The sequence below is a fragment of the Adhaeretor mobilis genome (genome assembly GCF_007741515.1).
Classification (GTDB): domain Bacteria; phylum Planctomycetota; class Planctomycetia; order Pirellulales; family Lacipirellulaceae; genus Adhaeretor; species Adhaeretor mobilis.
The window spans coordinates 2,451,200-2,508,870 of the sequence record NZ_CP036263.1; the positions used below are offsets into that span (position 1 = coordinate 2,451,200).

General features: G+C 55.2%; 40 protein-coding genes and 1 tRNA gene (2 of these 41 running past the window's edge). 23 read left to right on the forward strand and 18 right to left on the reverse strand.

The window, feature by feature from the left end; translation table 11 throughout:
• Positions 1-269, forward strand: partial view of a porphobilinogen synthase gene (hemB, locus tag HG15A2_RS09660; RefSeq protein ID WP_145059974.1) — the final stretch only. 751 nt of this gene lie to the left of the window's left edge; the window shows 269 of its 1,020 coding nt (coding positions 752-1,020); the start codon falls outside the window, past its left edge; it ends in the stop codon at positions 267-269.
• 21 nt (positions 270-290) lie between these two features.
• Here hemB and HG15A2_RS09665 read toward each other — a convergent pair whose 3' ends face one another.
• Positions 291-1,163 (reverse strand): A24 family peptidase, encoded by an 873-nt coding sequence (locus tag HG15A2_RS09665; protein WP_315851225.1) that lies wholly within the window; start codon positions 1,161-1,163, stop codon positions 291-293.
• Positions 1,164-1,388: 225 nt separating this feature from the next.
• Between HG15A2_RS09665 and HG15A2_RS09670 the strand changes: the two genes are divergently transcribed.
• The 3 genes from HG15A2_RS09670 to HG15A2_RS23910 all read left to right on the forward strand — a co-directional run bounded on the left by HG15A2_RS09670 (position 1,389) and on the right by HG15A2_RS23910 (position 3,759).
• On the forward strand, positions 1,389-2,126 hold the full coding sequence (locus tag HG15A2_RS09670) for a 3-keto-disaccharide hydrolase (protein ID WP_145059978.1): 738 nt from the start codon (positions 1,389-1,391) through the stop codon (positions 2,124-2,126).
• Positions 2,127-2,610: 484 nt separating this feature from the next.
• The gene (locus tag HG15A2_RS09675) at positions 2,611-3,501 is read left to right on the forward strand and encodes a hypothetical protein (protein WP_218932444.1); all 891 of its coding nucleotides are present in this window, start codon (positions 2,611-2,613) and stop codon (positions 3,499-3,501) included.
• Positions 3,502-3,597: 96 nt separating this feature from the next.
• A complete protein-coding gene (locus HG15A2_RS23910; protein ID WP_218932445.1) occupies positions 3,598-3,759 on the forward strand; it encodes a hypothetical protein in 162 nt (53 codons plus the stop codon).
• A gap of 12 nt (positions 3,760-3,771) precedes the next feature.
• Here HG15A2_RS23910 and HG15A2_RS09680 read toward each other — a convergent pair whose 3' ends face one another.
• Positions 3,772-8,310: an FG-GAP repeat domain-containing protein gene (locus tag HG15A2_RS09680; RefSeq protein ID WP_145059982.1), complete on the reverse strand. Its 4,539-nt coding sequence runs from the start codon at positions 8,308-8,310 to the stop codon at positions 3,772-3,774.
• A 590-nt stretch (positions 8,311-8,900) separates the two neighbouring features.
• Positions 8,901-9,293 carry a hypothetical protein gene (locus tag HG15A2_RS09685; RefSeq protein ID WP_145059983.1) on the reverse strand — a complete coding sequence of 131 codons (393 nt, stop codon included), beginning with the start codon at positions 9,291-9,293 and terminating at the stop codon, positions 8,901-8,903.
• 26 nt (positions 9,294-9,319) lie between these two features.
• Between HG15A2_RS09685 and ltrA the strand changes: the two genes are divergently transcribed.
• Complete coding sequence (gene ltrA / locus HG15A2_RS09690) at positions 9,320-10,654, forward strand: group II intron reverse transcriptase/maturase (protein WP_145059985.1); 1,335 nt, start codon at positions 9,320-9,322, stop codon at positions 10,652-10,654.
• A 338-nt stretch (positions 10,655-10,992) separates the two neighbouring features.
• Here ltrA and HG15A2_RS09695 read toward each other — a convergent pair whose 3' ends face one another.
• On the reverse strand, positions 10,993-11,877 hold the full coding sequence (locus HG15A2_RS09695; protein ID WP_218932446.1) for a hypothetical protein: 885 nt from the start codon (positions 11,875-11,877) through the stop codon (positions 10,993-10,995).
• A 722-nt stretch (positions 11,878-12,599) separates the two neighbouring features.
• Positions 12,600-16,295, reverse strand: coding sequence for an MFS transporter (locus tag HG15A2_RS09700; RefSeq protein ID WP_145059987.1), 3,696 nt, complete (start codon positions 16,293-16,295; stop codon positions 12,600-12,602).
• A 151-nt stretch (positions 16,296-16,446) separates the two neighbouring features.
• Between HG15A2_RS09700 and HG15A2_RS09705 the strand changes: the two genes are divergently transcribed.
• Positions 16,447-17,751, forward strand: a complete 1,305-nt coding sequence (locus tag HG15A2_RS09705; RefSeq protein WP_145059989.1) for a HEAT repeat domain-containing protein — start codon at positions 16,447-16,449, stop codon at positions 17,749-17,751.
• 315 nt (positions 17,752-18,066) lie between these two features.
• On the opposite strand, the gene HG15A2_RS09710 is transcribed toward HG15A2_RS09705, so the two are convergent.
• Positions 18,067-19,476: an IS4 family transposase gene (locus HG15A2_RS09710; RefSeq protein ID WP_145059991.1), complete on the reverse strand. Its 1,410-nt coding sequence runs from the start codon at positions 19,474-19,476 to the stop codon at positions 18,067-18,069.
• Between the two features lie 412 nt (positions 19,477-19,888).
• Between HG15A2_RS09710 and HG15A2_RS09715 the strand changes: the two genes are divergently transcribed.
• From HG15A2_RS09715 to HG15A2_RS09730, 4 genes are all read left to right on the forward strand, one after another.
• The gene (locus HG15A2_RS09715) at positions 19,889-23,023 is read left to right on the forward strand and encodes a beta strand repeat-containing protein (protein ID WP_218932447.1); all 3,135 of its coding nucleotides are present in this window, start codon (positions 19,889-19,891) and stop codon (positions 23,021-23,023) included.
• Positions 23,024-23,790: 767 nt separating this feature from the next.
• The gene (locus HG15A2_RS09720; protein ID WP_145059994.1) at positions 23,791-24,729 is read left to right on the forward strand and encodes a hypothetical protein; all 939 of its coding nucleotides are present in this window, start codon (positions 23,791-23,793) and stop codon (positions 24,727-24,729) included.
• 287 nt (positions 24,730-25,016) lie between these two features.
• Complete coding sequence (locus HG15A2_RS09725; RefSeq protein WP_218932448.1) at positions 25,017-25,727, forward strand: M15 family metallopeptidase; 711 nt, start codon at positions 25,017-25,019, stop codon at positions 25,725-25,727.
• Between the two features lie 29 nt (positions 25,728-25,756).
• Entirely contained in the window at positions 25,757-26,917 is a 1,161-nt protein-coding gene (locus HG15A2_RS09730) for a C40 family peptidase (protein WP_218932449.1), read from the forward strand.
• 2 nt (positions 26,918-26,919) lie between these two features.
• Here the strand turns inward: HG15A2_RS09730 and HG15A2_RS09735 are convergent, their stop codons facing one another.
• Together HG15A2_RS09735 and HG15A2_RS09740 are read right to left on the reverse strand one after the other, a co-directional pair.
• Positions 26,920-28,089, reverse strand: a complete 1,170-nt coding sequence (locus tag HG15A2_RS09735; RefSeq protein WP_145059997.1) for a DUF819 family protein — start codon at positions 28,087-28,089, stop codon at positions 26,920-26,922.
• A gap of 823 nt (positions 28,090-28,912) precedes the next feature.
• The gene (locus HG15A2_RS09740) at positions 28,913-30,796 is read right to left on the reverse strand and encodes an SH3 domain-containing protein (protein ID WP_145059999.1); all 1,884 of its coding nucleotides are present in this window, start codon (positions 30,794-30,796) and stop codon (positions 28,913-28,915) included.
• 201 nt (positions 30,797-30,997) lie between these two features.
• Between HG15A2_RS09740 and HG15A2_RS09745 the strand changes: the two genes are divergently transcribed.
• Together HG15A2_RS09745 and hemL are read left to right on the forward strand one after the other, a co-directional pair.
• A complete protein-coding gene (locus HG15A2_RS09745) occupies positions 30,998-32,875 on the forward strand; it encodes a serine/threonine protein kinase (RefSeq protein ID WP_145060001.1) in 1,878 nt (625 codons plus the stop codon).
• A gap of 116 nt (positions 32,876-32,991) precedes the next feature.
• A complete protein-coding gene (gene hemL / locus HG15A2_RS09750) occupies positions 32,992-34,293 on the forward strand; it encodes a glutamate-1-semialdehyde 2,1-aminomutase (protein ID WP_145060003.1) in 1,302 nt (433 codons plus the stop codon).
• 196 nt (positions 34,294-34,489) lie between these two features.
• Here the strand turns inward: hemL and tsaB are convergent, their stop codons facing one another.
• On the reverse strand, positions 34,490-35,215 hold the full coding sequence (gene tsaB / locus HG15A2_RS09755) for a tRNA (adenosine(37)-N6)-threonylcarbamoyltransferase complex dimerization subunit type 1 TsaB (RefSeq protein WP_145060005.1): 726 nt from the start codon (positions 35,213-35,215) through the stop codon (positions 34,490-34,492).
• Between the two features lie 228 nt (positions 35,216-35,443).
• Between tsaB and HG15A2_RS09760 the strand changes: the two genes are divergently transcribed.
• The 4 genes from HG15A2_RS09760 to HG15A2_RS09775 all read left to right on the forward strand — a co-directional run bounded on the left by HG15A2_RS09760 (position 35,444) and on the right by HG15A2_RS09775 (position 41,714).
• A complete protein-coding gene (locus HG15A2_RS09760; protein ID WP_145060006.1) occupies positions 35,444-36,196 on the forward strand; it encodes a metallophosphoesterase family protein in 753 nt (250 codons plus the stop codon).
• A gap of 160 nt (positions 36,197-36,356) precedes the next feature.
• Positions 36,357-38,753: a YidC/Oxa1 family insertase periplasmic-domain containing protein gene (locus HG15A2_RS09765; RefSeq protein WP_145060008.1), complete on the forward strand. Its 2,397-nt coding sequence runs from the start codon at positions 36,357-36,359 to the stop codon at positions 38,751-38,753.
• Positions 38,754-38,774: 21 nt separating this feature from the next.
• Positions 38,775-40,199 (forward strand): tRNA modification GTPase, encoded by a 1,425-nt coding sequence (locus tag HG15A2_RS09770; protein ID WP_145060009.1) that lies wholly within the window; start codon positions 38,775-38,777, stop codon positions 40,197-40,199.
• 138 nt (positions 40,200-40,337) lie between these two features.
• The gene (locus tag HG15A2_RS09775) at positions 40,338-41,714 is read left to right on the forward strand and encodes a M20/M25/M40 family metallo-hydrolase (RefSeq protein ID WP_145060011.1); all 1,377 of its coding nucleotides are present in this window, start codon (positions 40,338-40,340) and stop codon (positions 41,712-41,714) included.
• A 21-nt stretch (positions 41,715-41,735) separates the two neighbouring features.
• Here the strand turns inward: HG15A2_RS09775 and HG15A2_RS09780 are convergent, their stop codons facing one another.
• Positions 41,736-42,038 (reverse strand): DUF971 domain-containing protein, encoded by a 303-nt coding sequence (locus HG15A2_RS09780; RefSeq protein WP_218932450.1) that lies wholly within the window; start codon positions 42,036-42,038, stop codon positions 41,736-41,738.
• A 244-nt stretch (positions 42,039-42,282) separates the two neighbouring features.
• On the opposite strand from HG15A2_RS09780, the gene HG15A2_RS09785 reads away from it, so the two are divergent.
• Positions 42,283-42,366 (forward strand) — tRNA-Leu (locus HG15A2_RS09785).
• Between the two features lie 352 nt (positions 42,367-42,718).
• Positions 42,719-44,095 (forward strand): sulfatase family protein, encoded by a 1,377-nt coding sequence (locus tag HG15A2_RS09790; protein WP_145060013.1) that lies wholly within the window; start codon positions 42,719-42,721, stop codon positions 44,093-44,095.
• A 237-nt stretch (positions 44,096-44,332) separates the two neighbouring features.
• On the opposite strand, the gene HG15A2_RS09795 is transcribed toward HG15A2_RS09790, so the two are convergent.
• Genes HG15A2_RS09795 through HG15A2_RS09805 form a run of 3 tightly spaced genes read right to left on the reverse strand, consistent with a single transcriptional unit; the run spans position 44,333 to position 47,449 of the window.
• On the reverse strand, positions 44,333-45,094 hold the full coding sequence (locus tag HG15A2_RS09795; RefSeq protein WP_218932451.1) for an NAD(P)-dependent oxidoreductase: 762 nt from the start codon (positions 45,092-45,094) through the stop codon (positions 44,333-44,335).
• Positions 45,066-46,835 (reverse strand): serine/threonine protein kinase, encoded by a 1,770-nt coding sequence (locus tag HG15A2_RS09800; RefSeq protein ID WP_246117926.1) that lies wholly within the window; start codon positions 46,833-46,835, stop codon positions 45,066-45,068. The genes HG15A2_RS09795 and HG15A2_RS09800 overlap by 29 nt, the downstream gene beginning before the upstream one ends.
• On the reverse strand, positions 46,832-47,449 hold the full coding sequence (locus tag HG15A2_RS09805) for an ECF-type sigma factor (RefSeq protein WP_246117927.1): 618 nt from the start codon (positions 47,447-47,449) through the stop codon (positions 46,832-46,834). Before HG15A2_RS09805 ends, HG15A2_RS09800 begins: the two co-directional genes overlap by 4 nt.
• A 494-nt stretch (positions 47,450-47,943) precedes the next feature.
• Between HG15A2_RS09805 and HG15A2_RS09810 the strand changes: the two genes are divergently transcribed.
• From HG15A2_RS09810 to HG15A2_RS09820, 3 genes are all read left to right on the forward strand, one after another.
• Positions 47,944-48,594: an RNA polymerase sigma factor gene (locus HG15A2_RS09810; RefSeq protein WP_145060016.1), complete on the forward strand. Its 651-nt coding sequence runs from the start codon at positions 47,944-47,946 to the stop codon at positions 48,592-48,594.
• A 251-nt stretch (positions 48,595-48,845) separates the two neighbouring features.
• Positions 48,846-50,579 (forward strand): serine/threonine-protein kinase, encoded by a 1,734-nt coding sequence (locus HG15A2_RS09815; protein ID WP_218932452.1) that lies wholly within the window; start codon positions 48,846-48,848, stop codon positions 50,577-50,579.
• A 35-nt stretch (positions 50,580-50,614) separates the two neighbouring features.
• A complete protein-coding gene (locus HG15A2_RS09820; protein ID WP_218932453.1) occupies positions 50,615-51,541 on the forward strand; it encodes a DUF1559 family PulG-like putative transporter in 927 nt (308 codons plus the stop codon).
• On the opposite strand, the gene HG15A2_RS09825 is transcribed toward HG15A2_RS09820, so the two are convergent.
• The 3 genes from HG15A2_RS09825 to HG15A2_RS09835 all read right to left on the reverse strand — a co-directional run bounded on the left by HG15A2_RS09825 (position 51,538) and on the right by HG15A2_RS09835 (position 53,862).
• Positions 51,538-52,401, reverse strand: coding sequence for a hypothetical protein (locus tag HG15A2_RS09825; RefSeq protein WP_145060020.1), 864 nt, complete (start codon positions 52,399-52,401; stop codon positions 51,538-51,540). The genes HG15A2_RS09820 and HG15A2_RS09825 overlap by 4 nt on opposite strands.
• A 392-nt stretch (positions 52,402-52,793) precedes the next feature.
• Positions 52,794-52,988 carry a hypothetical protein gene (locus HG15A2_RS09830; protein ID WP_145060021.1) on the reverse strand — a complete coding sequence of 65 codons (195 nt, stop codon included), beginning with the start codon at positions 52,986-52,988 and terminating at the stop codon, positions 52,794-52,796.
• A 493-nt stretch (positions 52,989-53,481) separates the two neighbouring features.
• Positions 53,482-53,862 carry a globin gene (locus HG15A2_RS09835; RefSeq protein WP_218932454.1) on the reverse strand — a complete coding sequence of 127 codons (381 nt, stop codon included), beginning with the start codon at positions 53,860-53,862 and terminating at the stop codon, positions 53,482-53,484.
• Positions 53,863-54,142: 280 nt separating this feature from the next.
• On the opposite strand from HG15A2_RS09835, the gene HG15A2_RS09840 reads away from it, so the two are divergent.
• Both HG15A2_RS09840 and HG15A2_RS09845 read left to right on the forward strand, forming a co-directional pair.
• Positions 54,143-55,615, forward strand: a complete 1,473-nt coding sequence (locus HG15A2_RS09840) for an alginate export family protein (RefSeq protein ID WP_145060024.1) — start codon at positions 54,143-54,145, stop codon at positions 55,613-55,615.
• Between the two features lie 107 nt (positions 55,616-55,722).
• Positions 55,723-56,133 carry a DUF4405 domain-containing protein gene (locus HG15A2_RS09845; protein ID WP_218932455.1) on the forward strand — a complete coding sequence of 137 codons (411 nt, stop codon included), beginning with the start codon at positions 55,723-55,725 and terminating at the stop codon, positions 56,131-56,133.
• Here HG15A2_RS09845 and HG15A2_RS09850 read toward each other — a convergent pair.
• Both HG15A2_RS09850 and HG15A2_RS09855 read right to left on the reverse strand, forming a co-directional pair.
• Complete coding sequence (locus tag HG15A2_RS09850) at positions 56,118-56,861, reverse strand: sulfite exporter TauE/SafE family protein (protein ID WP_145060027.1); 744 nt, start codon at positions 56,859-56,861, stop codon at positions 56,118-56,120. The genes HG15A2_RS09845 and HG15A2_RS09850 overlap by 16 nt on opposite strands.
• On the reverse strand, positions 56,858-57,671 hold the 3' portion of the coding sequence (locus HG15A2_RS09855) for a heavy metal translocating P-type ATPase (protein ID WP_145060028.1). 1,439 nt of this gene lie beyond the right edge of the window; only the last 814 of its 2,253 coding nucleotides appear in the window; its start codon lies beyond the right edge, outside the window; it ends in the stop codon at positions 56,858-56,860. The genes HG15A2_RS09850 and HG15A2_RS09855 overlap by 4 nt, the downstream gene beginning before the upstream one ends.

The window sequence follows — 57,671 nt, forward strand, 5'->3', positions numbered from 1 at the left end:
ATATTGCCGAAGGGGCCGACAGCGTGATGGTCAAGCCGGGCATGCCGTACTTGGATATTGTGCGGCGTGTGAAGGAAACGTTCGCCGTGCCCACGTTCGCGTACCAAGTAAGCGGCGAGTACGCGATGCTCAACGCTGCAGCACAGAACGGTTGGTTGGATCGTGAAGCGGTGATGCTGGAGAGCCTACTGGCGTTCAAGCGAGCCGGAGCGGATGGCGTGCTGACATATTTCGCGCGGGATGCGGCGAAGCTAATGCGCCAGCAATAGCCGCGGTGCGCAGCCCTGCGACTAGGGGGCAATTATCGCATGGAGTTGTTTCCAGAAAACGATCTGAAGCATAGATGCCAAGTAGAAGTCAGAACCGAATAGGCGCTGGCGAGTGATCGGTGGCTTTGCTACTCGAGTTCCGGCCCATAGGATGGCAACACATGCTACGGTTAATGCAGTGATCGTTGGGAGAACTCCGAAACCAAGGAAGGCACTTGCAGCAGCAAATAGGAAGTACGAATTCTTGCGACCGGTCGAATCTTGACCAAAGAACCAAACCAGTAGAAAGGGAAGTAAGACCACTGCTAGGCCGGAACTCTTTGGCAATTCATCGCTCATAATTGGCTTGGCGTCATAGTACGTCCACTTGGTAAGGATCAAGAAAGCAAATATCAGGGGCACGATCCAAGACCACGGAAATCGCACCCCATCCAGATCGACTAGCACTACGCACATCAACACACACATCAGCGCGCAGTGAAACGCATAAACCCTTAGTAGCGTCCAATGCGGCTCAAGAATATTTTCTAGTGCCCCACGTCCCTCGGTTAGCGGCCCCGTGGGCAGGTTTGCTCCGCCGCTGAAAAGCTCCGCGTACGCCAACACGATAAACGTGAGCGCCATCACCGCTTCTACGATTGCGTAGCGCGGAGAGATGGGCTCGCTGCACGAGCGGCATTTGCCGCGTAGCCACAGCCAGCCCAGTACGGGCACGTTGTCGCGAGCGAGGATCGGCGTTTCGCACTTTGGGCAGTGCGAGGGCTTCCAGATGACGCTCATGCCCAGGGGCATGCGATAGGCCACCACATTGAGGAAGCTACCCACGCACGCGCCGATGATGCCGAACCAGCAGGCGGTGAGGAAGTCGATCAGCGGTGCGTATTGCTCTGGAATAACGGGGGTCCTTGTCCGCCGCTTGCGGCTTAGCTGACATCACGAGTAAATGCTGCCAATGCGAGTGAATGCTATCTGTCAAGAAAGCTCGAAATACGGTGCTCGTGGGCTATTGTAGTGCCCATAGACAGCGCGTTTGCTAGACCAAGATCGTAGCCCTATATTGGATTGCTGCAAAGCGAGAGTATTACCGATCTCATTCCTCCTACTTAGGAACTGTCTTCTATGCGTTTTCGTCATGCCACGGTATTGAGCTTACTTACCCTATTTACTCTCGCCACTTTCGCCCATGCCGACGATCACGAAGGCAAGAGCGAAAAGAACGATAAAAAAGAGAAGGGTTTTTCGGCCCTGCTCGGGGAAGATGCGGCCCAGAAGTGGATTGGCTATAAGACGCAGGAATGGCCTAAGAATTGGAAAGTCGAAGAAGGAGTTCTAAGCCGCACTGCGGGTGGTGGCGACATCATGACATCAGAAAAGTACGACAACTTCGATTTACGCTTTGATTGGAAAATCTCTGAGGGTGGCAACAGTGGCGTGCTCTATCACGTATCCACGGGCGACGCTCAGCCGTACAAGTCGGGCATGGAGTACCAAGTTCTTGATAACGAGTCTCACAAGGATGGCGGGAACACCATGACCTCTGCTGGCTCGCTCTACGCAATGTATGCCCCGACCAAGCAGGTTGTGAAGCCGGCGGGCGAGTGGAATACGGGCCGGATCGTCGTTCGCGGAAATCGGATCAAGCATTTCCTCAACGGCAAGATCGTTGTCGATGCGGAGCGAAACGGTGAAGAATGGAATCGCAAGCTGGCAGCCAGCAAGTTCGCCACTTGGGAGAAATTTGCCAAGAACAAGAACGGCCACATCAGTTTGCAAGATCACGGCAACGACGTGTGGTATCGCAACGTGCGTATTAAGAAGCTGAAAGCCGGCAAGCAAAAGGCTGACAACTTGAAGTAAGCCGGTTAGCTCTAGGTATCGCGGGCCTCCAGGGTTGTCAGTTGCCCACAAGTCATCGACATGAACTGGCCGAGTCGGCTAGCCGCGACACTTCGTCCGCTGAGAACTTTGCCGGCTCTGGCGGCTCCATCAGACACGTGTCGGGGTCGCTTGCGACAAGAGGCCTACAGATCAAGCATTTCGCACCTTAACAACCTCCTGTGCTGCGCACACCGACACTTCTCCCTTGCGGTCTTTGCGAGCTGGTCAAGCGAATTGAGGAGGAAGTGTCGGTGCGAGCCAATTTCTGATTGGTGAGTAAAAAACAGGCGTAGACCTGATTGGCTTGCTAGCACCCAGGCTGAGTAATTCCTCTTAGCCAGATTCCCTACGGGAATTTTCTCTACGGTTGGGGGCCTCCGATTGCCGAAGAAGTTTCCGTGACCGGCAAAGTTTTACACTTTGCTGTTCGGATCCGCTGTTTGGATCGATGTTAGGGGGGGGGATGATGATAGCACTTCTGCGCCCAGGGTATGGGCGAATCCAAATACCGTTGCGCACGCTGTGCGACTTATTAGCGATAGGTCTCGTTGCGTTGGGACTGTGCGCTACGACTCTGCAAGCGGCAGAAAGTGGCTCGTCTGCCACGACTTCTGACGAGGCTCGCAATGAGGCACGACAAGCGATCCCACTTGCGCGCATTCATCGCGACCATCGCGATAAGGTTAGCATGGTGCTCAGCGATCCGAGTCTGTACCGCCGCCTACCGACGGACGTTGTGGATTGCCAGCCGGAGATGTTCACGTTCCTCGCGCAGAACCCAGAGGTGTTGGTCGAAATTTGGCGGAAGTTGGGAGTGAGCAACGTACAACTGATTCGCACGGGGCCTTACACATTCGATCTTACCGACGGGATGGGCACTACAGGCACCTTGGCCATCGTGGAGCAGCTTTGCGAAGATCGTGCTCAAAACCGTGTGGTGATGTACTCCGAGGGAAGCTACGAGGGGAGACCCTTCAAGCGTCCAGTCACTGCGAATTGTGTGCTGCTATTGCGTAGCGGTTCGATGACTGAAACCAACGGTCGTCCCTACGTGGCCGCAAGGCTGGACACGTTTGTGCGGCTCAATCGACCCAGCATGGAGCTGCTCGCCAGGGCGGTGCATCCGTTTGTTGGCAAAACAACCGACCGCAATTTTGTTGATACCATGAACTTTGTCGGTAACCTTTCCTACGCCGCAGAACGCCGGCCTGAGTCGATCGCCCAACTTAGCGATGGCCTGGAGAATATTGGTCCGGCACGCCGGCAGAAGTTCGTGCAAGTCGCTCACCAATGTTCGCAAGCTGGTAGCCCGCTTCGCGAAGCTCGCGCTGACAGCAAGACGGCGCAACGGTAGCGAGTTTACCACATCACGGTGCAAGCACCGCGGCGAAATGGGAGGCGTCTGTAGGGTACCGCCCACATTCGTGTAGTATTGCACTACAAGCGACCCATGAGGGTCACTCATGTGTTAGATAACTTGCTGCCCAAACTGACAGCGGATTGGACAACCTCAGCGAGTAAGCGTCGGACGGAATCTGCTGATGTTGGTCCACCCGACTTCAATTTGGCTCTCCTCAAAATGCACGCGGTCGTGGTCACCGAAGCGATATAGGACTCGCGTTGCCTACGAGCCAAACACGCGTTCTAAGAGTTCCTCGCTGAGCCACTCCTGCTGAGCGGTTTCAGCTTCACTTTCGCCGCTCACGTAGAGGTCGGCGGTTTCTGCATCGGCGGCTGGTGTGAGTGCACGACTGTCGATAGCTGGGGCTGCTGAAGTTGTCTCCGAAGGCGCCGTTTCGTCGAGTAGGGCGGGTTCTGCAGCTTGGTCTTCCTCGTCCGACCATAAGAAAAATGCCCCATCGGTAGGTGTCTCGTTGGCCGAGACTCTGGAAGCAAGGGTGTCGTCACTCGTCAGTGCTGCAGAGAAAGCGTTTGTCGCTGCTGCCGAAGATGCCGCTGGATTGCCATAGTTGTCTGACCAGTCTTGTAGATCGTCGGCGTCGTAAGTGGTGCCAAAGCCGCGCTGCCAAACGAGAAAGTCAGCGCCATCGACATCACCATCGATGTCGAAGTCACCCGTCGGTGGCGTAGCCAATGTATAGACCTGACCGATCGCATCGCCGTTACTCGTGCCTACTCCGCCCAGCGGAAGCGGTGCGGGATCGGCAACTGTGTCGATAATCGAATCGTCGTCCACCAAGTTCAAACCGATCGTGCCCTCGCCTTCGATGTTGTCGATCTCGACCAAGTACGAACTGGGCAGCAGCTCGGTGATCGTGCCAATCGTGCCACTGGCGGTGTCGGTCGTCGTGATTTCGAAATCAGAAGAATCGACGCCGATTACAGACTCGTTGAAGTTCACTAAGAACCTAAGGGGTGCGCCGTAAACCGCCTCGGCGTCGAAGCGCACAATGCCCAACACTTCCGGTGGTAGGTGATCGAGTGTGTAGACCTCGCCTGCAAAATCCCCATTGTTAGTTCCGGTTCCGCCAAGTGCATTGCCAACGAGGTCGAGAACCGAATCGTCGTCGTTCAGGTCGAGCCGCAGCGTGCCTTCGCCCACGACGTTGGCAATCGTGATGGTACGAACCGTACCGCTGCCGGTGACAGACTGCACGAATCCCGACACGGTACCGGTGGTGATCAGCTCAAAGTCCGAGTTGTCGACGGCTTCCACCGGCTCGTCGAATGTCACCTCGTAGGTGAGCGTCGCTAGGCTTGTCGCCGTCGGCATCGTAGTAACGATGCTAAGCACACTAGGACCGGTGTTGTCGATCGAGAAAAACTCTCCGGCAAATTCACCATTGCCGTTGCCTGCGCCAGCTAACGGATTCAATACCGAGTCTATGATCGAGTCGTCATCGACGAGATTAAGTTGCAGGGTACCGTCACCGCTGATCGAGTCGACAGTCACTCGATATTGGTTCGCCGTAGTCGCCGCGACCTCCGAGATGTTTCCGGCTGCAGTTTCGGTACTGGCGAGCGAAAAATCGCTCGTGTCAACACCGCTGACCGCCTCACCGAAGTTCACAAGAAAACTCACCGTATCGGCGCTGGTGAGGTTGGTTCCTTCTAACAGGATCGAGGTCACCAGCGGTGCAACGCGATCGACCTCGTAAGCTTCGCCGATGACTTTGCCATTGCCTACGCCGTAGGAACCTAACGGTTTACCACCGGTGTCAAGAATGGAATCGTCATCGACGAGATCGAGCCGTAGCGTGCCAGCACCAGTCACCGTTCCGATGGTCACCTCATAGCTAGAGGGGGTGATTTCGGTCACCGACGAAACGCTTCCAGCGGCGGATCCGGTGGTTGCTAGGGAGAAGTCGTCGATTCCGACGCCTGTGACCTCGTCACTGAACTCTACCGAATAACGCACCGCAGATGCGTTGGTAGGAGTGGCATCGAGTTGAGTTAACGAGGCGGAGAGAATCGGAGACACCTCTACCACTGAAGAAGGTGTGTTCGGCTGAGCGAGGGTCAGTAATTTCTCGTCAGAATCAGCGTAAGTGATGAGGTTGTCGTCGACGTCTCCGGTGATGTGAGAGACTCGGAACTGATTCTGAGGTAGGGACTCAGGTTCGGAAGGTAGCGAAACAACCACGAAGAAAGACTCGCTTGCCGAGGCAGTGACCTCCCGATTGGGATCATCATCGGCAAGCAGTAACGATAGCGCCCCATCGGTTAGCGAGAAGGTCTCGGCAGACGCAATGAGGCTGTCGGCGCCGTTGAACACGCCATCGCCATCGTCGCGATAGAGTTCCAGCCGCTCGATCAAGCCCTTCGCTAGACTGTCAGAGAGGGCCGCGCCATATTGATCTTCAATGCGAAGGGTTATGCTTTCCCATTTGGCTGACGGTTCGCCAAGCTGCCCAAGGTGAGCAAAGTCGATACGGAGCAGGGCAGCGGTTGCTCCTGTCGATATCTCTGGAGGAGTGATGTCAGTGGTGGTCAGCCGGGCTTGCTCTCTGCGGTTCTCCCACCAAGTAATACTGCTCGCTTCAAATGCCGCCGCAAGCACGTCCAGGTCGCCATCTCCGTCGATGTCCGCCGGAACCACTGAGCGGGGGCTAGTGAAGTCGCCATCAATCGCATGAATGGCCCAGACGGAGCCATCTCCAGACGTGTTCTCCCACCAAGCAACGTCATCGAGACTCTGTCCTGCTCCGAGCACATCGAGATCGCCGTCTCCGTCAAGGTCCGCTGTGCTGACCCAAATGTCGCCACTAAAGTTACTGCCGATTGTGTACTCGGTCCAAACAGTGCCGTCGCCAGCCGAGTTCTCCCACCACACCATCTCACCGGAAAGTGCTGCTCCCAGCGCATCAAGATCACCATCTCCGTCGACATCGGCTGTGCTAACCGAATAGACGCCAGCCAAGTCGTTGTCGATTGTATGTTCGTTCCAAGCGGAGCCATCCCCAAGCGTGTTCTCCCACCAAGTCACCTCCATGTCCCAGGGCGCTAACGCGAGCACATCAAGATCGCCATCCCCGTCCACGTCGGCTGTGATGACCGAGCGGGCAAAATCAAACGAGCTGTCGATCGTATGCTTGGTCCACGCAGAGCCATCTCCGGACGTGTTCTCCCACCAGGCAACGTCATCGTCATTCTGTGATGTCCCGAGAACATCAATATCGCCATCCCCGTCAACGTCCGCCGTATTGATCGAAGAGGCTCCAACAAAGCTGCCATCAATCGCGTGCTTGGTCCAAGCGAAGCCATCCCCAGACGTGTTCTCCCACCAAGCAATTTCACCGGCAAGCTGCGCTGCCCCGACCACATCGAGGTCGCCATCGCCGTCAACGTCTGCCGTGCGGACTGATTCAGCCCCGATGAAATCGCCGTCAATGGTATGCTCGGTCCAAGCAGAGCCATTTACCGACGTATTCTCCCACCAGGCAACGATATTGAGACTGAGAGACACCCCCAGAACGTCGAGATCCCCATCTCCATCGATGTCAGCCGTCGTCGCAAAAATAGCGCCATAAATGGTACTTTCGATCGTGACTTCCGACTGATCGTTGATCGTGTGGGCGGCATGAATCGCCATGTTTCGCCGCCACACACGACGATTATCGCTGGAAGAGACATACGAAACATCCAGATCGCCATCACCGTCAATGTCGGCGATTGCCACATTCTCGGCGCCATTCGCGGCGGTGGTTAAATTGTGACGCACAAACATCGGGTTGGCAGCCCCATCGTTCTCGTACCAAGCGATGGTGTCGCCCGCTGTGCCAGACGCCAGCAGGTCAAGGTCGCCGTCTGCGTCGAAATCGCCAGCTTGCACGTCGAACGCGCCTAGCAGCGAGTTGTCGATCGTTAGCGGGCTGGCGCCGCCTGCAAAGAAATTGCCCAACGAACTGTCGTTCTGGTACCAGAGCAGGCTGCCATCCCCTTCGGACGTGGCGACCACGTCCTGATCGCCATCACCGTCCAGATCGATGGCGACCAGATTACCGGGGTCATTGACCGCGACCACCGCAGTTCCTGCGGCCGTGCGTAGCACGATTTGGTCGTTGGCGACATCCGCCGCGACTACATCGATCGAGCCATCCCGATCGAAGTTTGCCGTGTCCAGATAGTTAATGGCAAACGAGAAGTTGCCATCCGATGAGAAGCTACCGGATCCGTCGTTGGCGTAGATGTCAACGCTGTCGCCGTTGGCGAGCACGTCGAGATCGCCGTCAGAGTCGTAGTCCACCAGCTCGACCGACGCGCCGACGCTCGACTGCCCCGAAATCAAATTCCTAGCACCGAAGTTTCCCGAGCCGTCATTGGCCCACCAACCGACAGCTGAATCGGTGACAGACGAAGCCAACACATCGAGGTCACCATCGCGGTCGATGTCGCCTACCTCGATATCGCGAACGTTGACGGCAATCTCATCCACGATCGCGTCAGCGATTGTTTGCGGGGCGCCGAACGTGCCATCGCCGTCGGTGTTCTCGTACCAGAACAAGCCATCGTCACCGCCGACCATATCAAGATCGCCATCGCCATCGAGGTCAGCGAAAGCGATCAGTATGTCCGACGCCTCGTTGGTATCGATGACGATCTCGGGACCAAAGGGCACGGCAGTCAGTAGGTGGCGAGCTTCGAGTTGTTCGAGGCCCAATCGACGTAGGGTGCGAGGCAGATTGATAGAGCGGCGTGTCATGGTGTTGTACTTGGTGTCCAATAATTAAGAAGTGTGCCCTGAAAAAGATCCGCAACAGCATCCCGACAGTCAGGCCACCCCCGGCATGTCGAATTCTGCTTGTCACGCAAGACGCTACATTATGCTCAAAATTCACTCATTTGCGAACAAATGGAGGCAGTCTGAATAGACTGTTGCCGCTTTTTTTCAGTGGAAATAGGGCTCAACGTTGTTCGCCCAAGTTCAAGACCGCCATGTTTTTCGAGAAATGCACCGTGCGTGAGGTTGCATCAGCCGCTGCGGATGGCGGTTAGTGCTAACTCCCGGCGGTGTCGATGACCGCTGTCTCGAACGGCAGCCCCAAAATCGGCCCAATTCATCGTTTGAGGCACAGATTTGGCCACCTCGCTAAGTGACTAAGGTGGCATCGATTGCGTCAAGAAAGCTTGGGAAAGGGGAATGAGATGTAATCTACACCTTTGAAACCTTTCATCGGAATCTTGCGGGCGAGAACCCCGTCCAGTAGAGCTTGACCAGTAACTGGAAGCGAGTCTTGCGTGGTGTCGGGCAACCGCTACTGCGAAGCGTAGACAGCGAGTCCGAAAGCCATGCTATTGAGCGTCGAAAGACCCAATCGCGGGAGCCTTTGCCTTTCGATGACCAAGGGCCACGCTACTGCACCGTAATGGTCTGGTGCAAACAGTCCTGCCGGCGTCGGTTAAGAACATGGCAAACGGATGATTGAGATTCCCCAGGAACTTGAGAGATCCTGTTGCTTCCTCGGCAACTTCCCGGTCGGAGACACCGGGTAAACAACTCCAGGCCTTGGCGGCGCACTCGTCCGTCAGGGAACGAATAACGAGTGCAACCGAGGTATCGCCAAACGAAGGAAACGAAGTGCGGCGAGATGGGCAGCAGGAAGTCATAGCGTCTTGATAGTACCGCTGAAGCTGGCGAACTTCACCCCGTTGGAGCCAGTGGAGGGAAGCGAGACGTCGAATCATGGAACCGTTTTTGAGAAACACGACGAATGCATCGAAATTCGACAAGCGTGTCCACGAAACAGAAACGGATAGCAGTGTTGGCGAAACAGTCACCAGAGATGGCCTTCACCTCGCTTGCCTATCTAATGGACATCGACTGGCTCAAGGAAGCGTATCGACGTACGCGTAAGGATGGTGCCGTGGGTGTCGACGGAGTGAACGCGGAACAGTACGAACAGGACCTGGAGAACAACCTCCAGAGCTTGCTCGACCGTGCGAAGTCCGGCGACTACCAAGCACCTCCGGTGCGACGAGTGCACATTCCAAAAGGCGGCTCCACTACGGAGACACGCCCATTAGGAATTCCCACGCTGGAGGATAAAATTCTCCAGCGTGCGGTAGTCATGCTGTTGGAAGCGATCTACGAGCAGGACTTCTTGGACTGTTCCTGCGGCTTCCGACCTGGCCGCTCGGCACACCAAGCGCTCGACTCCTTTCGCGAGCAGACGATGAACTGTTGGCCAAGAGGCAGCATGGTGTTGGAGGTCGATATCCGAAAGTTTTTTGATAATTTGGATCATCAATACCTGCGGCAGTTTCTCCGACTGAGGGTGCGTGATGGCGTGTTGCTACGTCTGATCGACAAGTGGTTGAAAGCGGGCGTGATGGAAGGCGGGGACGTTAGTTACCCCGATGCCGGATCGCCCCAGGGTGGTGTCATTTCACCGTTAATCTCGAACGTGTTCTTGCACTACGTGCTGGATCAATGGTTCGAACAAGAGGTGAAGCCACGCCTGACGGAAAATGCCTTCCTCATCCGCTATGCGGATGACTTCGTGATCGGGTTACGCAATCAGCGTGACGCCGCACGTGTGATGGAAGTCATTCCCAAACGATTTGGCAAGTATGGGCTGACCGTCCATCCCACCAAGACGAAACTCGTTCTGTTTCGCCCTCCTTCGTCGCGGACGAAGAAGGGCAACAGTCCTGATGACCGTCCTGGTACGTTTGACTTGCTCGGATTCACCCACTACTGGGCTGTGTCTCGAAAAGGTCACTGGGTGGTCAAGTTGAAGACCGCTGCCGATCGTTTCACCCGTGCCGTGTGCAGCATCGACAGATGGTGCCGCGACAACAGGCATTTGCCGATTGCAGAGCAGCAACAAAAGCTAAATCAGAAGCTCCGCGGGCACTACGCGTACTACGGCGTCACCGGGAATTCGAAAGCGTTTGCAAGGTTTCTCTGGGAAGTCGAACTTCGATGGCGTAAGTGGCTTAACCGCCGCAACAACATCCGCTCGATGACCTGGCAGAAATTCTGCGCACTGCTTCGTCGCTTCTGTACGCAGCGAAACCGTGATTTGAGGAACCGTATGCTCTAATGCGGGCACGTACGGGTCTGTGGGAGCCCTGGGTGAGAAATCACCCAGGGCCACCTGGTCCTTCGAGCCTAAGGCGGGGCACTCATTTGCTGAGAAACAGACTACCGTTCGCTGCTCAGGACAAAAATGTACTGTGTCATAAACGTCGACCATAGCTGGGCGCCAGATATCCGTTTGCCATCAGCCGGACTACACAATTCTTTGGCCTGGTACTGCGTTCGGTTCGTTTTGAGCAGCAACTCATGAGGCCAATTCGTCATCACATCGAACTTTGACCAGACCTTTGTCGTTCTGCAAGTGAGTGCGTCAGGCGCGGTGGTAGTAGTCTCAATACGACATCAAACAAACTTGCGGCGGAAGCACGCCGCAGAGATCGCGGCCAGAGCCACAAGGCTGGCCATATTCGGTTCCGGTACAAAGTGGCCACGGTCGCTGATGCTTCCGGTCAGGCCTAACGCCTCGAACGGCTGACCGGCGTAGGCACCGGTCAGACTGATGGTCAAGTCGGCTTCGTGCAACAACTCACCGCTGGTGGGGTCGGTGGTATAGTTGTCGGATCCCGCGATCAGCTCCAACAAAAGGCCGTCGGCCGCCAGGTCGATGTCTCCCCCGCCCCCGGGAAACGAGATCTTTAGAACCGTCACGTGCCCACGAAACGGTGGCTTGCGGCCGCTCACCATCCCGTACCCGGGGTCGCTGGAATCGAATACAAAAGTTGTCGGTTCCGAGACGATTTCAAGGTTCGATTGCGCTCTGGCGACCGGCGATTCGCCCAATAAAGCTGCGAAGTCGGCGTCGGGATCGATGTCGGTGAATCCGAGATCGAATCGCAGGTCGATCGAGCGGTAGAGGTCAAACTCAAAACCGTCGGCGCCGCCGGGCCCGGGTCCCGCTAGCATGTCGGGCGCGACAATCATGTCGGGGGCGACGATCATGTCAGGCGCGACCGTCGAGTACTGCCGAGTCGATTCAGAGCCTTTCGCCAAGTTGAGCGAGATCTCGGTCAGCACCCCGGCGCCGCCGGGGCCTAAGGGCAGCGTCGCAACGCCACCAGCCGATATCGCCTCGATGCTCGACCGAAAGAGGATCGGCGTGCTCTTATCGATTTGTGCGAACGCGTCGTGTGGCGTTAGCAGGCAAGCAAGTGTAAGGGCCACCGGCGCTAACCGCGGGAGCGACCTAGAAAAACAGGTGGCGGCGCGCAAGATCATCGTGCGTAACATTAGCGGTCTCTGGAATGAGGTTGGTCAAAGATGAGAATCTGCAGCACATCAACGAAAGTCGGCTACTGCTGCTGATATCGGTCAGGAGCCTAAGTTTGAATATAGTTCGAGTGAGTGCGGGAATCAACCGATTGCCTCTGGCAGGCAGCCCGTACTGGTAACACCCGGGCCAGCAAACCTCGGAGGAAGCTAGGCCATTGACGGAAACCGAGCGAAGGGCGCAAAGACGCAAAGGATTGCCAGGACCGCCGAGTTCGGCTCGGGAACTGAAACGCCATCGTTGAGGGCGTGACCTAAGCTGCAGGAAGTTGGGCCAATTGCTCTCTTGAAAGGTCCACTCAAACTACAAGAGGTGGCGAAGACCTCAGAGTCGGTGGTGTCAAATCTGCAACCCAACAAAAGGTGATGGGGAGCCACCACAGTCTTCAGTTTTGTGACAAAGGTGAAAATGTTCTGTGTCATTCAGCCAGATCGCCTTCGCAACACGTGAGGCATCGACCTGGGGTAGATAATGTCCCAATAACAGACGTTATTGGGACTTCTCTGACTAAGCACCTCGCACCACGACTTACGTCGATGCTGGCGTTCCGAAAGCCGTCTCAGTATCAGAGTTCCAAAACGTGACAAGCCTGTAGCTTTTGGGACATTCTTAAGTGCAAAATTATACAAATGTGAGCGGTACGCGTCTGTGCGACACGAACCACATGAAAGCGCATGTCTCGCTACTTGTCTCCAAAGTTTTCCCACGCCAAGTCGCTGATGCCTTTGAGGTCGAGTTTACCTGTGCCGAGCAGCGGGATCTCCTCGACTTCGAGGAAGCTGTCCTTGCCAGGGATATAGATGTTGGGCAGCCCCAAACTCCGGAGATGTTCGATGATTTGCTCAGGCGTGTAGTTGAGCTTCTTGTGAAGCACGATCAGCCGCTCGCCTTTCCTCTCGTCCGGCACAGAGGATACGACGACGAGCACTTCGTCCTCGTTGCCGTCAGCCACAAACTCAGCGATGGACTCTTCGATTTTGAGATGGGGGACCATCTCGCCGCCAATTTTTGAAAAGCGGCTCAAGCGGCCGGTGATCTCGATAAAGCCATGCTTGTCGATCTTCGCGAGGTCGCCGGTGGTGTACCAACCGTCGCGCATCACCTCGGCGGTCTTCTCGGGCTGGTTCAGGTAGCCCTTCATGACGTTCGGGCCCTTTACCATGAGCATGCCCGCGGTATCGATGGGTAAGTCTTCGAAAGAATCGGGATCGACGATCTTTGCAGCGACACCAGGCACGGGGCGACCCACGGTGCCTTCTTTGAGATCGATTTGCTCGTGATGCGAACGGCTTGGCGGCACGTTTACGGAAACCAGCGGCGATAGCTCGGTCGTGCCGTAGCCCTCGACGGGTCGTACACCGAATTTCTTCTCGAAGGCTTCGCAAAGCGCGACGGGCAGCTTTTCGGCACCACCCACTGCGATTTCCAGTTTCTCGAAGTCAGCCGGGTCGCAACGTCGCAGATAGTTTCTCAAGAACGTGGGAGTCGCGAGCATGACGCTGGCGTCCCATTTCTTGGCGAGCTTGCCGATCTGCTTCGCTTCTAACGGTGAGAAGTGATACGCTGCGCGAACGTCCAGGCCCATGATCGTCCACAGCGTGACCGTGAAGCCTAGCGAGTGGAAGAACGGCACGACGCCGAGTACGGTATCGTTCTTGGTAAGGTGGATCACATGATCGATCGCGTCGACGTTTGATCCCACATTGTGGAAAGTCAGTACAACGCCCTTCGGATCGCCTGTGCTGCCGGAAGTGAAGATGACGGTGAGTTCATCGTCGCCGGTGAGTCGATTGAGCCCAAGAATTTGATCGAGTAGCGCCGCCGGCGTTGCGTACGCCATGGTGACACCAGCAAGTTTGTCTGCGAGAGTGACTTTCTCTTTGAAGTCCTCCAAGAGCACGATCTCAGCATCGATCTTCATATCGAGCTTGTCGAGAACTTTCTGCGTGGTGAGCACATGCTTGATACCTGCCTTCGCAATGCAGCGATTCATGATTTCGGCAGACACCGTGTAGTTCAAGTTACAGGCAACCTTGCCGCAGAGCGTGACGGCATTGTTTACTACAACTGCGCCAGTCGAGGGCGGGATTAGAATGCCGACGTACTTCTCTTCAGCTGTAAAAACGTCTCGCTGCAAGAGCCGTCGCAGGATGAAAGTCTTCAGCAAGATCTGACCACCGGTGAGCGACACGCCGCTCGAGTCGGCTATTTTCCACCGGAACATCGACTTGCGGCATTTGCGAATCATGGCGCGCGGCAAAATCATGGTGTGTTGCTTTCTTGCTGTGGCCGCCGTGGCACTCAGTTGCTGGACGGCGTCACGGACCTGATAGATATTCTTTGGCGATTCGATTTGCTCGCCAAACCAAATGGACACGCGACGAGGAAGCAGCTTTGTGGGCCACTTCCAGAAAAATCTGCCGCCACGGAACGTAAAGATACTGCCCCATAGCTCATCCAGGTAGACCGGCAGCACCGACGCGTTGGTTCCTTTCAAGATTTCCAGCATCCCAGGGCGGAAAGGCTGGAGCTGCCCGCTGCGAGTGATCGCCCCTTCCGGGAACATGCAGACGAGCTCGCCATTGTTGAGCGCGTCGCGGGCAGTGGCAATTGCCGAGCGGGCAGCCTTCGGCGAGCGTTTGATCGGAATCGCCTGCATGATCCTCGCAATGCCATCCGACCACCAACTACCCAACATGCTGCCCGCCACGATCATGCGCACTGGTCGCTGCGAAATGGCTACCAGGAGCAGCCCATCGAGCCATGACACGTGGTTGGGCGCGAGCAGCGCGGCACCTTCCTCAGGAAGGTTCTCTACTTGCTTGAGCTTAATGCGATAGAACGTATGCGTGATGAGCCACGCGAGGAAGCGAATCGTTGCTTGCGGAATCGAAACAACGATGTACGCGAATACGGGAATCGTAAGCACGCCGCACAGCAGGAAGATTTGCCGCGCACTCATAAAGGGATGGCCGTTCACTTCGTCGTAGACCTTGTCCACGACCCCGGGATGCGCGGGGTAGCGTTCCATGAAGGTAGATTTATCGAGCGGCAAGTTACTCTGCTTAACTTGCAACATTTCTTCCCAGATGAGCGTTGCCTTCTCATGCTCTACCGATTGAGATTCGTATTGCTGGGTGACGTTTTCCAATGCTGCGTCGCGGGTAGGTAGCCGGAACGTCATGAATGCGAGCGATGCCAGCAAGATGCCCGAGAAGGTAATGAAGTTGCTTGCCGCGAGGATGGAGCCCCGTTCGTTCGACGGACTGTATCGCTGCATGTAGGAAGCTAGTGGCACATCGAACAAGCCGCCGGAGAAACCGAGTAGGAACAACAGCACGCTGGCAGCCACGTAGCTAAGGGTCCAGCTTCCGCTAGGAGCGAATAGTTCGCCTTCCACTGTGAACAGCATGAGTCCACAGAACGCCAAGCCTCCTGCGCCAAGGGGCAACATGCCCAGCTCGACACGCCCTTTAGACCAAACCCCTGCGAGCACGCTGCCCGCACCAACGCCGACCACCAGCGCGACCAGCAATCCTGCCATTTGACTCTGTCGACTGCTGCCACCTTCGACGGCGAATTGATCGATGTTCAAATTCGCTAGGCCCCCCAACGACCAGAAGAAGGCGATGCCAATGGCCACTCGCAACATGCCGGGCGTTTTGGCGAGGGTTTTCAAATCGCGAAAGGTTTGCTGCCACGCGTCCCAAGGGAATCGACGGTCAGGGGCCGCTACTGGCAGCGGCTTGATCAGGAGGCTCGTCCCCCAGCCCGCTCCGGCAACTCCGAGTAGGACCAGCGCGGAGAGCCACCAGCCTTCTTGTCCGAATGGCCCCGTCACATCAGCCAATACGCTTCCCACAACTGAACCCACGGCCGTGGCGATGACCGTCGTAAGACCGATCAGCCCGTTGGCCGCGGAGATGCGGCTATCGTCGAGCATCTCGGGAATGCTACCCAGTTTTGATGGCCCGAACAGTGCGCTCTGCGCCCCCATGAGTCCCAAAACTGCGAGTAGTAGCCAGACTTCGCCCACAAGGATCGCGCCTACGGCTAGAGCCATGATGACCATCTCGGCCAACTTGCAGGCTACGATCACTTGCCGTTTGCTAAAACGATCGGCGAGATAACCTGCCGGGGCGGCTAGCAGCAGGTACGGCAGCACAAAAGCGACGGTGCCTGCCGCGAGGATCATTCCCACGCCAGACTGCTCGACATGCTGCTTTCCGACTCCAATGATCAGCCAGCGCAGGATGTTGTCGTTGGAAGCCCCGAGCAGCTGCGTGAGCAGGAGCCCCATGAAACTTGGAGACAGTAGCGACCGGTCACGCTCGACGGCGGCAAAGTGCTTGCTGCCAGCAGTGGGGGAAGCCGCCATCGAAGAAGGGGTGCTCGTGACTGGAATCGAAATGGTATATGCCAGGGCGACGATCGCCGGAAACTCATGCCTCCCTTTACTTTAACTTGCCCAGGGGCACGAATCCAAGGCTGATCTTGCCGACATTTGGCTGTTCCCAGAGAATCCGCCCATGAGCGGTCCAATACAAACGTCAAAACAAGCGCCAAATCAAGCACCTTGGTTCGATAAAGCCGAAGCTCTTCGCTTGGCGTTCTTCTTCGCGGTGGTGGGCTTCGCGTGTCTACTTTGGATTTGTGTACCTCGGGTCGTCTCTTGGCAGCAGCAGAAGGTTGTTGTGGCACTGGCCCAGCGAGCAGAAAGCGAGCAGGCGGGCGTTGCTCAAAAAGCCATTCGCGATCTGGGCAAGCTGGGCCGTCCAGCCATCGCGGAGCTGACTCGTTTGGCTTCCTCGCAGCAGGTCCCCTCCGCAGGAGCTGCCCAGAAGCAGTTGTCGCTACTACTAGCGCACTGGGAAATGCTCAGCGAAGAGGAACTGGCCACTGAAGAGTCTGCGGCGGGCATCGTGGAACTGGGGGATTCGCTCGCAGCGCACTCTCACCAACTAGGCCCGGCTGGGAAACGTTGGGCCGAGCGGCTTACGCTGCGATTGCTTGAGCAAGTCGCCGAATTGCCGCCGCATCTCGCTGCCAAGCTGCTCAGGGCGTGCGATCAAACTCTGGTTGCAATACCTCCCCAAGGCCCGCGTGAGGGGAGCTTTGTTACCGAAGTGCCGCCTCTTGAAAACGTTGCTGTGCCACTCAAATCGCCGGGGATTGATGTTTCGCTCCTTGCCGATCAATCCGTCGATAAAGCGCCCCTTCGCTTCCGCGAACCCCAGGCGGCCTTCCTACCTGCTCCGTTGAGTCCCTCAGAAACGCCATCCGAGCTTCGACCGAACTCCGACCTCAATTGGCAGGGGCGCACTCCGATCTCTGCGGCTCCGGTTCTTGAGGGTGAGGGAAGTGTTCCAAAAGGTGACGTAGCGACGTCCGCAAGCGTACCGAAGGTTGTCGCCATAATTTCACCGCAGCAAGCTCGCCAATTGTTGAGAGAATACTCATCCTGGGAGGCAAGGGAACTCATTCTCGAACTCCAGCAGGTTGATCGTTACCGCGGGTCGATCATCCGCGAAGCCTTACAGCGACGTGGTTATAGCGAAGCGGAGCTTACCTTGTTCGGCCGACTGGCATCCCCTGAGCTGGCAGATCGACAGAAACTACTTGAACTGGCGGGCAACCTACCGCCGGATTCGGCGCGCCGCTTACTGGTCGCACTGATTGACGATCCCGCCCCGGAGGTGCGCCTAGCGGCGCTGACTGCCTTCGCCACGACCGGTGATCCACGAGTTCGCAGTATTGCGGAGCGACGGGCCAAGGTAGAGACCGATGAACGCGTCGCGAAGCTGGCAGGTCGGCTGTTGAAAGAAGAGCGGTAGGGGTAGAGTGGTAACGGAGCAGAAACGTGCGCATACGGCCATGAGTGACCAAGAGAACGTCACCATAGATTTATTACCAGCCGACGCAGCCCAAGAATCCGACTGTTTTGGAAGCCAAATTAGCTCCCAAGAAACTTGCCCTTCGAGGCCCAGGGCGATGCCTCATGTGTCGTATAGTAAGTGGCCAGATTGGGACCTTGCGTAATGAATTTGACCGATCTTGGGGCTGCCGTTCGAGACAGAGGTCATCGACACCTCTGCGAGTTAGAACTAGCCGCCATCTGCCTCGGTTGATGCAACGAATGGCACGTAGATTTACCTAACTCCTTTCACCATTTCGCTTTTGATCACGTGACGTGGTTTTCTTAGAAACGCAAAGTGCTTGGGCCTTCGTTTCAATAGGCGTGGCTCGAATCGGTCGGGTCGATCGGCAACACGATGGCTGGCGACGCAATCCAGCAACTGTTGATAAAGGATCATTCGGTGCGCACCCCCTCGACACGCTTGGTAATCAATCAGCCGTTGAAACTCTTCAAGGAATTGCAGAGCTCCTTTGAAGCTAACCGTGCGCGGCTGAATGCCATGCTTACTTGCTGCTTGAGCCATGATCGTGCGAATGAGATTGTAGGCGAGGACGTGTGTCCAGATTTCCTTGCGGACCAATTCGGGCGTCTTGCAGCGCAAAACGTCCATCTGCAAGGTCTGTTTCACCGAGCGCAGATCAAGTTCCACATTCCAGCGTGCTCGATAAAGTTCCCCGATGTCTTCTTTGGTAAACTCCTTGGCATCGAGTAGCGTCGTTACGACAACGATCGTCTTGCTGCGAAAGCCAGCTTGCTTGATATGAATACGACATTCACGGACCGTGAGAAACTCGGGTAGCAGTTTCTGAGCTTGCCAACTGAGCGAGCGTATCTGCGGTCTGGGCCACTGAACAAGGTGATCTTCCTTACCCAGTCGCTTTCCTTTTCGGAAGTCGGCCTTTCGCATCGCCTGCAGCCCAGAGACCGAATCGACGCCTCGCTGCTTGAGCGTGCATAGCTCTCGCCACGTGCAATAGAGCCGATCGGTCAGCACCACGTCGCCAGGGCGAAAGAAGTGCCAGAGCGCGCGAAACACGCTCAACTCGCCTTGCCCCTTACCTGCATAACGACAAATCCCCAGGTTAATGATGGCGCCACAGGAAAGTGAAAAGATGGCGGCGACCCGTGCTAGTGGAAAGCCGAGACCCGGTTTCTGCGAATCATGTTGGGGGTAAGCATTCTGATTCTCAGGCGTATCGGGCATCGTTACCGTGGAGCCATCGAACAGATACACGCGACGGTTCTTCCAAAGCCAGTCCGATTGAGCACTCTTATCAAGGGCTTGCCCTGTCTCTTGTGCGACATCGGAGAAAAACTCCTCCGGCAAACGTTTTCTCGCTTGGCAGTACGCGCCAGTTTCTGGCGAGCATTCACTTTGGCCTTGGGATAGGCGATGCGTAAGTAAGCGCGCGACGGCTGCCCGACAGGAATGATCGGCGCTCAAAACTTGGCTCAGAAAAACCCACAGCGTTACTCGCGGTGGGTAGATGCTGTCGTTCCAAACGACCTTGGACGCTGTCAGTGCTTGCGAAACAATCTGCTCGGAAAGAACATCGGTGAAAGGCAAGTCGCCGTCTTGAAGAAACTGGCGTCGCAGAAAACTGACCTGTTGTTGAAAACGATCTTGGTTAAAATTGCCCATCAGAAGGCCTCCTTGCTAGCGATGGTTGTGTTAGACAACACCATCTGTGCAAGTGAGGCCTTTTTTGCCTAGGTCAGTTCGGCGTAAACACTTACAGAAATCTACGTGCCATTCGTTGATGCAACCGCTGCGAGTTTGAGTAGCGATGAATTGCAATCGGTGGGGCGACTGAAGTAGCGTACGATGCCGACTCCCCGCACTATCGATCGATAGACTGTGCTCCGATTTAAGCACTTTCAAGCCTCAGAAGACTACATCGCTAGGTAACCGCCGCGAGCACTTCAACACTCAGTCCCAGTCCCTGCCTCTCATTGCTGATTGCTTGTAAGTAGTCCGTCGTGTGGGCATAATGAACGCTGGTCTGGGACATCGATCGTCTTCTTTTCTTTTTGCTGGTCAATATGAGGATCCCATGATATCGCGCAAATCCTCTGTCCGTGTCGCAATTTCTGTACTTACCGCGCATGCTTACTTGCTGGGTAGCTGTAGCGAGGGGCAGACAGTCCACAATTGGAACAATGCCGCAGGCGGGAACTACAACTTCTCCTTCAATTGGACGCCCGGCAATGTTCCCGATGGGACGTCTGAGTCTGCACGATTCAATCTCGCCAGTACCTATGACGTGTTTCTATTCGGCGATCGTACGGTGAGCGATCTGTTGGTCAACGACGGCAATGTTCGTCTCACTCGACCTGCCACAGCGACCAGCGGCGTTACCTATACGGTCGATGACGATGCATTTGTGACCGGTGCGACGTTCGCGCTAGAAAAAACTTTTTCGACTCACAGCATTATTCTTGATGTGAGCGATCGCTTGGAGGTACATGACACTGCATTTTTCAACGTGAGCGATGGGGCCGCGATTATCGTGAACGGTCAGTTGCGGGTCGGTGCCGATTCTAGTGGCGACGGTGAGCTTTCGCTCACGGGCACAGGGACGACGCTCAGTACTTCTGCTGCGGACACAGCGGTTATCGGAGGGTCGGGAAGCACGGGGACTTTGAACCTCAAGAATTCGGCAACAAGCACAATTGGTGGGGACCTGCATCTCGCGCAATCCAATGCAACAGGGTCCGCCGCTGAACTAAACCTCAGTACGAATGCCACCCTGGATGTCGCAGGCGACTTAAACATGGTCAGCGGCGGTAGCAATAACCAAGATGGCGTGTTCAACGTCAACTCGACCGCGCTGTTCACCCTCGATGGCAACACCAACATCGGTGCTGGGACAGGCACCACGCAAACCACAGCTGTCGCAGTAGGTGGTACTTTTACGCAAAATGGCACTTCGACTTTCAACCTCGGCACTAGCACAGGTGCGGGAAACTCGTCGAGTTTCGTGGTCGACACGGGTGGCGTAGCAAGCACGGGAACTGGAAACATCTCAATTGGCGATACAGGCGCGCTCAATATTCAAAACAACGGAACGTTCAACGCAAATGGCCCGCTAACGATGTCTGCGGAGAGTTCGCTAACACTAAGCGGCAGTAACAGCCGACTGAACGCCAATGCCGGACTCGACAACTCCGCGGGGGGAGCACTTAATTTTTCTACCGGACGGATGACAGTCACAAATGGGGCATTCGTACCCAACGCGGGCGGGGCCGGCGCTAGCTATTCTCTCAACGGAGCTGTTCCGAACTTGAAGCTCAGTACCGGAGCAACCGCAACGTTCGGCGGCACGCTAAGTGTTGCTGATAGTGCGGGCAGTCAAGTGATTTTTGCGATTGAGGACGGGGCAGCCGTGTTAAGTGGCGACGCCATACTTGCCAATCAGGATAATTCAGCAGCAATTGCCACGCTCACTGGAGCGGATTCCACTTGGAACGTGACCAATCAGTTGATCGTCGGCAACTCAGGCTCCGGAAATCTGGCGGTACGAGACGGTGCGATGCTGCAGAGCAACTCGGGGATTATCGGTAACAATGTGCTTAACTTTTCTCCCCAACTCCCAACCGTAGTTGATGTTCGAAATCCCGGATCAACGTGGAATGTCACGGATTCCCTGATCGTTGGCAACGCCGAACGGGGAAAGCTCACCATTGCGGATGGTGGGCGGGTTTCCAGCACGACCGGTTTTGTCGCCTTCTCAGCGGCAGTGCTTTCTTCTTCGGTTGACATCACCGGGCAAGATTCGGAGTGGGAGATTTCTGCTGATCTCTACATCGGTGGAAACACAACCAGCGCGGGAGGCACAGGCGCCCTTGCGGTCAGCGAACAAGGCAAACTTCGCGTAGGCGGAGCGCTCAAAATCTGGCAGGCCGGCTCACTAGTTATTGATAATGGTACAGTCATCGTGGACGGACCACTGGACTTTGCCGAGAGCAGCATCGATTTCACGAGCGGGCGACTCGAACTGAACCATCCCTCGCAGTCACTTATTGTTTACCCCACGGAACTACGTCTCGGCACGAAAAACTTGCTTAACACGACCACCTTGGATGCAACACGCGAATTGGCGGTTGGCGGGGAGTTGCTAGTCACTCCGGTCGCGACATTGACGATTGATGGAGGAAACGTTGAAGCGGGCAGCACGAATTTGCTGGGCGGTAGTCACCTCCGCTTGCAAAGCGCTACCTTCGCGAGTGGGCCCCTGCGTGCCGCCAGTGGATCGCAAATTCACGTCACAGGTGCTGGCGTGGACCTGGGCGATGCTTCGGCAGTCGACGGCGTATTTATTGAAGGCACGTTCAGTTTGAACGGAAACGACGTCGTTCTCTTGGATGCCAACGATGCTGTGTTCGATTCTGGTGCTTTGGTCAACCTAGGTGATTCCGACGGAACTCTCACCGCCGCCAACGGCCTCACGCTTGATTTCGGCGGGAACATAACCGGCTTTGGCACCCTCGAGACTCCCAACGATTCAGGCAAACCACTCATCAACAACGGCCATATCCGTGGAAATTCGCTCGCCGATGCAGTTTTCCTCACCGGATACGTCAAAGGCGTCGGCACCTGCGACAACTGCGTCATCACCGGCACCGATGCACCGGGATTCTCACCGGCTAGTGTCAATCGTGGCAGCGTCAGCTACAACGGCACGTTGGAAATAGAAATCGGCGGATCGTCGACTAGTGACTTCGATCAACTTCATCATGTCTTCGGCGCAGGCATCGCTGATTTGGGTGGCCAGCTTGATGTGGATCTAATTAATGGCTTCTTACCATCAGCGGGAGAGTTTTTTGAAATCATCACAGCCGCGCAGGTGCAAGGGCTATTTGCAGTTCAAAATCTACCAGCGCTTGCGGGTGGATTGCGGTGGCAAGTTGACTACCAACCCACCAGTGTCGTGCTGCGAGTCGCACTGGGTGGCGACTTTGATTTCGATAACGACGTCGATGGACGTGATTTTCTGGTGTGGCAACGCGACTCCGGTGTAGGTAGCTTGGCCGATTGGCAAACGAACTACGGCATGGTGGTCCCTCTCTCGGCCACATCTGCCGCCATACCGGAGCCGTCCACCTGGGTGCTGCTCTCCCTTGCTGTCTTTGGAACTCACCTCACTAGCCACAAGCGAATCGTCGAGCGAGTCATGACAACTCGTTAATCCGCGAAACGGTCAACAACCCACCGTTTATACGCACATCAATTAATAACTCCGCAGCTAGCAACACTAGAGAGCAGCATTTCTCTTGAAGTATCCACGTGCTAGCGACGCGCGGATTTCAATTGAGATGCGTATAAGATACTTCGCTTACAAACTTTAGCGCGCAGAGGCGTGCTCCTCCTCTTTCAGTTTGGGTTTCCTGGAACTGACCGCAGTTGGACCAACCGCTGTCAATTAGGGCAGCTAGTTAAGTGCAAGAGGTGTTCCTGACCGCTGTTTCTAAAGAGCACCAAATGATCTAACCCATGAGTGACCCACCTTGGCTGCATGGCGTGATATTACACGAATGTGGGCGTTGCCCTGGTAAGAGACCTACCGTCGTTGCACGCCACCCCGCGCGTTCACGCGACTAGTAGTTATGTGAGCCCGTTCGTAGTCGGGCATGTGCGTTTGCCTTGGACACCACCCGACGGCCCACAAAGCGTTGCAGGTTGACATCGGGTGTGGGTGTTGCGAACGAGACGACTTCCCCTGCTTCGGTCACCGCCGCCCAACTCGCGTCGGTCACGCGGCGGAGGGAGTGATGTATTAGGCCCGTAGCGTCGGTAGTCGCTCAGGCGGTTCCCGGCACTTTTGGTATTGGATCGGTAGGAAGAGACGCGGGGGCACATTAGCATATAATGTGATGTCGCGGATTAGCATGGCTTTCGCCCAGCATTCTTCGCCATAATAGTGGGGAACTCGCAGCCACCTTAGGAGGCCTCGCCATGAATCCAACTCTGTCACAATTTGCTTGCGTCGTCTATTTGGCAAGTGCATCTCTCCTCGCACCCGCGCACGCCGAATCGGTGGAGAAAGCAGATCCCCTAGAGATCCGCTCGGTTGAGGATCGTGTTCTTACGTTGCCTAGCGACAAGCGTCACACACTTTGGGTTGCGGGAGATTACGAACCAAGTGACGGGGGTGTTGACGTGTTGGTGCACTTTCATGGTTCGCCGCGAGTTGTGCGTGAGAGCACCCACTCGGCGGGGCTGAATTGTGTCGTGATTAGCGTGAACTATGGTGGTTTGTCGTCGGTGTATCGTCGGCCCTTTAGTAAAGATCGAAAGTTGTTTCAGTCGATCCTGTCCGAAGCGCTCATTCAACTGCGTTCTCAATCGGATTTCGCTGACGATGTGAAGTGGCGACGCGTGGCGGTGAGCTCGTTTAGCGCAGGGTTTGGTGCCGTTCGCGAAATATTAAAAACGCCAAGGTATTTTGAACGTGTCGATGGGATCTACCTTGTCGATTCGTTGTATTGCGGCTACGTGGGCGATGGCACCGATCAGGTGGAAACAGGTCTCGTGCATCCCGGATTGATGCAGGACTTTGTGCGGTATGCACAAGAGAGTGCCAACGGCGAGAAGGTGATGATCGTCACGCATTGCGACGGTCCGACGCCTGGCTACGCTAGTACACGCGAAACGGCCGACTACTTGCTGGAAAAGCTGAAACTTGAGCCGCAGTCGGTGGACACGATTGTGCCTGGCCGCTTGCCCACCCAGGTGGATGATTTTCGCTTGTACCGCCAAGCGTCACGTAAAGGTTTTTCACTCTACGGCTCGCCAGGAGGCAACGAGACAGACCACGTCAAGCATCTACAGCACATGGACTATTGGTTACCCAAACTTCCGCTGGCAAAGCAGCAACAAGACTTAGCACAATAGCAACGCCACGTAGCATGACGAATCGCCGTTGCTGCCTGGAACTGCTCTAATTCGAGAATTGCTTGCGCAGGCGAATGTCGACGTTTTCGACGGTTCTCTATAAAATGAAAGTTCAAAAGTTAACCGCGATGTAAAAAAGTGTGGCCTTTCAAATTTCGGTGCCAGCGTACCGTTGGTAGCGATGGTGAACTCCGTGCCCGATCCGACGACCCGTGTGATGTTACTGCTGGGGTTGCCAATCGTATCGCCCAATCGCAAAGCTGCCAATCTTGGCTAAGGAAAAGCGTGTGCAAAAACTTGCAAACATTAGTTTCCTACTGTTGGGAATTTCTTGCACGATACTTACCGGAGCTCGCCCCTTGAGTGCCGAGCAGCCTATGCCGGAGGGGTTCGTGGATGTTTCAAAAATAGTGCCCCGACTGGTCGTCGATTTGCGTTATTTGTCTGACGAGAACTTTGTCGGTGGCCCGATTGACGGCTATCTGAAACCGAGATGCATCCTGACTCGCAAAGCGGCGATGGCACTTCGAGACGTGCAGAGCGAGTTGGCTGAGTTTGGCATGGGCTTGAAAGTGTTCGACGCGTATCGTCCGCAGCAAGCTGTCGATCATTTTGTGCGGTGGTCCAACGACGCTTCAGCCATGAGCTCCAAGGCGAAGTACTATCCTCGAGTCGACAAGAACAATCTATTCCTCGACGGCTACATTGCAGCCAAATCGAGTCACAGTCGTGGCAGCACGGTCGACCTTACCATTGTCACCTTCCAGAATGATGACCAACCGCCAGTGGAACTCGACATGGGCACACCATTCGACTTTTTTGGACCCGAGTCCTGGGGGAACCACTCCGAATTGAGCGCTCAACAGAAGTGCAACCGACTGCTTCTGCGCGCCTTGATGCAAAAGCACCGGTTTCGTCCATATGCTAAAGAATGGTGGCATTTTACATTGGACGACGAGCCTTATCCGAAAAAGTATTTCAACTTTCCAGTGCAATAGGATATTCAAATAGTATGTGGAAGCTAACTATGTTACTCGCGATAGTGTTTCTTTTGCTGTTCTTGCCCACTGGTCGGGTCGAGGCGAAACCCAAAGTGGTTGCGCCCCCGGCTGAAGATGATCGGCTAACGAATCTTGCAAAACAGATCGAGCCCGATCTCGAGGGACGCACAGAACGACTGTCACAATATGTTGAGTTCTTCAGGTCTCAGCTCGGCAATGACACGCGTCTGTTCGCGTTTAGCGTGACTCCGCACGTGACCGATGCAGGCGAAGTATCGTTATCGGGCTATGTCGAGTTTTCGCAGACTCGTACGGGGCTCGTCGGCTTTTTGGAAGCCTTGGGGTTCAAGGTGATTGATGAGGAGTTAGATAGTTTGCCTGCAGAGGACCTTGGTGCAAAGGCGTTCGGATTCGTTAAGACTACACACACACTGAGCTACAGTCGGCCGAGTGAACCACGCAGCGTGGTGACCGACTGCTTGCTGGGCGAACCGCTTTACCTTCTGCGGGAGGAGGGCGATCATCTCTTGGTGCATAGCGGCGAGGGGTACCTTGGGTACGTTGCGTCTGCGGATGTTTATCGAGTCAACGCAAAGGCGTTTGATCTGTTCCCGACGGAGTCTGCCGTGCGAGTGATCGCGAATCACACGCTGGATTCCGGATTGGTTGTCCCTGCAGGAGCGTTGCTCAAGCAGCTTCCAGATGAAAGTGGAAAAGTCGTGTGCGCCTTACCCACGGGTGAGGTCGTCGAGCTTCCTTCAGATAGCTGCGAGCCGACGACACCGCCCACCGAGGATATCGAGCAGGCAATCGAGGTCGGCAAACGCTTGCTCGGGACTCCTTATCATTGGGGCGGCAAAACGTCGAGCGGTGTCGACTGCTCGGGACTTGTGCAAGTGGCATTTTCAACTTGTGGCGTGCACTTGCCGCGGGATTCGAACCAGCAGTTCTTGCTCGGTCAGTTGACTGCCACGCGATGGCACACTTCCGGTTTGCGTCGGGGCGATACCTTGTACTTTTTGGGCTCGAACGGTCGTATTCGCCATACGGCACTCTATCTTGGCGACTCACGTTTTCTCCAGGCAGAGATGCCGGCGGTGAATGTCCGCAGCTTTAACCCAGAGCATGAAGAATACGACGAAAGGCGCGTCAAGGCTTTCGCGTTCGGCAAGCGGCTTTGGCAGTGAGCCTAACTTACCATACGGCACAGTAGTGCCGTTGCGTAAGCAGCAAAATTCCCCACCGCATAGCCAATCAGTGCCATCAAGATGCTCGCCGGCACCAAGCTTTCTTTGTGATGCGACGCGACCACCGGTGCAGAGGCGGCACCGCCGATGTTGGCGGCGCTGGCGATCGCCGCTGTATGCACGTCGACTTTCAATAACTTGGCCCCCAGCAAGCAAAACGCGCCATGGATAAATATCCAGATCAAGGCCCCGGCGATAAATGGAAACGCTTGGTCTGCCACCTGCTCCAGCGCGGCGGTGGCTCCCATGCGTGCCACATAAAGATAGACAAACGCCATGCCCATTTCGTGACTGCCGGGTATCTTGCCCAACTTCGTGAACGACAGACCAATACCGATGCTTGTGATCAGCAGCATTCTCCAAGTGCCGACATCCAGATAGGGCTTTCTGACCGGAAGTAGGTTGGCAGCCAGATCGGCGAGCCAAGTTGCCGTGAGCGCGATACATAGCAAATACAAGACATCAACAGTCTTGATTGCTCTTGTTTCAGAAAACTCTGCGGCGGCCGCTGCTTCCATACGTTCTATCCGATCGTCTGCGACACCGGTGTAAGTGGCAAACCAGCCAGCAAACTTTTTTGAGCCGAGCAGGATCGGTAGCCATACGATGTAGATCGTCGAGTCGCCAATGACCGCCAGGCCGATATCAGCGCCGCTGGCGTCAATCATTTCACTAACGGCGGCCATGTTGCCAGTGCCGCCAATCCAACTACCGGCCAACACTCCAAAAGCCTTCCAGGCATCTGGACCTAGCCACCCTTTGACGACCCATAGTCCGATTGGCGCTCCGATCATCACCCCCAGAGTGCCGAAGAGCATGACGCCCACGCCTTTGCCTAGCACCCGCAAGGCCGCGCCGATGTTGACGTTCAGCAGCAGCAGGATCAGCATCATCGGCAGCAACAGGTTCTTCATCTCGGTGTACACTGGCGAAGAGGTGGGAAGTACGCCGGTGTTCGACAGGATGACAGGTGCCAGGTAGATGAAAATCAGCGGAGGTAGATACTGAAAGAGCTTCCATCCGGTGCTTTTTTCGAGCCAGAAAAAGAAGGCACAAATGCCACTCAAGCTTGCCAAAATTCCGACGGCACTTGTGATAGGCAACCAGTCCATAGAGCTTACTTTCGAGGTGAGACAAGCGGGGAGCAATGATTTCGTAATAAGTCGGTCCACGCCAGAGCGTGAGACTTTTAGTTCGCGGCCAAAGAGCAAAGTTGAACGCTCTTACTAAATCTGCCGGATATTGGCTGAACACTCAAATTGAATGGTTTAGCGCACATAGCCAAATTATTGTGCGATTGCCAATCGACGAGAACCGGAAATAGGCGAGAGAAGCTATTAAGAGTCGCAGGCCGGGCGTGACGACGAAACATGCAGTAATGGGACGGGCAGGGGGGAATGGAACATGCTTCGTTGCTTTGCCGAACTCTCTACCAATTTGCCTACGGTCAACCCACTGCAATCTTGACTCTTTTCAAACCTGTGGAGAGGTAGTCGAAAACGATAGTTCTTTGACCGAGTACGCGGGTTAGCCCAGTGCCGTTCGAGCCTGCGGTCATGGGCATTGCGCCAAGCAAAGCTAGGGAAAGGGGAACGAAATGGAACTTGCAGCTTTGTAACCTTTCGTAGGTGTTCTACCCCGTACGGTTGTATTCTTACCGCCTGCTTTCGGCGGGGCGATTGGACTAACCGCAGCAGATTTCTGCTTGCAGGAATCGTAAGGGGTAGCGAAGTCCTCTGAGGTTCTGCCGTCAATAAACGACACAGCATCTTGGTGATAGATTCCCCTCAAAGGTTCTACTCTCGCCTCTGGTGTGCGAATGTCCCGAGGTATTGAGCCAAAACACATTTGTACTGCATGTGGCATTCGAGTGTCCTGCATGGGGCACCTGCCGTGCAGGATTACACGAATGTGGGACGTGCCATCGATAGAACCCTATCGTCGTTGCACGCTACCCAATGGATTCACGCGGCTAGCAGTTACGTGAGCCCGTTTGTAGTCGGGCATGTATCCGCGTTTGCCTTGGATACCCACCCGACGGCCCACAAAGCGTTGCAGGTTGACATCGGGCGTAGGTGTTACGAACGAGACGACTTCACCCACGTCGTTCACCAACGCATAACGGGGTGCTTTGGCACGTCGCGAGACGACCGGCTTGAGTGTACCTACGGCGTCGTATTTTGCTTCCTCAGTTCCGATTGGTTGTTGGTTTACCGAAGTCTGACTCGGTGTGGAATCAAACGGATCAACCTGTGAGGCCGCAATTGATCGCGGAGCTGCGACTGAAGCTGGAATGCTTCGCTGAACCGGCGCCGTACCGAGGTCTTCCTGAATGCGCGAACGAAGAGCGGCCGTATCAGGAGTGAACAGCGGAGGTCCTGTTGTTGTCGTTGAACCGGCAAGTCCTTCCGGCAATTCGACATCGGGTATCTCGACTTGATCGGCATCCACTGGAATCGTCGCTGCCACGCCATTCGCCTGCGATGCAGGCAACGCTATAGGGGCTGTTTGGAGCCCCCCCGCCGTTTGCGGTTTCGCGGCAGCAATCGCACCTGGAAGTGGTTGCTCATACCGTTTCTGAACCTGCTCAAACACAGCGATGCGTTCCAGCAGTTCGCGATATTGCTCCCGCGCTGCCGGTTGCTGCTCGTTTGCCAGTAGTACGGCCGTTTCTTCACGCAACGCGACAAGATTCCACTGCTTAGGAGGCTGAATGACGGTTCGCGATAGGCGAACCTGCAGTTCGGCAATTCGTTGATTCTCTGGCAGCGTGGGGGCCTCTTGTCGGAACTTGATGCGTGGTGGAGTGCTTCCTGCGATAGGTGGGTTCGCAGCCGGATAGTTCGGTTGCTCTGCGTTCGAAGCAGGTTGAGCAGTTCCTGAGCTCTGAACACCGGCGGCATACAGAGGCGGCGCTGCCGGACTTGACTGGGCCTGCTCGAGCTGGGCCTGCTCATATTGGGCATGCTTAAGCTGTGCCTGCTGCAACTCAGCCGGTGAGCCCTCGACGATCCGAACTTCCTCGCTTGAGGTATCTTGTAGAGGCAGTTGAGTTGGAATTGCCGAAGCCGGTAGAGGATTTGTTGGAGGGGCAGATTGCAAATGGGTAAATGCGTCTTGGAGAGCATCCGCTGGTGTCGGTGAGGTGTTGTTTGAGCCGTTGCTGCTTGCAGCGTTGTCACTTCGCCAAGGCACCTTAGGGACGCCGAAGTGCGACGCTGCCGTCAGGGAACTATTGACATTCGGGGTCGGTAGCGGTTTGGCCTCGAACGGGGGCTGCAAGGAAATGTCTTTCGCAGCAACCCAACGAAACTCGCCTGAGGGGGGCGCAATGCGCGCCCACTCATCGCCACTTTTGATGGGGCCAAGCAGGCCGATGCGTTCTCCCCGTTTCAGCATAATTTGCACCGCTTGTTTTTGTGGCGAGAGTTGACTCCCCACACGTGCAACGGCGTCGTCGGAGATCACTTCTGCTGTGTTCTGATCAATGACACGCAGGCTTCGCGTAGCGACTAGGCTGTACGCGCCGTGTGGTGGACGGACAGCGCACCAACCGCCCTGGTCGTGGCGAAACACTTCGACTGCGGCGCCCGATTTCAAAGCGCCCGTTGGGTAATGCCGTTCGCTGGGACCGCTACGGACATACGCATTGTCCTGGTTGACAAAAGCCACGTAGGGGAACGCTTGCCCAGGTACGTTTTCCAGACCTTGAGCCGGTGCAGCAGTAGCTGCGAATGGATAGACTACTGCAAACGCGCAGGATCCTATGAGGAGCCTTGTAAGTGCAAAGTGAATGTGAATTGAACAACGTCTATCCATGACGGTGCCTCGTACCGGTGGGTTCTTCAAACAGAGAATCACGCGGACTTGTACGAAAAGCAGCCCAGGCTAGCAAGGCAATCCGAGGTTGCTAGCTGTTGAAAGCGTCGGTTGTTAGACTAGAGGAAACAGCTCCCCGTCGACCTGCTGCTTGCCACCTTACCTAACACCCCTATCTAGCCGTTCTCTTCGAGGCCTTCTATGGAGATCCAACAGCTGGGCCCCTACAAACTGATCAAACGTATCGGCAAAGGAGGTATGGGCTCGGTTTATGAAGCCATCGAGACGGAATTTACTGAAGGGGGGCCTGGCGAGCGTGTGGCCGTAAAGGTGTTGAGCCCTCAACTGGCCATGGCCGAAGGGTTTCGTGAGCGATTCGAAGCTGAAATTGAATCGTTGAAAATCCTCCAGCACCCAGGCATTGTGCGCTTGCTAGGATATGGAGAAGACGGTGGCACGATTTTCTACTCGATGGAATTGGTCGATGGACCTAGTCTTGAACAAGAGCTAGCCGCCGGTCGTCGATTCGATTGGAAGGAAACGCTCCAGATCGGAATCCAGGTTTGTCGCGCACTGAAGCACGCTCATGATCATGGCGTAGTGCATCGCGACATCAAACCTGCCAACCTGCTGCTGGCCGAGGGCGATCAGGTGAAGATTGCCGACTTCGGTATCGCCCGGTTGTTCGGCTCGACACAACTCACCACGGCCGGAGGGGTCCTCGGCACGGCAGATTACATGTCGCCCGAGCAAGCTGAGGGGAGCCCAGTGACCGAGAAGTGCGATCAGTACAGCTTGGGCTCGGTCATGTACGCCTTGCTATCGGGCCGACCACCCTTCCGTGCGAAGAGCATGCCCGAAATGCTGCAAATGCAGCGCTATGCAGAGGCAGAACCGGTCACTCGTTACGCACCGCGAACACCCGCGCATCTAGAAAAACTAATCAATCAACTGCTCAGCAAAGAGCCCGATGAGCGATTCCCGAATATCATGGTGCTCGCTCGGCACATGGAAGCGATGCTCAAAGCACTTTCCAGGCCAAAGAAGGAAGAGGCTGCACCAGAGGCAAAGCAGGAGAGAACTCCCTTAAAAGGCAACACTCCAGCAGGTGGCACCGCTGCGAGCCAGACGGATGTGACGATCGCTCACGAGAGCGGAATCCTTGCTACCGACGATTCTATCGATTTGCTTATCCCGGAAGAGGTCTACAATGCCGCGACGATGGCCGACTCCGGCGAACTCGAGCTAGCCGACCCGCCACCCGGAGTGCCCACAACCGCAGGCGTTACCTCGGCGACTCAGCAGGTAGGGACGAGTCCGGCTAAAGTACAGGAACCAACCAAGCGTTTTACGACTGTAGACGAAGAACAGCGTCTCCGTAAACGAGAGCAGGGGAGTGATCGATTAGCAGTGGGTGCTCAAGTCGTAGGCTTGCTCGCCGCCCTTGCTGCTGTGGTGGGCACCGGTTGGTGGATGCTTAAGCCACCCACAGCCGATGAGTTGTTTGCGACGATTGAGTCGACATTCCACCAGAATGGAACCCGTGGAATTCGAGACCTGGCAGACGAGTTGGAGCAGTTTGGAGAGAGATTCCCCAATGACCCACGCCAGGGGGAGCTGAAAGATCTTCGTTCGGAGCTAGAACTCCAAAGGCTGGGACAGAAACTTCGTGCGCAATCAAGATTTGCCAAGATTGGCTCGCTGCATCCCATTCAGCAACTTTACAGCGAAGCAATCTCGCTGGAGGAGCAAAATCCGGCCGAAGCGGCTGCTGTCTTGGAAGATTTACTGAGTTTGTACCCCCGGCCAACTGAGACACTCGACGAGGAACAGGTTCGCTGGCTTGAGCTAGCGGAACGGCAATTCATGAAGATGCAGGCAGCTACCGATGAGATAGCGGGTAGTCAGCTCCCAGAATTGAAGGCTCGATTAGCTGAAGCCGACAAGCTAAGCGAGATCGCACCAGAAGCAGCGAGAGAAATCTATGCGGCGCTGGTCGGACTCTACCAGGATAAGCTTTGGGCGAAGGCCATTGTCGAAACCGCGAAGCAGCGATTGCGGAAACTGGCCAACGAATAGGTTAGTTTTTGCGTTATTACTAGCCATGGATTGTACGGATCGGAGTTCAGAAAACGATCAAATCAATCCGTGGCTGACTTTGTTTTTCAACTTGTGAAAGAAAGCTACTTAAGTTCATGAATTCCCCCCTCATTACAAATCACAAGAACAGCAAAGCACAATTTGAACGCGCTCAACATCTCATGCCGGGTGGCGTGAATAGCCCGGCGCGTGCTTTTGGCGCGGTGGGTGGCACGCCTCTGTTCATCGAGCGGGGCAACGGGTCGTCCATCTACGATGTGGATGGCAATTGCTATCTCGATTACATCGGCTCCTGGGGGCCGATGATTCTTGGGCACCGTCATCCGGAGGTGATCGCCGCGCTTGAGCAATCTTTGGCGACGGGGACGAGTTTTGGAGCTCCTACCGAAGCGGAGAGCCTCATCGCGGAGCAGATCATCGATGCTGTGGCATCCATCGAGAAAGTACGCCTGGTCAATTCCGGCACGGAAGCCACGATGAGCGCTGTTCGACTTGCCCGCGGATTCACGGGGCGTGATCTCATCGTCAAGTTTGCAGGAAACTACCACGGACATGTCGACAGCTTGCTCGTTTCAGCGGGTAGCTCGGCTGCGACCCTGGGCGTGCCTAATTCGCCGGGCATCACCGCGGGTGCTTCCAAGGATACGCTCGTCCGAGAATACAACGACGTTGCGGGCCTTGAGCAAGCATTTGCTGAGCACGGCCCGCAGATCGCTGGTGTCATTCTCGAACCGGTGGTCGGCAACATGGGTGTCGTCACTCCAACGGATGCGTTTTGCAAAGCACTGAATAGCCTTACGAAACAGCACGGTGCGCTACTGATTTGCGATGAAGTCATGACCGGCTTTCGCGTTGCGTTTGGTGGAGCTCAATCGCTGTTTGGCTTGCAGCCCGATCTTACTACTCTGGGGAAAATCGTAGGTGGTGGCCTTCCCGTTGGTGCTTACGGCGGTCGCGAGGAGGTGATGAACTATGTGTTGCCGGCTGGCGAAGTGTTTCAGGCCGGCACGCTCAGCGGCAATCCGCTGGCTACGGCTGCCGGTAGCGCGACCCTGCGATTACTCAAAGAGCAGCCGCCTTATGAGCAGCTCGAACAATCTGGGGCAAAGCTCGAGGCCGGCCTGCATGAAGCTGCCAACAAGCACGACATTCCGCACACCATTGCCCGGGTGGGCAGCATGATGACCTTGTTCTTCAACGATCTAGACGTGGGCGATTGGTCAGCCGCCAGCCAAAGCAATACGGAGCGCTACGCCAAATACTTCTGGGGCATGATCGAGCGAGGCGTGTACCTGCCTTGCAGTCAGTACGAAGCACTATTCATTTCGACTGCGCATAGTGATGACGACTTGCAGCACACGATTGATGCTGCTGAAGAAGTATTCGCGATTCTGTAGTTCAATTTCTGTAGAGCAGCAGCTCTGTGAGAAGGATTTGCTAGGCTCCGCCATTCGCTATACAAGCACGACGCGCTAGCGAGTGGATCGAAACGTTACTCTCGCGGAACCGGTATCTCGTTGGCAGGTTATCCACTCGCTTGCGCCTCGTGCTTGTATTTGTTGCCTTCTGTTCAACCTTTTTTGCGCAAACATGTCAGCTATCGGCTTTTTCTTCCGCAGCGCTGCGCCTGCCGTAGCTCGGAACTAGCTGAAGTGGATCGACTGTGCGTTGTTCCAGAAATAACTCATAGCCAAGCATGCCCACTGCGGCAGCTTGCGGAGTATTCTGAGCAGATTCGCAGGTAGTGACGCCCTCTGGTAGCCTGCCCTGCAATTTCTCGATGGGCTGGCCACAGACCCAATCGTCGGGAACAAGTCTCTCTAGGAATGCGTCGGTGGTAAGCAAATCTGCCGTGGCTTCGGCCTGGCCTGCTAGGGAGTCACGCGATTGGAAATGTGCCGTGAAGAGTTCCCTCCGCTGGGCATCCAGGACGCACCATAATCGCTGGTAAGGCTCTTCGACTCCAGCTGCTAAGGCGGCCAGCGTGTTTACGCTCACCAGCGGTGTCCTCAGAGCGTAGGCCAGTGTCTTGGCAGCCGTTACGCCGACCCGGAGTCCGGTGAACGAGCCGGGGCCGGTTGCTACGCAGATGAGTCCCAACTCTGCTGGAATCCAGTCTTGCTCCGCTAAAACGTGCTTAATTGCGGGAATGAGCGACTGCGCTGATCGGATCTCTTCAGGTAGCCGTATTTCGGCGCTCAGCACCGCACGCTCATCATCACCTTCGAGGAGTGCGACCGAGCCGGTCTTTCCGCTTGTTTCGAGTGCAAGAAGCTTCATGGCCAGCGGAGTGATCTCGGGGGTAGTTGCTTGAATCACGAGGGGGTGTAACCCATTCTCAATGAGTAGCGAGCAGCCGCCAACCGGTAGGGCGTGCTTGACCCCCTATTCTCAGGCATTTAGACTGGTGTGTCAGCGTAGTTTCCGCAGATCAAGCTCTGTCAAATCAATCTCCCCAGCTAGCCAGTGCCCCGAAGTAGTCTAGTGTCCTGCATGAGCATGGCGTAGCTACGGGCCAAGCAAGTTCGAACTCAGGTAACCAACACCGTGAAGCGGGCAATTATTAGTGATATTCACGGTAACCTTGAAGCGGCTCAGGCCGTGTTGGCACATATCAAGGAGCAGAAGGTCGACGAAATTTTCTGCCTGGGCGATACCATTGGCTACGGACCCAACCCGTGCGAATGTCTCGACTTAGTGATTGAAAATTGCAAGGTGGGGCTGCTGGGCAATCACGACCAGGGAGCTATGTTCGACCCTGAAGGCTTCAATAGTGGTGCCGAGCGAGCAATCTTTTGGACCCGCGATCAGTTGGAGAAATCCACCGGCGACCGCGCTGGCATCGACCGTCGCTGGGATTTCCTCGGCACCTTACCACGCATTCATCGCGACGATCCCTGGCTGTACGTTCACGGATCGCCTCGCAACCCTGTGAATGAGTACGTTTTCCCGGAAGATATCTACAATCAGAAGAAAATGGAGAAGCTGTTCGCACTGGTGACGAAAGCCTGTTTTCAGGGTCATACGCATGTGCCTGGAGTTTTCCTGGAAAGCATGGAGTTTGTGTCCCCCGATCAAACCGACCATGTCTACAACATTGGTGATGAAAAATTCATGGTGAATGTGGGCTCAGTCGGGCAACCACGCGATGGCGACCCGCGTTCCTGCTATATCGTTCAAGAAGATGACAAGATTTCCTTCCACCGCGTCGAATACGACATTGAGAAGACGTCGGAGAAGATTTATCAAACGCCCGATCTTGATAATTTCCTGGGCGACCGCATCAAGGAGGGGCGCTAGCAGCGGTTGTCGGAATAAGCCGACCTCTACTGTTGCGCACGCGATGCGTTCTCTCTCGCTCTCTAGTTTCTCTAGCTCTTACGGGCCTAGCGAAGACTAACGAGCGAACCGCAAATCACCCCGATTTGCGACCGCTACCTAACTATAAGGACCACATGACGTGGATCGTCGATTTATTCTCTGGTTGGCCATTTCGTTCTTGCTGATATTATTGTTTGCAAAGCGACCAGAGCCACCGAAGGAAGAACCCAAAGACAAACAGGCTGCCAATCAGCTTGCCGAAGGCGAACAGCCGCAGGCAGATCCGGCCGGTGCCGAAGGGCTCGCGGGGCAGACTGATGAACCGCCTGCTGGACAAGACGACCGGGAAGGGCCGGAGGATGAGCCAGCGGAGCAAGAACAGCAGGTAGTTCCCCAAAAGCTCACGCTCGGCACGGTCGATCCTGATTCCAACTATCGCATGTTGGTCACTTTAACCAACGAAGGTGCAGGCGTTGAGCGCATCGAGCTGGCGAGCCCACGATACTTAGATCTCACTGATCGGGGTGGTTACCTGGGGCACTTGGCTCTCAGATCTGCGAAAGAAGGCGGGTTCGAAGTTCAAGTAGTCGGTGCAGGCACGCCCGCTCAGCAGGCGGGTATCGAAGTAGGCGATCGCCTGTTGGCCGCTGGCACAAAAGAGTTGAAGCCCATCGAATCGATGGAAGCGTTTCGGAAGTTGTTAGCGAAGACCAAGCCGGGCAAAGAACTGAAACTACAGGTTGCTCGCAGCGGCAACCAACGAGAGCTTGTCGCGAAACTTAAGCGCCGGCCGCTGGAAGTGACCCGACCAGAAGTGGAGAACGTGCGCCTGTGGGCAGAGAAGCTGCCAGCCGGTTTGCGTTCGCCTCCGTCCTTTCAAGTCACCTTAGAGCAAATCGATTCTCAAACGCTTTCCGGGAAGAATCGACAGCGTCTCGAAGACGAGTTACCACTGCTCCAAGAGTTCGACGGTTTGGAGCTGCGCAAAACTCCCTGGGAAGTCGCCGAGCAAACTGCCGATTCGGTTACTTTTCGCAAACACTCCGTGAAGTACGGTCTCACCTTTGTGAAACGTTACCAATTGGAAGAGATTCCCGAAGGGATGAAACCTTCGGCTGACTACCCTGCCTACAATCTGACGCTCGAACTCTCCATTGAAAACACGGGCGACGCGGACCGCGAGCTTGCCTATCGACTGGACGGGCCCAACGGCTTGCCGATCGAAGGTTGGTGGTATGCTTACAAGATCGGCCACGATTGGGGAGCAGTCGGTCTGCGAGACGTGATGTCGCGGACTTTCGATGCGGAAGTCCAGCAGTTCGCACCCGCCACTATCGCCACTGGGGAAGTGGAAGCGTTAGAGGGGAGCCCACTGGCGTTTATCGGCGTCGATGCCCAGTATTTTTCAGTCATGATGATCCCACAGAAAGAGTCGGCCGACGAGTTGTGGATTGAGAGCACCGAGTTCGTTTCCCTCAGCCCCGAGCCCAAGAAACGCAGCAGCGAAGGCAAGTACGTGAACGCCACGTGCCGGTTGTTGAGCGTTCCCAAAACCTTGGAGGCGGGTGGAAAGCGAACCGACAAGTACACGCTGTTTGCAGGACCGAAGCGGCCCGAGTTGTTGGCGGAGTACCAATCCGTAGACAGCCCGCAGTACAGTCTAGGCGATCTGATCACCTACGGCTGGTTCAGCCGGATCGCCAAGGGCATGCTATGGATCCTGCATTTCTTCTACGACATCGTAGGCAACTACGGCATCTCGATCATTCTGTTGACGGTTCTGGTACGCAGCTGCATGTTTCCCATCAGCCGCAAGCAAGCACACAGCATGGCGAAGATGCAAGAGCTGAAGCCGGAGATGGATCGCATCAAGGAGAAGTACAAGTCCGACATGCAAAAGCAGTCGCAGATGACACAAGAGCTATACCGAAAGCACGGCGTGAACCCGTTGGCCGGTTGCCTACCGATGCTCATTCAATTGCCTGTGTTTGTAGGGCTGTATCGTGGGTTGGCAGTAGATGTTGAGCTCCGCCAAGCCTCGCTCTTTGGCGAAGGCGTTCGCTGGTGTTCCAATCTGGCAGCGCCCGACATGTTCTGGGATTGGTCCGCCTACATGCCTGAGTTCATCAACCGGGGTGAGGGTTTCTTTGGACTGGGTCCTTACCTGAATGTGCTGCCGCTAATCACTATTTGCTTCTACATTCTTCAACAAAAGCTCTTTATGCCACCTCCGGCCAACGAACAGGCCGAGATGCAGCAGAAAATCATGAAGTACATGATGGTCTTCATGGGGCTATTGTTTTACAAAGTCCCTAGTGGCCTGTGTTTGTATTTCATCGCGTCGAGTGCTTGGGGCATTGCCGAGCGGCTTTTGTTGCCCAAGCCGACCCCTGCCGACAGCACGGTCGCACTAGCAAGTTCTGCGGACAAGCCATCGACAGCCAGTAGCGACCGAATTACCAAAGAGAAGAAACGTTCCAGCAAGAACGGTAAACCGGGTGGCAAGCGGGGCGGCAAATCGAAACGGAAGCGTTAACGGCACGCTGCTCGTGGCATCATGACCTACGACATACAAGATGAAATCGTAGCCGTGGCCACTCCATCGTCCGGTCACGGTGCGCGGGCTATTGTGCGCGTTGGTGGTCCGAGAGCGGTTGAGTTGCTGGCCAATTGTTTCACCGCGACTGGGGCAGTCGAGCTAGAATCGCTCAAGGCGTCGCAACGCATCCCGGGGCAACTGCGGCTCAGCTGTGACTCTTCTAAGCCACTGGCCGTTCCGTGCAACGCATTTGTATGGCCCCACGATCGTAGTTACACCCGCCAGCCGCTGGTGGAATTGCATCTGCCCGGGGCAGCGCCTCTGTCGAACGCCGCCGTTGAAACACTCTGTCGAGCTGGCGGAAGACTTGCTCAGGCGGGCGAATTCACTCTCCGTGCCTTTCTCGGCGGTCGCATCGACTTGACGCAAGCGGAGGCTGTCCTGGGGGTGATCGATGCGAGCGACCGGACATCACTGGATGCCGCGTTGGCCCAACTGGCGGGTGGTCTCTCAAAGCCGCTTGATCTGCTTCGGAATCAACTCTTGAACTTGCTGGCCGAACTAGAGGCGGGGCTCGACTTCGCCGACGAGGACATCGAGTTCATCAGTCGTGACGTGCTCGGCACTGCACTTCAAGAAGCGGAGGCAACCTTACTGGAATCGCTCCAACAGCTTACTACGCGAGACACTTCCAGTGAAACTCCACAAGTGGTACTCACTGGCCCACCCAATGCGGGCAAGAGCAGCCTTTTCAATTTACTAGTCGAGCGTTACTCGAGGGAAGCTGCCTCACCTGCGGCGCTAGTTTCGGAAGTCGCTGGTACAACGCGTGATTACTTATCAGCAGCGATCGAAATCGATGGCCACTCGCTAAGGCTGATTGACACCGCAGGACAAGAAACGCTGCGGGCTGTGCCAAGCGATATCGAGACGAAGGCGGACTTGGGTATCGCAGTCGCTTCGCAGGCGGCGGGCAGCACGCAAAAGCAAACGGCCGCGTTGCGAATCGAGTGCTCTCCCGCCGGCGAGCTGCGAGGCTCGGCCCCAAGACGTGAGGAGAAAACTTCAGTCATCTCGCTACTCACGAAAGCTGATCTTGCTGCCGATCCGACACAAGAACTCCTCACTTGCAGCAGTTTTACAGGCGCTGGGATAGAGCGGCTGGTACAAGCGATTCTCCAGAAGCTTGATGCGGGCGAGCCGACTGGGGAGGGAGTCGCTTCCACGGCACTTCGTTGCAGGGTAAGCCTTGAGCAGGCTCACGAAGCCATCATTTCTGCCCTCGATTTGTGCCATTCGGGCGGCGAGGGACAATTAGGTGGTGAAGAGCTAATATCCGCCGAACTACGCACGGCCCTCGATCGCCTGGGCGAGGTCGTGGGAGCGGTCTACAACGACGATGTCCTGGACCGCGTCTTTAGCCAATTTTGCATTGGCAAATAGGATGTCGCACATCCGCAGATAGAGCTATTCCTACTCGTGAGGGTTGCGCGGACGGCCTGAGCTTGGCTGCGGGAATTCGCCCTGAATCGTCGATGACTCCTAGGAGAACTACCACGCCCACCTGATTCTCTAAAGTACATGCTCTCTAACCTGCTCTTGTCTCGCGCATCTCACAGTCGTAGCGAGCGTTCCCGAATTGCCATCACGTCGATCAACACCTGGTGGAGCTTGGCCCTAGGGCTTGCTGCATGCATTGCCACGTCGGGCACGGCCAACGAGCGCCGTGCCATGCTCGATTCGGCCATGGCATCTGTGACGGTCGATGAGATCCGCGATCACGCAGGCGTGCTGGCCGGAGATGCCTTTGAGGGGCGCGAAGCGGGTGCCCGAGGCGGACGTGCTGCTGCCGGATATCTCCAAGAGCAGCTGCAGCAAATCAGCGTGGCTCCTGGCGGTCCTGGTGGGGGCTACTCTCAGCCTTTCAACGGCAACATGCAAAACCTATTGGCCGTCATTCCTGGCACCGACGAGCAACTAAGCGAGGAATACGTGATTGTTGGTGCCCATTACGATCATGTGGGCTATGGCTCGCGTCAAACCAGCTATGGGCCCTACGGCTACATTCACAATGGTGCCGACGACAATGCGAGCGGTGTGTCCGCACTGTTGGAAGCATGCGAAGCGCTCGTCGCTGCCGGCTTTCAACCGCGACGTTCGGTGCTCTTTGCCCTGTGGGATGGAGAAGAAAAAAATCTACTCGGCTCGCGGCATTGGCTTAGCAATCCTACCGTGCCTATCGAACAAGTTCGCATGCTGGTGAACATCGACATGGTCGGCCGCATGACCGACGGGCGACTGCAAGTGGCTGGCGTTCGCACGGGAGTGGGAATGCGAAAACTGTTTAGCAGCCCGCAACTTCCCGAGGGCATGCATCTCGATTTTTCCTGGGAATACAAAAGTAATAGCGACCACTGGCCATTTTTTGAGCGAAAAATCCCAGCCGTCTACTTGCACACGGGGCTGCACGACGACTATCACCGTCCGAGCGACGACGTGGAGAAGCTGAACCTGGCAGGTGTACGTCTTACGTCGCAATATCTGGTGCAGGTTCTCATGCAACTCGCTGACTCGGACACGACGCCCACCTATCGTTCCGAGGCCCGCTACGAAAACGTCGCCGCTCAGGCTGTTCTTGAGCAACCCTTGTCCCCGTTGCCCAGGAATGCTGTGCGTCCACGACTGGGACTCTCGTGGAGAGCAGATGCTGCCGAGCCGCAGTCCGTGTTTGTGACTCGCGTTGTCCCAGACTCTCCAGCGGAACACGCTGGAATCGTTTTGAATGATCGTCTGCTCGAATTTGCCGGCAAGCCCATCGACGATCGTGATGCGTTATTAGTGCAAATCAGCGAGGCACTAGGTTCAAACGCAGCCGCTCTCAATTTTGTTGTAGAAACACAGGGCCGAATCCGTCACGTGCGGGTCAATTTAAAGGCCGCTGACGACCCCTCGCTATAGTGGGCCTGCTTTTTGCCCCTCTCAGTCAATCCCGGCAGCCAATTCCTGCAGTCGTTTCCAGGTGAAGAGTCCGGAATTGTGTCCGTCCGACCAGCGAACTCTAATGGCGTAGCTGCCTACCAGTTCCATCGACTCGATCTTGATATCCTGTGGCACACTTGCCGGGTCAAGAATACGCTCGCCCGTCCACTCGTTAACGCATTGCGCGCATTGGCATTGACCACGGAGTGCTTGCAAGTTGAACTCATGGCGAGCCTCGGCCCACTCAACGAGCAGGAGGCCCTGCTCGTTCAGTGCCTGCAGATTGGTAGGGACATCGGTCAAAGGGGATACTCTCGTAGTGGTCGGTGGCGACTGTTGAAATGAAGCAGGATCGCCAGGATAGGGCAATTCCGGGCGCCTGCGAACCACTTCCAGCCCAGCCCTATCCATTTTGGCCTGTCCTGCCCAAATCGAATCCCGTTCTGTCCAATCATGCTACCCAGGCAGGGTGAACCCTGCCTGCAAAAAATCAAGTCTTTCCCGAGGCAGGATCGAATGCTAGAATCCGTGCTCAACGAGAGCTTCTGGGGGCGTGGCGGAATTGGCAGACGCGCTGGATTTAGGTTCCAGTTCCTTAACCGGAGTGCAGGTTCAACTCCTGTCGCCCCTACTTGATACTCTTAAAAGACTTACGTCGATTCGGCGTGAGTCTTTTTTTGTGCCTGAAGGGCACTCGGAACCAATTCGGGACAACCGGGCGTCTCTGTGGAAGGGGCGCGACTTGCAGTTCGATGACGACCAAGTGCATATTTAGTGGTGACCAACTGAAACTCGGTTACACAATGCGGTCACGCAATCAATTGTGTAGACACGCTGCTGTTCGAGAGTCGTGGGCTATGAAAATGCAACTGCCGTAGGGAACTGCCATTGCGAGTTCGATATCATTTCGTAGGGAGGAGCCCCGCTCAAGTTTGCTCAAATACTGATCGTCAAATTCAGGGCTCTCAACGCATTTGGAAATCATGAAACTACAACCCTTGTTTTTCGCGCTAGGATGCACAATTTCGGCATTGCTCTCTGCCTACAGCGAATGCTCGATCGCGAGCGACCCGCCAATGAATATCCTCGTGCTCTATGCCGACGACTGGCGGCATGACACTTTGGGAGTCGCCGGAAATCCGGTCGTTCAAACGCCCGTGCTAGACGAGTTGGCCAGCCAGGGCATGCGGTTCACGCAGAATTGCGTTACCACCTCGATTTGCGGCGTCAGTCGGGCAACACTCTTCACGGGGCAATGGATGTCACGCCACGGCAACGAAGCGTTCGGGCCTTTCAACACGCCTTGGTCTCAAACTTATCCAGGGCTGCTTCGCGAGCATGGATACTACATCGGCCATGTGGGCAAATGGCACAACGGAAAGTTCCCCGCCAAGAACTTTGATTTCGGTCGGTCCTACCATGGCACTCACTGGATGGAGTTGCCCGATGGCTCAAAGGTTCATGTGACTAAGCGGAACGAGAATGACTCACTTGAATTCCTGCGAACGCGGCCGAGTGAGAAACCGTTTTGTTTGACGGTCGCGTTTTTTGCTAACCATGCTGAAGATAGAAACCCGCTGCAATTCCTGCCACAGCCAGAAAGCATGGAGTTGTACAAAGACACCCTGATTCCAGTTCCGCCGAATGCAACAGACGAGTCGTTTCACCGCTTGCCGGAGTTTGTTGCTACCGAAACGAATGAAGGACGCAATCGTTGGCACTGGCGTTTTGACACGCCAGAAAAATATCAAACAATGATGAAGAACTACTATCGATTAGCCACCGAGGTAGATTCAACTTGCGGCCGGATACTTGAGGAATTGAAGCGTCAGGGAGTCTTCGAGAACACACTAGTCATATTTACGACGGATAACGGCTACTACCATGCCGAACACGGGTTAGCCGATAAGTGGTACCCCCATCAGGAGAGTATTCGAGTGCCACTCATCATTCGTGACCCGCGAATGCCCAAAATGTGTCACGGCGCGTCCAACGAGGAGTTCACGCTGAGTGTCGACTTGGCACCAACGATTCTCCAAGCAGCTGGTATCTCAGTCCCGAAATCCATGCAGGGTCAAGACATAAGTCCCTTGTATCTTGCAGATACAAAGCCAGCATGGCGCGAGGAGTTCTTCTACGAACATCCAACCTTACGGAATATCGACTTCATCCCGTCTTCCCAGGCGCTTGTTCGTAGGGGCTGGAAGTACTTCTACTGGCCTGATTTCGATCGAGACCAATTGTTTGATTTGAAGTCCGATCCGAGAGAAGAGCATGACCTAGCCGCTGCCCCAGAGCAGTCCAAACGATTAACCGAGATGCGTGCTCGTTTTGTTGAGCTCAGAGCCGCAGCCCGCTGAGTCAAACCGACAGGCTCTAGCACACTCAATAGTTTAATTGACAGCAGATTCGGGTGAGGAGACAAGAATTAGCGGCACAGCGCAACTTGAACCGGACAGTTGAACCGACCACCGGTTCACTGACCTGCTCGCATTCTCAAAGCAGAAGGGGGACGGCTGAGTGTCGATTAGGTATTCTACCTTCCCCCGCACTCCTGAGTGCCTCTAAGTCTGGAGAGTCCACGGCAAGCCGATTGGTCAATGATCATTGTAGATCACTGGCATTTGCCCTTTCCATCTCTGCCATGTGTCAGCGTCGGTAATCAGATCGGCCATGAAGTGGGCAACGTTGATCCGACTGGTTTTGCCCGCGTCAAAGATTGCACTTCGAGTAGGTGAAGGATACACCTCGTACGCCGTCACTTTTTCATTGTTGATTAGGCTATCTGGGCGAACCACGGTCCAATCGATCGCTTGACCGTCCTGACCAATTTCGACTCTTAGATAGTCCGCAGCCTCCTCGTTATCGGCGTGCGGTGGCACTAGGATACGAATCAGACCGATGATGCACTTCTGGGCAAATGATATTGGCTCGTGGAGGTCACGGTTGCGATTGCCAGTCGTATTCATCAGCACAAACTTTGTCGGCTTCATTGAATTGCTTGATTTGATTGCGTAACACAACCGTCGGACAGCATCGGTTACGAGCCTTCGCGGTTGACCAAAGATGCCTTTCAAACTTAGGTTGTGGCCAAGGCAGGAAGCTACCGCGTCACAACCACCGACATGCTGGGCCAACTCAGCGTCACTGAGTTCTAAAACACTTGCTATTACGACGGTTAGCTTGAGGTTGTCAACAAGGTGGTTCGGTAGAGACTCAGGTGAGCGTACGATAGCTATGACGTAGTGACCACGATTTAGCAATTCTTCTACCAGCAATCGACCGGTCGCCCCGCTTGCTCCAACTACAAGTATTGTCACTTCAGAACCTTCAGTGGATTTGAGCGTTTTCGATTTCATCTATTGCGAGATACGTTGCGGCAAGGCTCCCGCCCGAGAGTTTCCTTCTCCACGATGGAGCGGATGGGTTGCCCGATCTCAGAGCGCCCCAGTACAGCCACAGCGAGACAGCCAGGCCGACAATTCCGATGACTAACGACGGCAGAAGAGAGTTTCGGTGCAACACGACGGCATCGAAGCCGACGGCAACGGCGATCGGAATCCAAAGCAACCACCACGCGAATCCGAGGATTGGGCCCAGGGAAATGCGGAGGGATCGGACATGATCAAGCTTGTTGCGAATCTCGTCAACCGGTTGCGAGTAGTCAACTTGCTTGATTCGCACACAGACAGCGATGGCCGAAATAATCACCATTACGCCGTAGATGTGCACGATGACTCCGCTGACAAATCTGTGCGGAACCTGCGTGTTCTGTGCCCAGCACTGCGCTCCGAGCAAAACCAGCGCAACGCCAATCAGCACTTGCAGCACCTGTCCGCGGAATAGTGGCCGCAGGGAGCTTTCTACCCGTTCCATGAGTTGGCGTCGTGTCAACAACATCCGTCCGGCGAGCTCCTGTTGTGCCAAGTTCACGGGTGTCGCCGCTTCGTCGTTCTGAGGCTGCGCATCCCATGCAACAGTCGGCTCGTACGCCGAATTACTGGTCGAACTGATCGATTGCACGTCAGACTTTATCTGACTCGCATGCTGATACCGGCGCTGAGGCTCCTTCTCAAGCGTACGTAGGACGACTTTATCCAGGCGGACGTCAATCTCGACTTTCTTCGACGGGGCTGCGAAACGTCCGATCGGGAGTTCGCCAGTTAGCATTTCGTAAAAGACCACTCCAAGTGAATAGATGTCTGCGCGGTGATCGACGCTGTGCGAACTTTCCAACTGTTCAGGAGCCATATACCGAGGTGTGCCCATGACTTGATGGGTTCCTGTGAGAATCTCCTGTTGGCTCTCGTTTCCTAATATCCGCGAGAGCCCGAAATCGGCGATTTTCACTGAACCGTCAATGGCAATCAGGATGTTATCGGGCTTGATGTCACGGTGCACAATTCCTTTGTCGTGTGCGTACTGAAGTGCATCGCAGAGGTGCGGCACAATGGCCAACGCTTGTTGGGGCGCGAGTTGGCCAGCCTTCACAACATCTCGGAGCGTTGAACCATCAACGAACTCCATGAGGAAGAAATAGGTGTCTTCAACCTTTCCGAATTCAAATACAGACACGATGTTGGGGTGACTTAGTTTTGCCAGCGTCCGAGCTTCTCGTGTGAAGCGTAGGGCAAATTTAACATCGTGGCCAAATTCTTCCGGCAGAATCTTTAGCGCAACCAAACGGTCGAGTCCTGGTTGGCGAGCCTTGTAAACGGCGCCCATGCCCCCTGCGCCAATGAGTTCGAGGATTTCAAGCGACGGAAACAGTTCAGCTAGGCGCCCTACGGTCGGCGGTTCAAACGCGCCCGTCCGTTGGTCGCCTTCGCTGAGGGCGTCGTTGATTGCTGTAGAAGCATCCGGAAAACGGTCGAGGTACTCCTGGTTGGTCGGTGTTTCACCCCGCCGCCGCCGGTAGTCGACGTCGAGCATTATCAGTTCAGCAAGCAAGACGTCTCGCTCGATTGGTGAGACATCCTCGGAAAGCATGACTTCGATCGCCGGTGGCTCGCCGGATTGCCACTGGCGTTCAAAATCAGCGCAGAGATCATCTATCCGCTCCAGGGCTGCGATCGGTAGTTTTTTTTGACGGAAGTTCATTGATTTCGACTCATTTCTTCAGACATTTTTTCTCGTATTAGGTGCAAACGACGCTCTATCGTCCGCTCAGAGCATTCAAAACGCTGTGCGAGTTCCGCGTTGGAATACCCCTCTAATTTGGCACCCGCTAAATCCCGGAGCTGCCCGACACCTAAAAGAGAAAAAACCTGTTCCACTGATTCCTGCATCATCAGTACCATTTCCGGGGACGGATCGTCGCCGATGGCTTCGATGACCCTGCCATCATGAACCACGCCCTCGTCACCAGCGTGATCCAAAGAATGAAGCTTGACGTCTCCGCCACGTCGCTGACGCAGGTCGCGCCTTCGTTTGTCGACCACTTTTCTCGCCGCCATCCGCATCAATAGCTTCCAAAGATCGTCACGATCGGACAAGTCGGGAAACCGTCCATTTTCGGCTGCGTCGTAAAAGCTGTCAAATACGCTCAGCACGATATCTTCCTCGTCCGAGACGGCTCGGTTTTGTCCCATCAAGCGGCCTCGAACGGAGCGCACGAGGCGGTCGAAGTAATGCTGCCAAATGCGATTTGCAGCGGCCGAATCACCGGCCTTCACCAAATCAATCCAGTGACTGACATTCGTGCTTTTTGACATGTGTGAGGGTCGACAGATGCAAATGGACGTGGGAACAAGGGCTCGCTCATGCAATGGTACCACATCTCCCTTAGTCATCGATCTCGGAAGTTGCACGGCCGAATGGAGTTCGTGAACAATGAGTGAGTGTCATGTGCTGTTTCTCGTGCCCTCTGCTTCGCTTGGATCGAGTGACTTTAAGTGGTTAGAACCGTCACGCCGAGGTTGAGGTGGTAGTTCTAACCGCTGCGATTTTGCATACCATTGAACCCGCCGAAGAAGATGATTCAACATTAGCCAATTTGGCGGATGTTGTATGAGATCGATATCATGCCTTGCGAGACTCGACGAAGTTCCCTTTCGGCTAGCGGATAACTGTAAAGCCGAGAAAAGGTTAGTATTGTCGTGACCTTGTTGGTGCCCTGCTGGTAAATTCTAGAAACTAGCAATTCCTTTCGAGGCCGGCTAAACTGGTTTGAAATGGTATCTACTGCTTTTCGAGAGCTGACTACGTCATGAAGCGCCCCTTCGTTAATCTTTCTGAGGGCACGTCCAGCAGCACTTCCTCGGAGATGCTGCGCCAGGCGCAGGCCCATGATCAGGACGCTTGGAAACGTCTGGTCGAGCTTTATAGCCGACGGATGTACCGTTGGTGTAGACGCTCGGGGCTACAACCAGCGGATGCGGCCAATGTGGTTCAAGATGCTTTTGGAGCGGTTGCACGAAAACTAGTTGATTTCCGCCGTGATCGACCTAGCGACACTTTTCGTGGTTGGTTGAGGAGAATTATTGAGAACAAGATTCGCGACCACTACCGCGTCTCGAGTCGAACCAATGATCAAGCCGTTGGTGGGACAACCAATGGTCAATTGCTGGAGCAGATGGTTGATAGCGATGCCTTTCAAGATGAAGCAACATGGGACACCTCACTCGTACAACAAGGCAACCTAGAGACAGGCCCCGTGGCGGCAGCAGCTGCGAAGGTACGGAACGAGGTCAGCACGCGCGACTGGCGTTTCTTTTGGCGGGTAGCTGTCGACGGGCAATCAGCTGCGGACGTGGCTCGTGAATTCGGAGTAACGGCTAATACCGTACGAATTGTCAAGATGAGAGTTCTCAGGCGGCTCAGAAAACACCTGTCGAATCATCCGAGTGCTGAATCGTAATGCAACCTTCCGACTCACAGCATCTCCGTTCAACCTGTCAATCGGAGGCTGAGCTACTAGCTTGGGTCAACAACAGATCCAGCACATCGAATGAGGCCGTCGAGCAACATCTTAGGGTATGCTCAACCTGCTTGGAGCAAGTACTGGAATGCGACGAACCAAGTGATGGTCTTGTTCGAGCTCTCTCAGTGGGTCTTAGCTCGTCGGACGACGAAACCGCATTTCAAGAATTGAATTGCAAGCTGCTTAAAATGCAGCCAGAAATAGACTCGCAAGTGCTAAGTACGCAACTCAGGAATGAAAAGAGGCGGCTCAGGGACCCATTTGCCGGACAGTTGCCATTCGACCTGGGAAGCTATCAGTTATTGAACTGCATTGGCCGGGGCGCTTCTGGAGCTGTCTATCGCGCAAGGCACCGAAGCTTGGAGCGAGATGTTGCCGTAAAAGTGCTCGCGACGGGTTCGATGGTTGGGTCTCGTGTAGATCTATTTCTAGACGAAATCAGGCATGTAGGGAAGTTGAATCACCCCAACATTGTTCGCGCTACCGACGCTGGGGAGTCTCATGGATTTCACTTTCTAGTAATGGAATACTCCGAAGGGATCGACGCTTCTCAGCTACGGAGAATGCATGGGCCACTAGCCATCGCAGAAGCTTGCGAAATCTGCCGCCAGATCGCATTAGGTTTGCAGTTTGCGCATGACCATGGGCTTGTTCATCGCGATGTCAAGCCGGCCAACATCCTTTTGACTGCTCGTGGCGAAGTCAAACTCATAGACCTGGGGATAGCAACGCATTGCGAATCTCAGCTGAGCGACAGCAATGCTCCTCGTCTGGCAGTCGGCACTGCTACCTACATGGCTCCTGAACAGTGGGCGAGAATGGCAAACGTTAGTGCCTGCACGGACATCTACGGACTCGGGTGCACCCTGCTGAGGTTAATTGCGGGACAGCTCCCGGCTGTTAACTTCGCCGCCGACCAGACCCGAGAGAGTCAACTACGACATCTCATCTCAAGTCAGTGCGGTAAGGTGCCCCGAAGACTCAGACAGTTTATGCAGCGCATGGTATCGGACGATCCTCTTCACCGCCCTTCTAGTGCAGCAGGAGTAGCTGACACGCTAGGCAAATGGTCCCGCAATGCCGATCTCCCCGCTCTGGTGAGTACCTACTGTGAAGAAACCGGGCAACCTACCGGATCTCAGTCGCCAGCTATCAGCAAGAGGGCTGAAGAGCAATGGACACGCCGTGCTGTAATTACCGCTGGAGCAGGGATAGCACTCGGAAGTGCAGGGATACTGCTGCGAGGTTGGGATGATTCGCCACGACTGGAGAAAAAAATGTGGCGCAGTCTCAGTTCCAGAGAACCACGGATATTGTTCTCGCTTGAGGACTCCAAGCAGATCACATGCCGAGCCACCACCGCGGGAATCGCAATCGACTCAAAGCAGCTAGCTCTTGTTTCACTCGGCCGACCTGTGGCCAGTGAGTTTACTATGCGAGCAGATCTCAAGCAGGCAAACTGGACAGGAGATTTAGGCCTGTTTTTTTGCGGGGGGCAGGCTGACTCCCGTGGGGCTGCGAGTGAGTCCAGTAATACTTGGTCCTTTCAAAGTATCGATTTGCGTCCTTCTACAGAAGACATTCAGTACGATTCTCACCGATTGTTGTGGAGTGAGTGGCGAATCGCAAAGCAAGGCGGAGAATATTCTGTCAAGCGCGAACCATGGGCTGAAGCCCGTGTCGAAATTGAAGCGAAGTCAGCTACGCAAAGCCTCGTCGTGCAATTGGGGCGAAACGGAATGCCCGCTGTCGAGTGGAACGGGCAGGATATGCACGCGAATCGATGGCGGTTATCGACCGAAGGTCGCCGCAGGTTGAGCCTGTCTGCCGACCGTCTACAGATCGCCTTTCTTGGCCAACTAGGCCTGCTAAATCTGAGCGGTGCAAATGCTTTTCTACAACCCCAGTTGGCTTACTTATGAAGATGCGCCGTGCGAGTAAAGTCTCCAACCTTCGAATGCCCAACGGCTTCACACTCGTTGAACTGCTGGTTGTGATCGCTATTGTTGGAATCCTAGTTGCGCTCGTTTTGCCAGCGGTACAGAGCGCTCGTGAAGCTTCCCGCCTCACAGCTTGCAAGAACAATCTTCGGCAGGTAGCCCTAGGTCTTATTCGCTTTAGCGATTCACACGAGGGACACTTGCCTCCTTTATGGCATACCGATCGGCCAGAACCCTGGGAGAATTTCTCATGGCGAGCCAAGCTATTACCCTTTGTCGAGTCAACAGAGCTTCACGACCAGCTTCAATTTGACCTGGCACCGCTAGGGTCCACCAACTTGGCCCTCTCGCAAGTCATCATCCCTTTGTTTCAATGTCCCTCTACGCCCAATTCACTTCGTACTGTGCCGAAGCTTGGCCAGAATGGAGATTTTTCAGGGGATCTGGAAGTAGGAGCCTGTGACTATTCGGCGGTACATGATGTAGCTAGGCCGGACAGTGGGATTCCACTAGCTGGCACTTGGCAAGCAGGAGAAATAGCTAGCGACATTGCCGGGAATCCTAATCAAGTGCCAGTTGATTTGCTCAACCCGCAAATTCGTACCAATGCAGCCAACATGCGTTTGGTGAGCGATGGGCTCTCAAACACGGTTCTGCTAGTTGAGCAAGCTGGAAAACCGACCAAGTTTGACCAGCAGAGGAATTCTGACTCGGCGTCCCCCAAGGAAGGGCCCTGGGCGACGGCCGAGTATTCATCCTTCTATGCGGCAGGCGTCAACGTAGACAGCCTGAGCGGACTCTATGGTTTTCACTCTGGGGCATGTGTCGCTATGGGCGACGGGTCGGTACATCTTCTCGATCAACGGATCGAACTGGAAGTCGTCACTGCCTTGCTCTCTCGTAGTGGTGACGAAATCATAGACGCGAAGGATTGGAAACCCTAATTAGGGCAAGCGTCGTAGTTTGCTTGATTCGAGTCATGGAATCGGCAAGCCGCATTCTCGTTGCGTTGTCGGGAGCAGCAAACCAAACCGGTTGTAGCCAATAGGATGGCGAGCACGGCAGTACTAGGTTCCGGAACTGTGGCTACGAATAGTACTGCCGATGAATCTCGCACGGTACCGTATTCCACTTGCCATCGCTGGATATCGGCTGAGCTTGTTACTCCGGTCCCGGTCATGTCAGACGTAACAGGAGCAGGCGAGGCTGCATATCCCCGCTGTAACTCCAAGAAATCTAACCCGTCAACGATATCGTCGTCTTCTGAATCGCTTCCTATCAACATCCCACTGACAGAGAATCGCACGTCCGGCTCTAGCGGTGAAGCGGCAGACTGCTCAATTCCGCCGGTCAGTTCCAAAGACTTGCCGGCGTCGGTGATGTTGACGAAGATTTCATAAGCTCGAAGCATGCCACCCATCTCTGTCGGGCGAAATACCATCGAAACCTCGTCATCGTTAGTTGTCGTCAGATACTCCCCCTGCAGCAGGTCGAAATTGGACCATAAATTGGGACTGATCACCGGCCGGCTGCCCGGCACCTGTGGAGGAAGCAGAATGTCCGATGTGAGATTAAGTAAGTACGGGGCGTCGGACTCATAACCTACTTCTATCGAACCGGTGATCGGGAGTGTGTAGCAAAAGTTGTCACCATCGACACACTCATCAACGGTGCTAGTCTCTGGACCGTCCCACTCAAGATCGAACACACTGGCTTCTTGTGACCAAACCTCACCCAATCCTAGCAGGGCGACCGCGGTCGCGACGACGTACATTTGACTGTGTCTATTGAATGATAGCAACATGGGGATGACTCCTTAGCCCAGTGGAAGTTGACTCGCGGCGGCACATCTGACCGCCTTCACAAGTACTAACGCTAGAGCATTTCAAGCTGTTGGAGCGTCTGATTCGGCGCAACTGCTTGGGCGGCGATTGTACCAAGAAGTCCGATAGACGGCCAACATATGAACTAGACTCAGATTTGGCCAATTCCCGCTAGAGCGGGAGGCATATCCACCGCCTCATAATCAACCGCCTCTGCCGTTTAGAGCATGAGCATCGGACATCGTTTCGCGACCAACGAGTGCATGTAAAGTGCCTAGGTCCGTGACGCCAAAGTGAGAACATCTACGTTCACCGGTGCATGGTGGAGGGCCTTCCTGCTTTCAACCGCTTTTCAATGGGTAAGCGCTTAAGACTACGCTTCTGATTCGACCGAAGCAATCGGTGCTTCGATTTTGTTGTCCATGGGAAGTGCTCTCGTGAGTACTGTGGGGCATGTCTCCTCAGAGCCGCACTCACTACAAGCGATGCGGACGAGGTCGGAGCTACTGAAGTGAAGTCCGTGCTCTTGGCAGAGGCGGTAGAGTTGTTTCAGGTGAGTGCAAGCCATTCTAATTCCTTCGATGGTGGTTACCTAGTCAGCTGGGCCTCTATCTACCCAATATGTTTTGTGCATTAAGTCGTGCTCTTCACTCTCACGGTGCATGAGTTACTTTCTTAAACCGTGAAACGCCGGGTAGACTACTTGCCGGAGGCGAGTACGGACGGAGCACGCGTTCGCTTGAGCTGAGAGCGATCGGGCCTCAGGTAGCATCGTTGTGTGTTCGCGGATCAGCTTCTCAGGCTGCAGAGAAAAAAAGGGGGGCTTGTTCTGCGAGCTCTGTTAAGAACCCGCAGTCCTCTTCCGATCGGAAGATGGCTCTCCAGCATTCCACAAAGTCTACGCGGTTGTTCTCTGACTAGTAAGATTGGTGAAGCGGGAGTGGCCAAGCTCTTGTGAATGGTGCCGAAAAGCTCACGTAACTCTGCGTGTTCTCGCTCGACTTGCTTTGAAGCATCAGACAGTCCACCTGCGGGAATTTCCATGGCACATCTCCTACGGGTCAGTGTTTGGAGATTATGAAGTCAATGCCAGGTTCCATGGCAGCCCTCCACTTATGCCCCACATCTTCTGAAAACTCTGGGTCATGTTCCTGAACGGCTTCACATAATGAGTCAAGCCAAAGCGCGTACAGTCGCGCAGGGATATCAACGCCAGTGCGATCATGCCGCTTGGCAAGCTTCGCCATTTCGTCTCTGACACCAACAGGGTCCCGACTAAACATGACCATCATGAGCAGCGATTCTCTTAGCATGAGCTTTTGATGGTCGAAATCTGTCGCGATAAACTTCTGAGCGACTTCTTCCGATTTGGCTAAGAAAAATTTGTAGAATGTATCTATGAACTTCTCGCTACTCAGGCAGCGATGGTAGCTGGATGTCACAGCGTCTAGCTCGGAAGGTAGCACAGGCCCTACTCCGTTTCGCGTTATCCCGTTGATTGCCAATGCGACCGTTTGGGGTCGTGGCCGTACTTCATTGTTATCGCACAGCATAACTTGATGTCAAGGTACGGTTGAGGCTAGTGGGGTTCCCAGGGGGGATTGTCGTTTAGGCTGACTTTCCGGGTAGAGGCAACTGGGATGCAACTCTCCGCTTTCGGAGCCGAATAAATAGGTAAGTAGCCAAGCGTACTTGCGGGTTCGGTTTAAGGAGAAGGTTATCGTGGTTAGAAGGCTCTGTCTGTTTCTGGCAACTGGGCTTTCGTGCCTCATCTTGCATCCGGGTACAACGGTTGCGGATAGCCCTGGTTGTTGCTTCGAAGCAGTTCCCTGCGGCAACGCCATTTCCTGTGGCAGTGGATGCGGCGCTGAGGGCAACCAGGCCAGTCCATGCTCCACATCCCACAAGGGACTGTTCTACAACAATGACTTCAGCTACCTGAACGATTGCTGTTACCAAGGTTCCTGCCTGGGAGATTGCCTGAAGCTTATGCCTGTCGCCGGCGGAGACTTCGGCACTCTCGACATCGGCGGTCAACTGAGAATGCGCTATCACCACGAACGTGGCATGGGGCAGTCTGATGGGCTAGGAAGATTCAACCCCACGGAAACCGACTTCGCACTGACTCGCTTAAGGTTGTACAGCAACTGGGAAGTCAATGATCGGCTGCGGGTTTATGCGGAAGGAATTCTGGCAGACGCATCGGACGATGGTGGCAACTACACACCACGCGGGATTGATCGCAATTATGGTGACTTTCTCAATCTGTTCGCTGACTTGAAGCTCACTGATGGAATGAGCGTTCGTATTGGTCGTCAGGAGTTGCTCTATGGCAACCAGCGGACGATTTCGCCACTTGATTGGGCCAATACGCGGCGTACGTTCGAGGGCGTAAAAGTCATGACTAAGGCGGGCGATTGGTCGCTCGATGGGTTCTATACGCACTTGGTTACCGTTATCCCGAATAAACTCGACGAAGCGGACTACAACCAGTCGGTTTATGGCTACTACTTGACCTACGGTGGCTTCGAGAACTTTTCTGTCGAGACTTACTACATCGGTTACGACAACGAGAACGCCGGGCCGATTACGGGCGACTTCTCCCTGCATACGCTAGGAGTTCGAGTCAACGGCGGCATCGACGACTGGCTCTTCGAACTTGAAGGAGGCCCACAGTTCGGTCGACAGAGCGGCCTTGGTCTCGACCAAGAGGCAATGTTTGCCACAGTCGGTATCGGATACAAGCTAGGCTCGACCATGCCGTGGTCGCCCACAGTTTGGTGCTATTACGACTACGCTTCGGGTAACAACGTCGGCGGCGACTTCAACCGCTTCAATCAGCTGTTTCCACTTGCCCACAAGTATCTCGGTTTCATTGATGCCGTGCAACGTTCTAATATCGAAGCTCCCAACGTGCTGCTGACGATGCAGCCCGCCAAGAAGCTTAGTTTGCTATTCTGGTATTGGCATTTCATGGCAAATCAGGACACCGACATTGTGCCGGCTATCGGAGGAACTCCGCCTCAAAGCACCAGCAGCAAGGACTTCGGCGACGAGTTGGATGTGATTGCCAAGTACCAAATCGGTTCAAGATCGAATGTATTGTTTGGCTGGTCACACTTCTGGCGTGGCAACAAGATTCTCGCGCCAAACGACGCAGACTTTTTCTACACACAGTGGGAAATGAACTTTTAGGTTTCCTTGCTGCTGCGGTTATACCCACAGGCCAACCTGCACAAGCGTTGTACGTTGTTGTATACTTCACCAGATTACGCATGCGGAATTGTTGGTGAATGCTGAACATGGCAAAGAAACTGAATAAGACAGCTATAAATTTCTGGTTGGATGCCTTTCTGCTTTGCATCTTTCTGGCACTCTGCTGGAGTTCCGTCGTTGTGCGCTACGTGTTTCCGCCGGCTGCCAACAGCGAGGGCTGGACGCTGTGGGGAGGAGATTATCTCGCTTGGACTGACATCCAGTTTGTGACGTTGTGCCTGATGGTCGCGGCAGTGTTGCTGCACATCATGCTCCATTGGACTTGGGTCTGCGGGGTGATCGCCAGTTGGAATCGGAAGCGGCTTGGCAGCACCGAGAAACCTCAAGCGGATACTGGAAGCCGCACGCTCTGGGGCGTAGGTCTATTGATTCTCATTGTCAACGTCTTGGGCGTCGCTATCGCAGCGGCAGTGCTGACAATTCAAGGCCCGATCTGATCGCGAGCGGACGGTACCGTCTCTTCAAGGCAGAGTGGGCACGGCTTGACGTCACTTAGCCCGCTGGTCTGCAACTGCGCAGTTCCTCGGGCGATAGAAATGCCACCGGTAAGCACGATGCACCAAGCGGCAATCTGAAATAGCTTAGATCGGCCACCAAGCGATAACACCTTGCCCCCGTAACTGATCAGCACCATCAGGGGGATGGTTCCCGCTCCAAAGACTGCCATGGTCAGCCATCCCTGCCAAACACCGCCGGCTGCACTTGCCTTGAGCAGAAAGGCATAGACAAGTCCACAAGGAATGAAGCCAGTGAATACGCCTGCCAGCAGTGGGCCCGTCCAGTTTGATGAGGAGAGGAATGTCTTCAGCCAGGTGGCCGCTCCGCACGGGATTCCTGTTAAGAGGCGAGTCATCGGCTTGGGCAGCACTCCCGCGGTAATCAGCCCCATCACCAGCAGTGCAACTCCGGCCACGATGGCCAACCACGCTTGGGACGAAACAAAGCCGCGAGACTCCGCGGAAATCCACGCGCCACCAAAACCTAACAGCGCACCGCAAAAACTGTAAGTGAACAAGCGGCCCAAGCTAAACACGAGTTGACGTTGGAGCAGGCTGGCACCGGCAGGTGAATGGGCGCTTAGCGCAATCGCCAACGGTCCGCACATGCCGATGCAGTGAGCTGATCCGAGCAATCCGCCCAAAAAAATTAGAGGAAGTTCAATCATGATGCGACCGCCGTTGGTTCAAGTTCTGGTGCGCCAGTTGACTGGTCGCCGGTCGGCTGGATATTGGACACCAGCAGGGGGGAGTGTGACTCAGCTGCCGTGGACCCCTCGGCAAGAGAAAGCTCTAGAGGGAAGCGGCTCAATCGCAACGAATTGGCCACCACGAGCAAGCTGCTGACTGCCATCGCAAGTGCCGCCCAGATGGGATTTAGTCGACCGGTTGCGGCCAAAGCGATACCAAAGACGTTGTAGAGGAACGCCCAGAAGAGATTCTGAGTGACAATTCGAGAGGTCGTGCGAGCAAGCTCCACAGCCCAGGGAAAGCGACGTAAGTCGTTGGCCAATAGGCACACTCCTGCTGCGTCTCGGGAAACATCGGCCCCGCAGCCCAGTGCTACGCCGACATCCGCAGCGGCAAGCGCCGGTGCGTCGTTTAAGCCGTCGCCGATCATGGCTACTGGTCCCTCAGTTGAACGCGCTCGAATGGCAGCGAACTTCTCCTCAGGCAGCAGGCCTCCACTCGCTGGCAACGCGAGCGCCCTACCGATGGTGGTCGCACGGACCTCGGCATCTCCCGTCAGCAATTCTACAGGTAGCCCCAGTTGCCGGCAGGCCGCCAGTGCTTCAGCCGCCTCGGGTCTGACCTGCTCTTCAAAGCAGAAGGCTCCTTTGACTTCTCCCCCCCAGCCCAAGAAGACCAGTTGCGAATCCGAACGCTCGGCGGCTTGCTCATCCAGTGACGCTGGCAGGTGGAGTTGAGACTCAGTCAGCAGGCGGCGACTTCCCAGCACGACATCGCCCAAATCAGGC

Bases quoted from the DNA above. Each gene is read 5' to 3' on its own strand.
- HG15A2_RS09830 (WP_145060021.1), bottom strand. From the start codon at position 52,988: ATGGCTTGCACTCACCTGAAACAACTCTACCGCCTCTGCCAAGAGCAC.
- HG15A2_RS09675 (WP_218932444.1), top strand. From the start codon at position 2,611: ATGATGATAGCACTTCTGCGCCCAGGGTATGGGCGAATCCAAATACCG.
- HG15A2_RS09775 (WP_145060011.1), top strand. From the start codon at position 40,338: ATGCTCTCTAACCTGCTCTTGTCTCGCGCATCTCACAGTCGTAGCGAG.
- HG15A2_RS09845 (WP_218932455.1), top strand. From the start codon at position 55,723: ATGGCAAAGAAACTGAATAAGACAGCTATAAATTTCTGGTTGGATGCC.
- HG15A2_RS23910 (WP_218932445.1), top strand. From the start codon at position 3,598: ATGAGGGTCACTCATGTGTTAGATAACTTGCTGCCCAAACTGACAGCG.
- hemL (WP_145060003.1), top strand. From the start codon at position 32,992: ATGAATTCCCCCCTCATTACAAATCACAAGAACAGCAAAGCACAATTT.
- HG15A2_RS09740 (WP_145059999.1), bottom strand. From the start codon at position 30,796: ATGGATAGACGTTGTTCAATTCACATTCACTTTGCACTTACAAGGCTC.
- HG15A2_RS09695 (WP_218932446.1), bottom strand. From the start codon at position 11,877: ATGTTACGCACGATGATCTTGCGCGCCGCCACCTGTTTTTCTAGGTCG.
- HG15A2_RS09680 (WP_145059982.1), bottom strand. From the start codon at position 8,310: ATGACACGCCGCTCTATCAATCTGCCTCGCACCCTACGTCGATTGGGC.
- HG15A2_RS09685 (WP_145059983.1), bottom strand. From the start codon at position 9,293: ATGATTCGACGTCTCGCTTCCCTCCACTGGCTCCAACGGGGTGAAGTT.
- HG15A2_RS09815 (WP_218932452.1), top strand. From the start codon at position 48,846: ATGCAGCCAGAAATAGACTCGCAAGTGCTAAGTACGCAACTCAGGAAT.
- HG15A2_RS09745 (WP_145060001.1), top strand. From the start codon at position 30,998: ATGGAGATCCAACAGCTGGGCCCCTACAAACTGATCAAACGTATCGGC.
- HG15A2_RS09730 (WP_218932449.1), top strand. From the start codon at position 25,757: ATGTTACTCGCGATAGTGTTTCTTTTGCTGTTCTTGCCCACTGGTCGG.
- HG15A2_RS09805 (WP_246117927.1), bottom strand. From the start codon at position 47,449: ATGTCAAAAAGCACGAATGTCAGTCACTGGATTGATTTGGTGAAGGCC.
- ltrA (WP_145059985.1), top strand. From the start codon at position 9,320: ATGCATCGAAATTCGACAAGCGTGTCCACGAAACAGAAACGGATAGCA.
- HG15A2_RS09790 (WP_145060013.1), top strand. From the start codon at position 42,719: ATGAAACTACAACCCTTGTTTTTCGCGCTAGGATGCACAATTTCGGCA.
- HG15A2_RS09710 (WP_145059991.1), bottom strand. From the start codon at position 19,476: ATGGGCAATTTTAACCAAGATCGTTTTCAACAACAGGTCAGTTTTCTG.
- HG15A2_RS09820 (WP_218932453.1), top strand. From the start codon at position 50,615: ATGCCCAACGGCTTCACACTCGTTGAACTGCTGGTTGTGATCGCTATT.
- HG15A2_RS09700 (WP_145059987.1), bottom strand. From the start codon at position 16,295: ATGGCGGCTTCCCCCACTGCTGGCAGCAAGCACTTTGCCGCCGTCGAG.
- HG15A2_RS09850 (WP_145060027.1), bottom strand. From the start codon at position 56,861: ATGATTGAACTTCCTCTAATTTTTTTGGGCGGATTGCTCGGATCAGCT.
- HG15A2_RS09770 (WP_145060009.1), top strand. From the start codon at position 38,775: ATGACCTACGACATACAAGATGAAATCGTAGCCGTGGCCACTCCATCG.
- HG15A2_RS09800 (WP_246117926.1), bottom strand. From the start codon at position 46,835: ATGAACTTCCGTCAAAAAAAACTACCGATCGCAGCCCTGGAGCGGATA.
- HG15A2_RS09670 (WP_145059978.1), top strand. From the start codon at position 1,389: ATGCGTTTTCGTCATGCCACGGTATTGAGCTTACTTACCCTATTTACT.
- HG15A2_RS09720 (WP_145059994.1), top strand. From the start codon at position 23,791: ATGAATCCAACTCTGTCACAATTTGCTTGCGTCGTCTATTTGGCAAGT.
- HG15A2_RS09705 (WP_145059989.1), top strand. From the start codon at position 16,447: ATGAGCGGTCCAATACAAACGTCAAAACAAGCGCCAAATCAAGCACCT.
- HG15A2_RS09735 (WP_145059997.1), bottom strand. From the start codon at position 28,089: ATGGACTGGTTGCCTATCACAAGTGCCGTCGGAATTTTGGCAAGCTTG.
- HG15A2_RS09825 (WP_145060020.1), bottom strand. From the start codon at position 52,401: ATGTTGCTATCATTCAATAGACACAGTCAAATGTACGTCGTCGCGACC.
- HG15A2_RS09810 (WP_145060016.1), top strand. From the start codon at position 47,944: ATGAAGCGCCCCTTCGTTAATCTTTCTGAGGGCACGTCCAGCAGCACT.
- HG15A2_RS09715 (WP_218932447.1), top strand. From the start codon at position 19,889: ATGATATCGCGCAAATCCTCTGTCCGTGTCGCAATTTCTGTACTTACC.
- HG15A2_RS09795 (WP_218932451.1), bottom strand. From the start codon at position 45,094: ATGAAATCGAAAACGCTCAAATCCACTGAAGGTTCTGAAGTGACAATA.